Here is a 57,671-nt window from a genome sequence, read left to right on the forward strand (position 1 = left end):
GATCTAATAATGCAAATAGGAATTAGTCGCAACAAAGAGAGTAATAGAAGACATGTCGAAAAAAAATCTGCTGCTGGCGCTGTGCTGTGCATTGCCATTGACTGCTGCGAAGGCGCATGTGCCTTATCTGGCCCCCGCTAGTTTTGAACCTGTGCGTGGCTGGGTCAGCTTAGAAGCGGCGTTCGCCGAGCAGTTTTTTCTGCCGGAAGCCAAATTTGATCAAAGTGAATTTCAGGTGACTGGGCCAGATGGCGTTGTGCGCGCGCCGAAAGAGCTGGTGGCCGTTAAAAGCCGCACTGTGCTGGATGACGAACTAAAAACCGATGGCACCTACAAATACAGCACGGGTCAGCGCTTTGGCGCTGTGTTTCATAGCTATGTGCTGAACGGTAAAACCGAAAACAGCCGGGAGCCGAATTTTGTCCTGCCTAAAGGCGCCACACTGAAAGCACATTTTCAGAGTGTGACCCGCGCCGAAACTTATATCAGCAAAGGCAAACCGGATCTGCCGGCGCTTAAAGCCAGCGGCAAAGGCCTCGAACTGCAGTTTGTCAGCCACCCGAATGACCTGTACGCCGGCCAGCCTGTCAACGGCTTGTTGTTGCTCGACGGCAAACCGCTGGCCAATGGCACGCTGGAATTACACCGCGCCGCCAGCGCTCAGGCCAGTCAGGACAAAACTGCCCCGTTGCCAGTCAGCACCAACGCCAACGGCGAATTCACGCTGACGCCGCCGCAAGCCGGCACTTATCTGTTGTTGGCCCGCCATCGCGCTGCTGCACCACAAGGCGCTAAAGCACCGCTTTATAGCTACACCAGCACGGCCGTATTTGAAGCGGCGGAATGAAATCCACAGTCCTATCAAGGCGATATCAGGAGAACCCTATGATGATGCAACCCAAAACTATCCGGCATTTTTTACTGTTGAGCAGCCTGTATTTACTCGGACAGCCCGCCACAGCGCAGCAGACCAACAGCAGCCAGCCTGAGCGCGCCCATCAGCCGACGCTGCAGGCGAAAATCGATTTCATTGCGGAGTTTGACCAAAACAACGACGGCCAGGTCAGCCACACCGAGTTTTTCAGTAGCCGCCAGCAACGACTGGCCGCGATGGATCTGCAACACAACGCCCAGATCGACGTCGCCGGCTATCAGGCTGAATACGCCGACCGACTGGACCAACGCCTGGCTGCGGACCGCAAAGGCCAGCTGAAACAAACCGAAGTGCGCTTTGCCGCAGTCGACAAAAATCAGGATGGTCGCATCAGCCCGGCGGAATACCAGGCCTCAGGTCAGAGTGCCTTCGTTTTTATCGACAGCAACAAAGACGGCCTGATCAGCAAAGCTGATCCGGCGCCGGCCCGTCGCGGCCAAAACGCTGGCGCTGCACAACCGCAACGTCGGCCGGCGCTGGTGATGCCGACGACCCACAGCGTCAGCGGGATGCTCGCTATGTATGACGTTGACCACAACGGCGAAGTGTCGGCGGCTGAATATCTGCAAATCCGCCAGCAAGCTTTTGCCCGCACCGATACGGACCAAAACGGCGATTTGTCACCGGCCGAATATATGCAGGAATTTACCGACCGCGTCGACCAGCAAATCGCCAAAACCCGCAGCGCGCAGCTGAAACAGGCCGAAGTCCGCTTCAAAGCACTGGATAAAGACGCCAACGGTATTTTAAGTGCCGCCGAATATCATCAATCCGGCCAACGTATGTTCAGCCGCTGGGATACCGATCACAACCGGCTGGTCAGCCGCGCAGAAGCCTTGCCTGTGACTGAGACCGCGCAAGTGCCGGTTGAACCGGCAAAACCCAAACCAGCAACACGGACGGCGCCCTGAGATGAAAGCCATTTACGGCCTGCTGTTATTGTGGACTGGCCTGGTCCGCGCCAGCACGCTGACATTACCGGGCCCGTTGCCACTAGAGCTGGAGATCAGCGACATCGACCACGCGCAGCACCAGCAACTGCAACAATCTTTGACGCAATATCTGCAACAGCAGTGGCCATTATTAACCGATGAGCAGTATTGGCCTCTGGCCGAAGCCTTTGCCCAAAGGGGTCAGTGGCCGGCGCACGCCGCGTTATTGCAACAGGCCTGGCAGCAATGTGAAGCCTGGTGGCAGCAACAACGCAGCTATCACTGCCGTTTTGGTGCCGCCAGAAAATTATGGCAACAACAAAATGCCGCTGAACTGCCGGACCGGGTACAGCTGCGTCACAGCGCGCGCCAACTCCTCCAGCAAAGCGGCGCAGACATCCGGCTGTTACCTGATCTGCAGGCCTTTGCCAGCGCCGTGTTACTGGACAATGTGCTGGCCAAAGTGCGCACTGAGTGGCCACAAGCCAGCTTGCGGCTGCGCTTTGGCGACTGGCAGGCGCAGCTCGGTGCGCAGGCGGCGGACGTGGCGGCTTTTGGTCAACCGGACACAAATCCGTTAACCGCCATCCGGTTAAAACAGCAGGTGTTACTGCAGGCGAACGCATCGCAGCGCAGCCATGCAGACATCGTCTGGTACCCGGCAGAAGCCTGGCCGGTGCAGTACGGGGCTGCTGTTGCAGTCTCCAGTCAGAGTTTCAGCCGCGCCTGGTTGCTGGCGCAGGCGCTGGTGTCCGCCAGCCCAACGCAGCGCAGACAATGGCTGGCGCAGGAAGGTGATGGAAACCGCGACGCAGCGCTGTGGCGCGAATGGCAACAAGATCCGGCAGTAACAACCAGGTTTCAGGCGTCAGCAGGCTGGTATCAACAGTTGCAGGCCGCTGCAGCCTATCAGCAACCGCAGCAAATACAGCTGCAACTGGAATTACCACAGCAGGGCAGCACGGCGAAACGGCCTTATGTCAGTGTCTGGCTCAGTCAGCACGGACAGTGGCAGACACAGCTGGTGTTGCTCGGCGAGCAACCGCGTTGGTATGCCGAACTGCGCAGTTGGTGGCGTCAGGCCGGCAGCAGCCACAACTTTGACCAGCTGGCCGGTGCTACGCGCAAATCAGGTTTGCACCAGTTTCACTGGGACGCCCGGCTGGCTGACGGCAGGCCCTTGCCTGCAGGAGATTACATGTTGCATCTGGAAGCGGCGCGTGAAGGTGGCGGCCGTGAGCAATTGAAGTTGCCGTTGCACTGGCCACTGCAACAACCATTACTGCGGCAGGGTCAGCGGGAACTGGGGCAGATCCGGGTCGAAGCCCGCCGCGCTGACCAGCCAATAGCCAGAGCCAGCCCTTCCGGCTAACACACGCAGAAACTCCGAAACTCCGATGAAGAACCGGCACTGCCCTCTGGCAAGGCCCGGCTGAATGCAGCCTAAAAACACCAAATTCAGAAATAAACATTTGATTTATAAGGAACCTAACATGTCACCTCGTTATTCATTATTGATGCTGGCGCTCAGTCCGGCCCTGTTCGCGCCACTGGCCCGTGCGGCGGATGTGACAACCGCCAAAACGCTGGAGGCGGTAGAAGTCAAAGCCACCGCACTCAACACCAGCCCGCAATTGGCCCAAAAACAGCTCAGTAGCAAAGACATCGAAACGCAGCAGATCAGCAATCTGTCAGATTTAGTCCGGATGGTACCTGGGGTGAATCTGACTGATATCGGCCGCTTTGGCTCCAGCGGTTTTAACATCCGTGGTGTCGAAGGGGACAGAGTCAAAATTGCCGTCGATGGTCTGGCGCTCGGTGAAACTATGGATCCGGACAGCCACGCCCCTTACGAATTCTTCCGCTCAGGCCTTGGCGGTATCGATCCGGATGCGTTAAAGCAAGTCACTATCCTCAAAGGCGCTGACGCCATCAGCGCTGGTAGCGGTGCTTTAGGTGGCGCCGTGCTGTTTCAAACCAAAGATCCGGCGGACTTTCTCAGTGCCAGCGGCGACGACGGCGCGCTGAAATTAAAAAGCCAGTACAGCGGCAACAACAGTGAATGGCTGCAGAGCCTGACCGCTGCCGCCCGCACCGGCCGGCTGGAAAGTCTGATTGTGCTGACCCGGCGCGATGCTGAGGAAAGCAAAAGTTATGACAGCCATAGCAGTGTCACAGGCCCGGGCACTACCAGCGCCGACCCGCAAAGCGCACAAAGCCAAAACCTGCTGCTGAAACTGCAATACAGCTTGTTGCCGGATCATAAAATCGGCTACAGCCTCGACAGTTACCAGTCCGACAGCACGTTGCAGAACCTGTCCCGGCAAGACCAGACCTACTTAAGCCGCCTCGGTCTTGATGACAGCGAACGCGATAAACACAGCCTGCAATATGAATACCTGGCGGGCCTCGCGTGGTTTGACAGTATGCAGCTGAAATTTGACCATCAGAACAGCCGCAACCACGGCCTGACCCGGATGACGGTGACAGCAACCTGCCCGCAGAACATCTCGCCTTGTATCCGTGAAGAAGACCGTGATTTTCGCCAGAAATTAACCCAGTGGACCGCCGCTTTTGATAAAGAGCTCAGCAATGACCAGCTGCTGCAACAATGGACTTATGGTCTGCAGGCACAAAACAAAACCGTCAGCTCAGTCGCGATAGACCGCCGTTATGTTGGCCAGACCTCAACACTCGCCACCACCGAAGTAGACCCGGCATTTGTGCCTGTCACCGACATCCGCACGCGCTCAGTCTATGCCCGCAACAACCTGAGCCTGACCGATACAGCCTGGTCGCTGAGCCTCGGTGCGCGCTACGATCAACTGGACTATGACCCGCAGTTATCCGCCACGTATCAGGACAAAACCGGCTCGGTTAAAGCAGTCGATTTTGGCTCAGCCAGCTATCAGGCCCAGCTGCATTATCAGCTGGATGAACGTTCACGCCTGAGCCTGCAGGCCGGCCGTGGTTTCCGCGCACCCACCACTGAAGATATGTATTTACAGACCAGTACCACCACATTACAGGAAGCGGTCAGCGGCAATACCGTAACGCTGCCGACGGCACAGTCCAATCCGGCGCTAAAACCCGAGCACAGCCTGAACCTGGAACTGGCCTATCAACTGACACTGGAAAACAGCGCCCATCAACTGTCACTGTTTCGGGACAAATACACTGACATGATCCAGAGCAGTCAATTCACCCTCAATCCAACCACTGTCTATCAAAGCTGTGTACGCGGCGTCTGCAGCAAACAAAATGGCGCTGTGTACAGCATGCCGGTGAACATTGATGCGGCCGTCGTCAAAGGCGTTGAACTGGAAGGTCACTGGCAGGCGGATGCAAACTGGCGGCTGAACTGGGCAGCCACATATCAGCAAGGTGAAGAGCAAAATGGCGAACCTCTGCTCAGTGTGATGCCGTGGAGTGCCGTGCTCGGTATCGGTTATCAGCTCAATGATGATGTGCGGCTACTGCTGAACAACCGTTATCAGGCGGCGAAACAGACATCAGATGCCTGGTCCTACAACAGCAGTGGCGCGCAGAGTGCAGCAACACCTTTTTTAAGTAACTCGGCGCTCATTAGCGATCTGGCCCTGCAATGGCAATTACACGACCAGCTGGCGCTGACCGCAGGTGTATTTAACCTGCTGAACAAAGAGTACTACCGCTGGGAACGGCTGCAATATGTCACCCAATCGGTCGGCGCTGTGCGGGGTGGTGTCAGTGGCGACGGCATCCGGCGTTATCTGGAATCCGGTCGTTATGGCAAAATCAGCCTGACACTGAGCTTCTGATCTGCGTATCTGTGAGCGGGCAGTAGTCAGACGACTCTGCCCTATGCCCTGCCACGTTTGTCATCCGCTTGCATGAAGCGCTGCACTCACCTGCCGGAGCAGTGCCTGATGACCATCACTCAGGATGCTACTGTTTACCTGCTGTAAGTAGCCACGCGCTTTGGCCGGTGCTTGCAGCGCCAGATACAACTCGCTAAGCCGCAGACAGTGAATGGACTGCTGCAAATCATCAATGCCGGGTCGCATATAAGGCAATGATTTTTCGTAGTAATCCACAGCCAGTCCAAGCTGCCCCTGCAGCTGATAGGTTCGTGCCAGATTGCCGTGTGCGACAATAATGTCATGATGACGTTGACTCGGCAGGATCGCATCCAGCGCCAGTTTACGATAGTAGGCTGCATCGTCGAGTTGCTGAAAAGCATGCCGAATCAAAGCCTTATTGCTGTTTAATTCAAAAATAAACGCCGGGTTGAGAATTTTTGAAAAACGCTGCTCTGCCTGCAATAGTAGCTGCCAGGCCTTATCATAATGACCGGCGACCGCTTGCAGATTAGCTAGTTCCAGCACCCGCATCGGATCAGCAAATGCCTGATAAATCGCGTCGAGTTGCCGGCTCGCCAGCTCAGTGTAATAGGCGGTCTGGGCCTCATCACCACGAGAAATCGCTACCTTAGCCTGATAAAAATACAGCTGCGTTCTGAATGCCTGCGGGGCATCGTTGATTTTCAGCAGCTGATTGCTTTCATCATACAACTGGCGGAACTGATGATTGACGTACATATAATCCAGCCGATACGACTGCAGCTTAAACCACTGCAAAGTCTGCAGCTGTGTCTGCTCCAGTGCTTGTTGCAGAAATATGGCACAAGGCGTGGCCGGTTGCTGCAGGCAAAACTCTTCATGGTCACTCAGATGCTCAGCCGCTTGTGCGGCTATCAGCAGGCCAGCACACAACAGCGTAATGGGGATATGGCGTGATTTCATCAGTCTGGTTGTACCTCAGACAGCGGACAGCGTCAATCAGCGTCGCATTGCACTAACGGCGTTGTCGCCGTTAGCTGCTGCTGCAGGCGTTGATAGAGTGGCTGATAACTGGCTTCCAACAGATGCGGATCGACCTGACGCAAGCGCTGACGGGCGCCGGCAAGGTCCTGCAACTGGCAATGTAATTGACTGAGGCGCAATAAACGCATTTGCCGGCGTACATCGTCAGCTCCGGGTTGCATCAGGCGCAACGACTGCTGATAGTACTGCAGTGCCAGACCATATTGCCCGAGCAGTTGGTAGGTTCGCCCCAGGTTGCCATAAGCGACCGTGATCTTACCGGTCTCCCCTGTTGGTTGAATGACATCCAGCGCCAGTTTGCGAGAATAAGCAGCGTCAGCCAGCCGGCCATTCGCCTGCTGTACCAGCGCTTTATTGGTGTGCAGTTCAAAGGCAAAAATTGGGTCTTTGCTTTTTCCATAACGGCTATCGGCAAGCATCAGCAGTTTCCAGGCTTGCGCCTGTTCGCCCATCACTGAATGCAGATTGGCCAGCTCGAGCAGCCGCAACGGGTCGGCAAAAGACTGAAACTGCTGTTCCAAATCGTTGGCTGCTAAATCAGCATAATGTAGCGCCTGAATGCGCTGGCCTTTGCCGTGCAGAATTTTCGCCTGATAAAAATACAATTGGGTACGAAATATCGCTGGCACATCCTCCAGCTGCAACAATTGCGAGGTTTGCTGCGCCAGCGCCTCGTACAAATGTTTATCGAAGAAGAAATCGAGTTGAACGGATTTCAGCTGATACCAGCGCACCGAAAAAGGTTCCGCCTGCGCCAAGCCTTGTTGGATCAGATCAAGGCAGGCCGTAGCGGGCTCCTGCCGGCAAAAAACTTCATGATCGCTCAGGTGTTCCGCCGCCTTCACACCCAGAGGCAAGCACCACATCAAGCAACAGCACCACAAGCCGATTCTATACATGCACAACTACTAAACAACTTTTTCGGTTGTTGTACCCCGTCGTTGTAGTCTGGTCAATCCTTGCCTTGATCTCTTTGCTGCAAACGACAAAAGAAGGCATTCGTAACTTTCTTTAACTTTCTTTTTGTAAACAACCTGTTTATCTTATGCAAATCACCTGACCTTCCTCAGCGGAGTACTGATGTCTGTTTTACGTGTTTTGCTATTAGGCGCCGGCATATGCCTGCTCTGGCTGTTTTGGCAGTCCTCTCCTGAACCGCGCAAAGATACAACCAGTGCCACAGAAATGTCTCAACCGATGATGACGCCGGTGTCTGCCCCATCGCCACAGCCGCCGCCATCAACAAAACATCGCGCTGACGTTGGTGCAACCAGCACGACTGTACCTGTGCCTGTGCCCGCCGATTTTGTCCGGCTGGACGGGGATGAGCTCATCCTGGCACTGGACGCGATGGGTCAGCTCAATGACGCCGGCCGCATCGACTTTTTTGCCCGGCAATTGCGGGCAGAACCTCGCAGCGATCTATCGCTGCAGGCAGAACAACAGTTAACCGAATTGCTGCAAAACAAAGTACAGATTTTTCGCCAGTCCGCACTCAGCCGCATCGACTGCGGTGAGTTTTTTTGCCTGGTTGTTGCCCCGGTGCCGCAGCAAGATGCGTTATTTAACGAGTTTCAGCGGCATAGTAAAACACTGAGCTTTGGCTCCGGTGGTTTTTATAACTTCGAAAGCAACGGCGAGCTGTACAACGGCCTGGTGCTTAGTCTGAAAGAAAATACGTCCTTGCAATAAACTGTTTCACTGCGTTTGCGCCGCGCATCGATCGGCCCAGTCCAACGCGGCTGCCGCAGGTGCAAACACCACTTCACCGGCCGGTTGCAGCAGCTGCAGCAATTGACTGGCTTTCTCAGCTGGTTGACTGTTCGCACTGATAATCCGGCTGAACTGCTGTTGCTGTGCGAGCAGTCGTTTCAGCTCAGGCGAGCCTGTGGCAATAGGCGACAACAGCTGTTGCTGCTGCGTAAAAGCGCGTTGCCACACAGACCAGTCGGTCGGCAACTGACAGGCTGGGGCTGCCGCAAAACTCTGCTGTAACGCCAACAGCACCGGCGGTTCCAGCAGCAAGGCATCGGCAAGCTGATTTAATGGTTCATCCAGATGATAACGGCCTGCAGCCGTTTTTAAATGATGGCGTCCGTAATAATGCAGCGGTTGCAGGTATTGGCTGAAGTCCTGCAGTGCCTGAAACTGTGCCGGAGTCAGCGCGGTAGATCCACCTGTCAACACACGAGTCGCCCATTGCTGCAAACTGGCCTGCGCCTGCTGCCGGTGCAACAAGCCAATTTGCAGGGCATAATCGTCCATTTGCTGCAGACGGCTTGGTAAAGTTGCAATATGCTGCGATCCAGCAGGCGACCAGAAGCGCTCAGCTACGACAAACAGCCGTGGCCATAATTTGGTATCCAGCAAATCCGGCGACACCAGTTCAGTCCACAAAGCTGCTTCCCCCCCCCACAGCAGCTGTTGCTGGGCAGCGGTCAGCGCGGGTGTCGCGGCTAATGCCTGATAAGGCTCAGCGCGCAGTTCCAGCGGATAACTGTGATTGCCAATCAGCGCCAGCGCTTGTGCCGGCGCGCCCGACTGCAGGTTAAACCGCAGCTGCACAGGCCCGAGATAATTATCAGCATCAACCCGCACTTGCAGCGCGCCAGCGCCCGGTGTTACCAGCCAGACGCGTACCTGAGCCGGCACCACACCACGGCCCGTTGCGGCGAGACTGCCTTGCCACTGGCCGTTTTTTGTTTGATACAACCGGACCGTGCCGGTCACCGCCTTGCCGTTTAAGCGTTGCAAGTTGTAGCCAAATTGCAGCTGTTGCTTCTTGTCCGCCGGCACGGTTAAAGGTGCAGTGACCAACAGCGGATCATTTTGCCAGTGATAAGCCGCCGGCTGCGGCATATCGAGATAAAAACCTGCCGACAATAACGCCGGATGGCCGGCGCGCACGGCGGCCCCCAAAGCATCCTGGCCTTGCCAGCTTTGTACCAGCGTGGTTTGTGGCAATGCCGGATGCAGCGTTTCATCCCAGCCGATCATCCGCCGCTGTTGTTGCTGTAATAAATGTGCAAGTTGCTGATTAAAATACGCTTGCAGGGCATGGCCGTCGGCGAGCTGCTGTTGCTGCATCAGCCGCTGAATTTTACTGTTCGCCAGCCAATGGTCCGCTTTGACTTCATCGCCACCAATGTGCAGATAAGGATCGGGAAACATCTGACGCCACTCAGCCACTAACGCCTGAATAAACTGCCAGGTCGCCGCACTGCTGATATCTAATACCGGTGTGAACACGCCAAAGCGCCGCTCCGCCGGCAAAGGCTTTAATCCCTGCTGGTCCTGCACCGCATCGGGCCAGGCCAGCAATTCCGGGTAGGCCATGCCAATCGCTGACGCATGACCGGGCAAATCTAGTTCAGGCACGACACGGATACCACGGGCGGCGGCATAAGCGACAAGTTGCTGCACTTCAGCCTGGGTATAAAACTGGCCTTGGCTCGCCAATTGATGCAGTTTGGGATAGGCCTTTGATTCAATCCGCCAGCCTTGGTCATCGGTTAAATGCCAGTGCAGTACATTGAGTTTGGCCGCGGCCATGCCATCAAGGGTGCGGCGGATATCGGCCAGCGGAATAAATCGGCGCGCGCTGTCGAGTAACAGCCCGCGCCAGCGAAAACGCGGTTGATCCCGGATAGTTACTGTTGGCACTGTGCAGACGCCGGCAGTGGCACTGCTGTCGCAACGGATCAGCTGACTCAGCGCCATCAGGCCGTACAACATGCCGGTGCTGCTGGGGGCGTTTAAATTGATACGGTCTTTGTTGATCTCAAGCTGATAACTTTCATCATCGTCCGGGCCCGGCATTTGAATGGATTGGCGCACCCGGATCTGCAATTGCGCTTGTGCCGCTTCAACCTGACGGAGCTGTAATTGCGGCTGAAACTGTGCCAACAACTGCAAGGCCGCGCTTTGCGCCAACTGGCCCGGTCCTTCGACAGCAATCCCCAGTGACTTTGGTATTGGCACCAAAGTACCAGCGCCTTGCAGCTGCGCCGGCTGCGGCATCAGCACTGGTAGCTCAGCCCGCGCAGCACAACTAATCGCTAAAAAACCCAACAGCAGAAACTTAGCCCGCATGGTCACCCTCCGCCTGCTCTGACAATAACGGCATCGCCGCCAGCGCTATAATCGCGCCATGCTGCTGCACCACCGCAGCGGCTAATTGATGCCCGGCCTGGGCCGCATCAGCCAGTGCGTCAGGGGCAGTTAAAAAACTCGCTAAAAAACCGGCAGCAAAAGCATCGCCGGCCCCACTGCTGTCCACGACTTGTGGCACCTGCTGGGCGGGTATCTGCAATCTGGTGGCGCCCTGCCCGATCCAGCATGGCGCCGGACCGCATTTCAGCACGACAGTACTTACGCCGGCTTGCAATGCCGCGTCGACTAAAGCGGCTGCACCGGCGCTGGTTTTTTGCCAAATCAGCCGCTCGTCACTGTCGGTGAGCAGCGCCAGCGTACACAGTGGTAATAGCAATTGTTGCCAGCGCGACGCCGTAGTATTGGTCCACAACAGTGGCCGGAAATTGTTATCAAAAATCAGTCTGCCCCCCCGACGGACAAAGCCCGCCACAGCGCTATACAGCCGCATCCGGTCGGGCTCGGCAAGGATCGCGAGGCTGATGCCGCTGAGATACAGCGCATCCAGACTACCGTCCGCCAGCGCCTGCTCTAAATCAGTCGTTGTCCTGCCATAGGAAGTGCCAAAAGAACTGCAAAAATACTGGCGTGCCGCACTGTCGTCACGCTGATAACGGAAACTGCGCTCACCGGCCGCATCGATATCAATCCAGTACTGGCCCAGCGTTTTATCCGGATGACGGCCAGCGCGCAGCGACAACCCTTCCGCCGCTAGCGTTGCGGCCAACTGATCGCTGGCGTCATCCTGCCCTAGCATGGTGAAATACTGCACGACCAGATCGGTGGCGGTTTGTCGGCTGAACCGGTGCAAATACAACGCGGTATTCAGCGTATCGCCGCCAAAACCATAACCCAGACCATCAGCCCGGTGTTCGCGCATCACTTCACCAAAAAAACCAATTCGCATCAGCGTGCCTCCGCCTGAGTCGTGGTTGGTAATGGTGCTTCACCGGTACGGGTTGTCACCGCAGTCGCTGCTTGATCGGTCACCCGCCCGGTCGCCAGCAGCGCTAGCGCTTCACTGCGGCTGATCGCTACCGGTTTTGTCAACAGACTGCCAACGATGGCGGCGAGCAGACTCAGCACTGTCGCAGGGATCACCGGGTTACCCCAGAACGCCTGCGCGCCGGGCCACCACAATACGGCCAACGACACCAGCGGCGCCGTCAGCAAAGCAGCCAACGCGCCGGTTTTATTCAGCCGGGTCCAGCGTAAACCGAGTACAGCCACGGCAAATAAACCGGATAACACCATGCCGACCATGGTGGTGATATAGCCGATGATATTGTCCGCCAGCAAGGCAAAACCAAGCGCCAGCGCGACCACAGCTACCAGCCCCAGCCGCGATAACAACACCACTTGTTCGGGTTGTGGCAAACGACCAAACACCACTTTGTATAAGTCGCCGACCAATACCGATACGCCAGCGATCGCATCTGAACTAGCGCTGGATAAAGTCGCCGAAATACCGGCCAGTAGCACCAACACACCAAGCGCCAACGGCAAAGTATTCAGCGCCAGAAACGGGAAAGCATAAGACGGGTTATCCAACGTCGGCGCCAGTTGCAGCGCGGCCAGACCCAATACGGCAGGGATCAATGAGAAAAACAGATACAGTACGCCAGACCAGACAAAGGATTTGCGGATCGCGCTGACATCTTTGCCGGAGTAGATACGCTGGCGAAAACTCGGTGTCGCCAGCACGCCCACGGCGACCGCCACCGCCAACGACAAGCCCGGCAACCAGCTGCTGGCCTGCTCAGCGCTCTGGCGCGCGCTCAGTGCACTGGCCCCGGCCTGAATTGCGTCAAAACCACCGACTGCCACCAAGGCAAATCCGGCCATCAACACAAAGCCGCTGAACAAAATCAGCGCCTGGATCGCATCAGTCCAGACCACTGCGGTATAACCGCCAATCACCACATAAATGGCAAAACCAGCAGCAATCAATAACTTACTCTCGGTTAAACTGAGGCCGGTTAACCAGGCCAGATACATACTGCCGCCGAGAATGTGCGCGCCAAGCCAGCCAATACAGGCAATAAAAATCAGCACGCCAACGACATGGCGCACCTGTTTGTCCGCGCCGGTGTAATAACTCAGCTCTTCCGCCATCGTCAGAAAATTAAAGCGCCGCAGCGGGGCAAACCACCAGGCCAGCAACAAAATGCCGATGCCGCCGCCGAGGCCATATAACACGCCGCCCCAGCCATGCTGATAGGCATAACCAACCGCGCCCATCGACGAGCCTGTGCCCACCATAGTCGCTACCGTGGTGCCGAGCATCAGCCAGAACGGCAGCGCGCGGCCACCGAGTAAAAAGTCTTCGCCACTTTGCTGTGCATCGCCGGGCTGGCGACGCGATACCCACCAGCCGAGCGCAATCATCGCCAGCAGATAGACGGCAAAACCCGCCAGAAACAGCCATTGCTGCTCTGTTTGTTGCATTGTTTGTTGCATAAAATTTCAGTCCCTGTCTAACACTGTCTAGCGGCTATCACGCTGGCGGCTCTGTGACCGCCTTGCTTTGCTGCGGGATCAACTGCCTTTGTAGCAGGTGACGTCGACTTCGACTTTGCAGTCCACCACCAGATCGGCCACGGCGCAGATGCGGGCCGGCGGATGGGCGCCAAACACTTCGCGGAACACTTTGTTGAATGAACCGAAATAACGCGGATCGGTCAGCACCACAGTGACGTGCACCACATGCTCCAGGCCGTAACCGGCTTCCTGCATGATGTCGAGACAGTTCTGGATCGCCAGCCGCGACTGTTCAACAATGCCACCTTCGACCACTTCACCATCTTTCATCGGCGTCTGGCCGGATACATACAACCAGCCGCCGGCTTCCACCGCGCGGGAAAAAGGTAAAAACTGACCACCGGTGCCGGTGCCGCCTTCAGCGCCAAATCTGCGGATCATGGGTATTACTCCTGTACATTGTTGGAAGACAAACGCGGCAGGAAGCGGCCGGCCCGAACACCGGTCGCCGCCCCCTGCTGATAACTGAGCACACCGTTGACCCAGACTGCCTGAATACCAGCGGCACAGGCCACCGGGCTGGTGAAAGTGGCGGTGTCACGCACCAGTGCCGGGTCAAATAACACCAGGTCAGCCTGATAACCTTCCCGCAGCAACCCCCTGCCAGCCAGATTAAAATTCATCGCTGACAACGCTGTCATTTTATGCACAGCTTCAGGCAGGCCAAACAGTTGCAGATCACGGCAATAATGACCCAGCACACGCGGGAAAGCGCCCCACAGCCGTGGATGCGGCTGCGGATCACAAGGCAAACCATCTGAGCCCATCATGCTGAAAGGCGCCTGCAGAAAACGCTGCACATCGGCTTCATTCATGCCGTGGTAAACCGCACCGGCCGGCATCAACCGGCTTGCGGCTTCCACCAGGCTGCAGTGCCAATCGGCGGCGATGTCGGCCAATAAACGCCCGGCCATCGTTGGCTCCGGCTCGGACCAGGTAATGAAAATATCGAAATCTCCAGTGACCTGTGCCAAATCAAGCGTGCTGGAACTAGCCGAATATGGATAGCAGTCGCAGCTCAGTGCTTGCTGTTGCCGTCTGGCCGCGAAAAAGTCGAGGATCTCAGTAGAACGGCCCCAATTGGCCACGCCGGCGCATTTTAAATGCGACACCACCACCGGCACTTGCAGCGCTTCGCCCAAATCGGCCGCTTCAGTCAGCGCGTCGAGAATGCCATCAAATTCGGTGCGTAAATGCGTAGTGTAAATGGCACCGGCAGCCGAGAGCGGCGCGGCCAATGCCAATAATTCCGCTGCCGGCGCCTGACTGGCGTTGTGATAGGCCAGGCCGGAACTTAAACCTAAAGCACCTTGTGCCAAAGCAACTTCCAACATGGCACGCATTTGGTTGATTTCAGCCGGCGTTGCCGCACGGTCAAGCCGGTCCATCGTGCTGGCTCGAAGCGCCGTATGGCCAACCAAAGCCGCGACATTCACCGCCGGCTGGGCTGCATCGACAGCGACGGCATAGTCGGCAAAGGCCGGATAACTGAAATCAGCGCTTTGGCCAAGCAGATTCATCGGATCCGGTACTATGGCTGAGCGCAGCGTGACCGGCGCGGCACTGATACCACAGTTACCGGTGATCACCGTGGTGACGCCCTGACTAAGCTTGGCTAGCAGCTGCGGATTGCGCAGCACTTCCAGATCGTCATGGGTATGCACATCAATAAAGCCCGGCGCCAGCACCAACCCATGCGCATTCAGCTCAGTGGCGGCCCGCACGTCAGGTGCAGATAAATCGCCGATGGCGACGATCTTACCGGCCGCAACGGCCAAATCGGCCTGCCAACCCGGCCGGCCACTACCATCGAGCAGCATGGCGCCACGGATCAGCAGATCAAATTGATACGGCATGTCGCTCCCGGCATGTTGCACTGCTAATCCCCCAACGGCAGGCGCTCTGGCCCCTGACGGTGTTCATCCAGTTCATGTTTGATCCGGCGTAGTTTCTCGCGCGATTTACGTTGATTCAGCACTGCGATCTGACTGACCAAAATGTCGATCGCCGCCAGCATCACATAACGCGAAGCACTGGGTTTATAAATAAAATCAGACTCTTGCGTTATGATTGGCAGGTGAATATCGGCCAGCGCTGACAAACGGCTGTCCGGGCAAATCGCAATCACCTGGCTGCCATAATCTTTGGCAATTTGCACCGCCGCTTCGACATCGGGGCTAAAGCCGCTTAATGACAAACACAGCACCACGTCGCCTTTGTCGACGCTGGCCGCTGTCATCCGCATCATCAGTGGATCTGAATAGGCGTTACTCTGCACACAAAGCCGGAACAGCCGGTTATGAACTTCCTGCGCTAGCACAGAGCTGCCGCCACCGACGCCAAAAATCAGCACCTTTGGTGCGGCAATCATCAGCTGTGCTGCGGCATCGGTCACTTCCGGCCGGATCAGACCGCTGTTGAGCTGCAGAATGTCGATGATGGCGCTATAAATCGCCGGGATGTCTTTTTGCTCAACCGGCTTTTCGTTGATAAAGCGCTCGCCAATCGCCGCCGACTGCGCCAGCCGCAATTTCAGTTCCCGCACATTGGCGCACTGCAGTGCGCGCGCCAACCGGGTGATACTGGCGTGGCTGACACCGGCTTTGTCGGCCAGATCGTTAATAGGCGCATTGGCCGCATAATTCAGGTCGTGCAGAATAAACCTGGCCACTTTTTGTTCGGAAGGCCGCAAGTGGGCCAGGCATTCATGAATTCTTGACACTATATCCACAGCAGTTGGTCCCCAAGACGTTGTGCTTGCTGATTAAAACTCGGTCGCCAGCACGCGGCGCACGACAAAATCTTCATCCAATACCGCCAGTTGCCGCCATTTATCCAGCGTCAGGCAAGGGTGTGAAGCAGAAAAAGCCAGCATATCACCAACAGCTAAATCTGTATCAGCCGGGATCTGCAGCTGCAGATGCTGATCCATAATTTTGCTGGCCTGCCAGCCCGGCTCTACCGCAACCGGCGCCGTCATACCACTGCGATACCACAGTTGCGGCTGTGGCAAACCGGCGTCAAAAGCGACATCACGTTTACCAAGACCAATGATCGCAAGACCAGGTTCCGGCCGCGACAATACATATCCCCACAGTTGTAGCGCGTCTTCCAGTGCCCCGGGCACCAGACAGGCCTGCGGACTGCGCGCCAGCACCCGCTGCTGTGCTTGCTGATAAATACCGCTGTCATGCAGGGCATAGCAGCCAGGGCGCAGCACCAACGCAAACCCCCGCTGGCTTAATGTACTTTGCTGAAACTCGTCGGCGACCAAATCATAATTGGCCGACCCGGCACCACTGACCAGCAGTTGGCCTGCGACCGTTGGTTGCAACCAGCCGGCTTGGTGCAGCGCCAAGGTGGTCTGATAGCAGTCGCGGATAAATTGGCGCAGCGCGGTTTCATCGCCTTTGACCATACCTTCATAAAACTCGACACCACACAGCTGCAGTGCCGGATATTGGCGGATTTGCGCGGCCAGTTTCAGCGCCGCAGCGCCTCCCCGCACGCCACAACGCCCGCCGGCAACACCCAGCTCCAACAACAGATTCAAGCGGACGCCGGCATCTGCCATACACTGCTGCAACGCTGGTAACTGCGCCGCATCATCAACCAGACAATAAAACTCCAGCCCTGCCGCGATTAATGCTGCAACCTGACGTTGTTCGGCACGGCCAACCAACGGATTCGCCAACAGAATACGCCGCACACCAGCACGGGCCGCACTCTGTACCTGCGGTACTGTCGCCAGCGTCATGCCCCAGGCACCAGCCGCTTGCTGCGCCCGAAACAATTCCGGCGTCATCGCCGTTTTGCCATGCGGCGCCAGCAGGGCCTGACTTTGCGCAGCGAATCTGGCCATCCAGGCTAAGTTGCGCTGTAAGGCATGCCAGTTCAGTGTCGCGACCGGCAAGCACAGATCACCGTCCAGCAAGGACCAGCCCTGCTGCCGAAACTGCGACCAGTCACCCAACCCTTTACCGGTTTGCACCAAACCGTCTATTGAAACGTTAGCTAATTCAGTCACTTCGGCATTCCTCTTTTTACAGCCAGGCTTTTTAATTACGCCGCTACCTGCCAAAACATCGCCAGATCCCGCTGTAAAAATAATCGTTGTGTTGCATTAAAATATCGTGTTAAAACATAACAATCAATAGTGACAATAAAAGTTATTTAATAACATAAACGGGTTTTGCCCGATTTCACCGCACTCAAAAACGGCAGGCGACACCGGCCATTCCGACTCAACTCAGTCGGAAATAAGGCCGGCGCGACCTGTACATCTAAGGTGAAAACAACAAGTTATTGCAGAGGAACAACATGACACACCCACAATTTCGCGTCAGCTTACTGGCGCTGTCTGTCGCCATGCTGCTGAGCGCACCAGCGCTGGCACAAACCGCCACACCAGCGAATGGCCAAGCGGCAAAAGAACAAGATATCGAGCGTTTGGAGATCCGCGGCATCGCCGCCAGTAACAAACAAAACCTGAATAATAAAAGATTCAGTGAACAAGTGGTCGACACCATTACCGCCGAAGATTTAGGCAAACTGCCGGACGTCACTATCACCGACACGCTGCAGCGCATTCCCGGCGTGCAGATCCGCCGCTCGGCAGGTGAAGGCTCGACTGTGAACGTGCGCGGTATGCCGCAGGTCACCACGCTGCTGAACGGCGAACAATTTTTATCGGCCGGCTCGCTGACCACAGTGCAGCCGGATTTTACTGATATCCCGTCGGCGCTCATCGCCGGTATCGACGTGCTGAAATCGCCAATGGCCAATGTGCTGTCCGGCGGTATTTCCGGCACGCTGGATTTAAAAACCTGGCGGCCACTGGATTTAAAACCCGGCAGCACTTTTGCGTTTAACACGGAATTGACGCGCGGCAGCCTGTCGAAAGAAAACGACGGTAAAGTGTCGTTATTTGGCGGTTATAAATCCGACGACGAAAAGTTCGCTGCCGTAATGACCTTGTCTTATGACCAAAACAATCTCGCCAACTACTTAAATGGCGCCATCCTCAATGCGATGGAAGTGATTGGCGAAAACGAAAAAGACAAACGCGACTTCAACGGCGACAAAGACAACAACGATACTTTCTTCACCCAGCGTTATTACGGCGTGATGGACCGCACCACCGAGCGCGACCGCATCGGCGCTAATGCCTCAGTACAATATGTATTGAGCGATACGCTGACGCTGACCGCCGATCTGTTTCACACCCAAATGGACGATGCTGACCGCAAACAAGGCCTGATGGTCGACAGCGCGCGCGGTAACAACTGGGCTTATTCTGACAAATTTATCCCGCGCGCCGACGGTCCGCTTGGCGGCAACATTTACACCGTCAGCGAGGCGTTGTATCAGGTGCGCCGTGTCAGCGCTTATTCCGAAAGTCTGACCAACGACCGCGAATCCACCAATGTTAACTTGCAGCTCGACTTTGATAACAAAGACAATTTCTCTGGTTCGGTGCGCTATTTACGCGGTGACGCCAGCCGTGACCACACCGAAAACGTCGCACATGCCTATGTCACCAGCGGTGCACAACATGGCCTGATGCGCAACGTCGGCAATGGTGTTGAACCGGTCAACCCGCGCGGTTATGGCCCGGCCGATATTCCGGTGCAGTTCAGCCGCGGCGGTAAGTACATCAGCCTGAGTTACCCGCAAGGCTTTGCGCAGGATATCAAACGTACTAATTTGGTCTCGACCTATTCTGAGAACAATTTCCACGAAGAAGCCACGCTCGACGTGCTGCGTGCAGACGGCAAATATGCTTTTGAACTGGGCGATATTCAGTCGGTGTCGTTTGGCCTTCGCACCGCTAAACGCGATGTCGAGCGTGATACTTTTATTCTGGTTGCACCGTTTAAAACCGGCAATTTAGCGGCCGACGTGATGTGGAAAGACTCGGGCGCATCCTTAGGCGATACTAACGGCGACGGCGTCGCCAACGTGGCACGGGGCGATTTAACACTGGGCCGCGCCTGGTATTTTGATGAACTGCCGGCTGGCTGGGTGCATCAGGTCAACGGTTTTGGCCCGGCAAGTTCAGACAGCTTTTATCTGATTAACCCCAAAGCGCTGGACAACCCTTTCGAGTCGCAAAACCAGCTGTATCCGGGTAATAAAAAGCTGTCAGATCCGGCGAAAAGCTACGGTGTGACCCAGACCGACCACAGCGCTTATCTGAAACTGGATTTAGACGGTGAGATCGCGAGTCTGCCCTATCAGGCCAATATCGGCGCCCAGTACATCAAAACCGATCTGGAAATTCTGCAGAATCTGGTCGGCAGCGCGCGGCCCTGTTCACTCTGTACTGCCGCGATTAAAGCCGGTGAAGAGCTGATTAACCGCGATGACGACACCGTGCTGCCATCGGCCAACCTGCGGCTGGACCTTAGCGATGAGCTGATCCTGCGCGCCGCCTACGGCAAAACCATGACCAATCTGGATTTCAGTAAATTGGCCGGTGGTGTGTCAGTCGGCCGCACCCGCGCTGGTGACGTGCTCGCTAAAGAATATGGTGTGTCACCGGATTTACTGGTGGCGGTCAGCGGTCGCCAGAATGGTAACCCGCAACTGGAGCCATGGCGTTCGACCAACTACAACCTCGGCCTGGAGTGGTATTACGACAGCGCCAGTTTAGTCAGCGTGGGTCTGTTCCGGATGAATATCGATTCTTTCATCGAAAAAGGCCAGGTGATGAAAGGCCTGCCGGATATCGATGGCGTGGTAAGGCGTGAAGTGCCGGTTGATACCGAAATTAACGGCAAAGGCGGTACCGTGAAAGGCGTCGAGGTGACCTGGCAACAAAGTTTCGATTTCCTGCCTGGGATCTGGAGCGGCCTTGGCACCACGCTGAACTACACCTATGCGCCATCCGATAGCGCCAACAAAGATGTCTATGGCGCCATACTGCCCATCCAGGACAACTCGGAAAATTCCGGCAATGCGGTGCTGTGGTATGAAAAAGACGGTCTGCAACTGCGTGTCGCCGCCAACTACCGTAGTGATCGACTGGATTCTTTGGCCATTCCGCTCGGCAAAGGTGTGGTGCCAATCTGGACCCAATCGACGGTTTATGTCGATGCCTCCGCCAGTTACGACCTGTTTGACCACAGCAGCGTGTACCTGCAGGTCAGCAACCTGACCGGCGAGTTCGAAAACAACTACGCACAGTGGCGCGACCACGTGATTTACCAAAACGTCTACGAAAAACGCTGGACGCTCGGCTGGCGCAGCCGCTTCTGATCCGTCGATTCGGACCACTCCCTGTTTGAGTGCGATGTTTGGGGCCTTCGGGCCCCCTTTTTTGCTTTGTCAGCAGCAATGTTTAGCCAATTGAGCGCTGCGATATCGGGGATGTCTGGCTGATTTAAGAACTTTTAAACTGACCGATCTAGCCCCACGCTGCGTAACTACCACTGAACTATCCAACTTCAGGTAACAAGCAGCTATGTTTAATTTCTTTAAGCGCGACCCGCTGAAAAAACTCCGCCAGCAATACGATGCCAAAGCCGAGCAGGCCATGCTGGCACAACGTAAAGGCGATATGCGGTTATTCGCCGACTTAACCGCAGAAGCCGAAGAACTGTGGGCGCAATATCAACAGCTGCAACAAGCTACAGAGTCGGAACCACGGACTTAAAAGCAAGTGTTGACCACTGCTTCCAACGGCATTATCTGTCCATCTCAGTGCAGACGAAAAATAGCTTATCTGATTCGGTGGCTGGTGGTGGCTGATACGTAGTTTTGTGCCAGTTGCGGGCATTTTTAATCGTCATGTACGGCGTGTGACGCCCAGCGGGCTTCGCTTGCGCGTACCTACTCGCTAATTGAGATCGTAGGTACGGTTAGCGAAGCGCCACCGTACATAACATATTTGGATTGTCTGCAATTCGCTCATAGCTACCATCCCCTTTCAATCCCCGGTCAATGGCAACGTGATGTAAAACGTACTGCCTTTGCCTTCCACGCTGTCAAATCCAATAGTGCCATGCATTCGCGTCATCAGTTCCTTACAAATGCTGAGGCCAAGCCCGGTACCGCCGCGCTGGCGGGAATCTGAGCCGTCGGCCTGAGCAAACTTTTGGAAAATACGCGTATGAAATTCGGACGGAATACCGGGCCCCTGATCACAAACCTTCACCAGCACGCTGTTGTCTTTGATTACAGCAACAATCTGCACCGGGCTGCCCGGCTGGGAAAACTTCACAGCATTACTAATCAGATTACTCAGCACCTGTTGCAACCGCTGTTCATTGATCAGTACCGGCACCCGAATTGGCAGTTGCTGCAGATCCAGGCTCAGACTGACGGCAAAATTGGCGGCATAACCCTGATTATGTAGCAGCGCCTGTTCCAACTGCTGTCGAAGCTCAGCCGGTTGCAGGCTCAGGCTGGTTTCACTCAATTCCAGTTTTTCGATATCCAGAATGTCGTTCACCAGAGCCACCAGCCGCGCCGTATTTTGTTGGGCTAAGTTCAGCATCTTGCCGGCGGCCGGCGGCACTTGCCCCAACACACCGGCATTGACCAGTTCCAGCGAGCCTTTAATAGACGTCAACGGAGTGCGCAACTCATGACTGACCGTCGCAACAAATTCCCGCTTCAGCCGTTCCACCTTTTTCCGTTCGCTGATGTCATGTAGCAGACAGATATACCAGGTGCGCTCGGGCAGTACATAATTACTCAGACTCACCTCAAGTTCGAGCGGATTGCGCGTTGCGGTCAGCCCGGTAGTTTCCACCGGCCGGCCCTGCCAGGACTGCAACAAGGGCTGGATGCTATGCTGCAATACGGGCAACATAGTTCCAATCGGCAAAGCCCGGAACTGACGTTCGCTGTAGCCGAATAATTGCTGCGCAGCAGCATTGGCGCGATCGATCTGGCCAGCCGAATCGAAAATCAGGATCGCCTCGGCGGCATTGTCCAGAATGCCGCTCAGCTCCAGCGTACGTTGACGCACAAGCTGGCGGACGTGTTCAGCCCGACCGGTCACCGACAACAAAAAACCACCCAGTAAACTGCACAGCAACAAACCACCAGCCAAAATGGCCCAGGGTTGCAGGCTGCTTTGCGCACTGATGAACCGCTCGCTCGGCAGGATCTCAATACTGAAGCTGCGCCCGCCAACGTCAAAATCTTCTTGCCATACCAGCGGTTTGGCATAGGCCGGGATTGCCGAACTGACTTTGCTGTATACGGCTTGCGCCGCAGCACCGCTGATATCAGTGACCTGCAACTGGAAGCTGTCTGGTCGGTAGGCACTGAGTGCAGCATCAATTACATCACCAATATGTAGCACTGCCACCACATAACCGCGCAATGACTGCTGCCGCGCAGTCACCGAAGTAGGCGGCTTCGCGGTGGTATAAACTGGATAAAACAACAACATCCCGGTTTTTTGTACTTTGTCCTGAATCAGCGCCAGCGGTGCTGTCAGGGTGGCGCGGCCCTGGTCACGGGCGACTTGCATGGCGCTGTGGCGCAACGTCTCCGAACTCACGTCATAACCAACAGCACGGCGATTTTCTGCCAGAGGCTCAATAAATGTCACAGGAAAATAGTCGGCTCTCTTCGCTGCGGCTGCCAGCTGATTGCCAGAATTGCGTTCGCTGATCACAAAGCCGGCATCGCCATTAGTCCTCATTTCGGCCTCAAACGTCGGCCGCTGTGCCGCGGTCACCCGGGCATTCCAGCTGACCGCGCGGATCCCCGGATAGTCTCTGACCAGCGGGTCAACAAAAATTGCGAAATCGCTGCTGCTGACGCTGCTCGATGCAGCAAACAGCCGCTCTATCGGCTCTACCGAACTGGTATGTAACGCGATAGCAGATTTGATACTTTGCACCATCAACTTGGCTTGTTCATGAAATCGCTGCTGCAGCCGGCTCTGCTCGTCGGCGCTGGTTCGGAAAAATAACACCACCATCAACACACAGCTCAGCAACAATGGCAGACCGACGGTGCCAATGCGGCTGCGCCAGATCTCACGCGGTCTGGCGAAGGCAATAAACATTAAAGGTGTAGCGATCAGCACACCGATGCTGTCACCTATCCACCAACTCCACCAACTGAACAGGGTCTGACCCGGGGTAATGATCTGATGAGCATACAACACCGCGGTGCCAGCGCTGGCGCTGAGCAGGCATGTCAGTGGTCCGCCGATCAGCAGCAACAGCATGATGCTGCGGTCTGCAGTCAGTGGATTGGGAAAGCCGATAAAACGGCGGATCAGCCAGCAGGCACACAGACACTGCACTGTGGTTCCCAGCGCAATACCGCAGGCGACCGGCAGATGCTGCCAGCCTATTTGCGTCACACTGGCAACGGCTAATGACAGGTTCAGCAGCGTCGAGCCGAGAAACACCCCGAGCAACAGCGGATAACCCCAAATCAGCACCGCAGCAAGCGCGACGCCCACCGGTGGAAAAATGGCGCTGACAAATCCCGGCGGAATTGCCAGCAACATCGCCAGTCGTCCGGTGATCAGGAAGGCCAGCGCCAGCAGCACGATTTTTCCGGCAACGGAAGCAAAATGCAAAGACGAAGTTGCGCTCATCTGGCTCCCAATAGGTATCTGTTATCCAGTTCAACTTAAAGGTAAACCGGCTAGTTCCGCAAGCCGGGATTAGCTGAAAGCCAAAACTTCAGCCAATCGGCACCAAACACCGCCTCGCACAAGCCAACACCTGCAATCTCAGCTGCTGCAGCAACGGGCTTTCGGTTTGCCAGTGATGCCAATACAACGGCGTATCGAGAAAATAACCAGGCGCGAGATCAATCAAGTCACCATTGGCAAAATGCGCCTGCATTTGCAGCTCGGGTAATAAACCAAAGCCGAGGCCGGCCAGCACCGCTTTTAAAAAACCTTCGGAGGATGGGCACAAATGGACATGACTGGGGCTGATGCCGGCAATATCCTGTAAAAAGCGATGCTGCAGTGCATCGTCGGCGCTAAACACCAAACAAGGCGCCAGCGCCAGTGCTTTGGCTGTCAACGGCTGCAGCTGATAGCGCCGGATAAAGTCCGGGCTTGCCACCGCGCGATAACGCAGCGCGCCAAGCGGCATCACAGCACCGCCGTTCAGCGGCTGCGGGCTGTCGCAGATACAGGCCATCACGTCGCCTTGTTTCATCCGCTTCAGGCTGACCGACTGGTCTTCCACCACCAAATCAAAACACAGCTGGGGCTGATCCGGTAACACCAGCGCTTGCGGCAGCCAGGTTGCCAGTGAATCGGCATTGGTGGCCAGCCGCAACAGTTGTACTTCCTGATCTGCCAGACCCAGAGCAGCCTCCATCTGCCGCACTTGTTGCAGATGATTCAGCAGCCGCTGACCTGCCAGTGTCGGTCGTGGCGGTGTGCAGCGCTGCAACACCGGTTGCCCCAACATGGCTTCAAGCTGTTTAATCCGCCGGCTCACCGCCGACTGCGTCAGATGCAACTGCACCGCCGCCTTTTCAAAACCACCTTGCGCCGTCACGGCAGCCAGCGCCTGTAACAATCGATAATCCAGCATCAGTGGCTCCTGAACAAATCAAACTCAGACTGAATTTATGATTTTTATGCATGCATCACAATTATTATTCGTTGGAATCATAGAAAAGCCAGCAGTAAGCTCTGTGAATAACAGCAGGAGCAATCGAATGTGGTCATTTTTTACCGGGTTCAGTGTCGGACTGAGCCTGATTGTCGCCATCGGCGGGCAGAATATCTGGGTATTAAGCCAGAGCATGGCGGGCGCCAACCGGTTGGTGATCGCAACGGTTTGTATTGTCTGTGACGCGCTATTGATAGTTGCGGGTGTCAGCAGTATCGCCACGCTACAACAGTGGATCCCGCCACTGGTGCCGTTGCTGACCGTCGCCGGCGTGTTATTGCTGTTATATCTGGCTTATGGCGCGGCGAAGCGTGCCTGGCAAGGCAATTCCGGCTTGCAGACCGATGTGCAGGTGCAATTGCAGTCGACCGGAAAAACCGCACTGACAGCGCTGGCTATCACCTTGCTGAATCCGCACGTTTATCTGGATACTGTGGTGTTGCTGGGCAGTCTTGGTAATGCACAGCCGTCACCATTTTGGTTCACTGTTGGGGCCTGCCTGGCATCATTTTGCTGGTTCAGCGCGCTGACCGGCTTTGCGCCAAAATTAAAATTATTGCTGAGCTCACCGCTGCGCTGGCGGCTGTTTGATGGCAGTGTGGCGCTGATGTTGTCGCTGATCGCCGTCAAACTGGCGCTATAAACCGAGTCTGAAACAGGGCTGTCGGCAACCTGTAACAACCGGCATATCCGGTAACGTTTTCGTGCTGGTCAAGGCATATTCACGCGTGCAGGATCTGGGAACTTTGTCCAATACCCTCAACAAGGAGTTTTAGATGTCATTGTTTCTCAATCCTTTTTCCGCGCCAATCCGCCAGAGCTTATGGCTGTCCGTTGCACTGATGGCTTGCACCATCCCCCCGACACAAGCGGCAACCCCTGCAGCCGAGACCAGCGCCGCGCAACTGGCGCAGGACTATGTCCGCGCCACCTCTGGTTTTGATCAGGCGTTGCTACAACAAATTCTGGCACCGGACTATCAGGAAATTTCACCGGTTGGTGAAGTCGATGCCAGAGACAAAGTGATCAGCTTTTATCCGGCCGCAGCCAAGGCCAAAGCACCGCCAGTCACGCCGGTATTATCTGAATTGACCAGCCGAGTGTATGGCGAAGCGCTGGTGATCAGTACCGGCAAATTGACTTACAATTTTGCCGGTACCCCACATAGCCGTAGCATGCGCGTGCAGTTTGTCAGCGCGCTGCAGCAAAACCGCTGGCAATTAGTGTCGGCGCAGTTCACCGGCATTCCTGCAGCGAAAAAATAACAGCCCCGCTTCAGGTTGCTGCGCTGCCACGCCAGCGCCATAACAACACGGTGAACAAAATCACCGTGATTAAGCCCGGGACGCTGGCTTCCAGACCAAAACTGCCACCACTAAGCCAGTCCGGGCAACCTGCAGCAATGACCGGGCTGAGCATGCCCTGTTCGGCTGAACCCGACACGCCAAAGCCAAATAACGTCCCTTGGGTAAAATTCGCCATAAAATGCAGGCCAATTGGCAGCGCCAGGCTGCGGGTGCGCAGATACGCCAAACCAAACATCAGCGACGCGATGAAAATATTCAGCATCGCCAGATAATGCCAGCTGTCGCCTTGCTTCAACGCAGAGGCATGGTTCAGCACAAAATAAGCCGACATGACCAGTTGCGCCGGCCAGCTACCGATGCCGTCGATCAGACGCTGAAACATAAAGCCGCGAAAGGTCAGCTCTTCAGTCACCGCCACACCGACAAACAACAGTAAGGCTGCCAACAATGCGGTCTGACCCAAACCATGCCATTGCCAGCTGAGCTGACCGGTCAGCGTTAACAACAACGCCGGCAATGCCATCAGTCCAGCCCCCAGCAACACACCAGCCGCCAGCTGTCGCAGCCATTGCCGATTCAGCGCGCCAAGCAACTGCGCTTGCGGTTTACCGCGCAAACGCTGGCACAACAGCGATACCAACAACACGAGCAACGCCTGCATCCAGGGCGCCAGTTCGAAGCCCAAACTGCTGCTGAGCATGATCAGCGGAAAAACGCCAGCAGCCAGCAACAGGAAGAACAGCGCGATCCACCAGCCGTTACGCAGCTCCCCGCCGCTATTTCTGAATAAAGTGCTGAACCTAGTTCTGAACATTGCTGATCCTGTGTCATAACAATACGCAACCATCACAATCTAAAAGCGACCAGTTGTCTGTCGCTGAATTGTAAGCAAATCATCATGGGCTCGGCTGGGCGCTCCGGCTACGCTCTGATAAGCTCGCTTTACTGTAAGATATTTTTGGGGATGTGATGCAGGAAAACACTGTCAGGCTGCAGCCGCTACAAGGTCCTTTATGGCCTTTATTGTGCCGGGCTGGCTTCAGTCTGTTGCGTCCGCAACGTGATTTTGGCGCCAACAGACTGCAGTTCCGCCATCAGCTCCCTGCACCTGCAGCGGCCGCCATCAGTGCCTACCAGCAGCATTTCGCCTTTGCGCCTGAAGCGGTCCCCTTATGTTTTTATTACCCACTGCTACAACGGGCGCAGCTTGCCAGTATGTTGCAATGCCAAGGGCTGCGTGTCGCCGGGTTGATCCATACAGACAACTATCTGGAGGCGCTACAGGCACAACCCCCGCAAATGCTGTGCGGCAACGGTCCTGTGCGAATCGATACAGCGCTACACACAGAGAATAATGAAAAAGGCCTGTATTTACGCGTGGAACAACAGCTGTGGCAACAAGGGCAACAGGTTCTCCGCGCCAGTAGCGGCTATCTGTTAAAAAAAAATCCCCGCAGCGCTGCGCCTGCCGTAATAACGGCAGCTGTACCGGAAGAGCAGCACCACAGAGTGCAGGCACAGATCCAGACCCAACCGGATGCGGCACGCCGTTATGCCCGCTTGTCCGGTGATTTTAATCCGATCCATTTATGGCACTGGTCCGCACGGTTATTTGGCCAACGCCAACCGATTTTACATGGCATGGCGAGCGCGGCGTTGCTATGTCAGGCTCTGCCACAACCGCTGCAAAGCCTGACCTTACGCTTTCGCAAACCGGTGTATCCGGGCTCATTATTGCAGTTATGCCAGATCTCAGACGTCTTACATCATCTGTATGACGGCCAACGGCTGTGCCTGGAAGCCGAGCTGCGCTATTGGCCGGATGCTCATGCATTCGACATCCATTAGCCGGGCGCTACGCGTGTTGCGGCGCTGCGGTTTGTGGTGCTTGGTGTTTTCTGCCTGCACGCTGCCGGCAACAGCGCTGTGGGCTGACCAATTGTTGACGCAAGAATTGCCTCCACTGCCCCGCACAACCTCTGCCGATCTCGGTTTATTGAGACAACAAACCGAGCAACAACAGGCGCTGCCGGTCTATCCGCTGGCGTATTTTTTTCAGCATGAGCAATTCAGTGATCCCCGCTTAACTAAACCGCTGCTGTCGCCGGACGGCCAATGGCTGTTGTATTGGCGCCAGCAGGGCTTTAGTTACTGGTTATGTCGCAGCCGTGGCGACGGCGAAGAACAGGTGCTGCTAAAACAGCGCCAACCACCGCCGCCATCGATGGTATTCAGCCAGGACCAACAAGGCGTGTGGCTCGGCGCCACCGATCTGCTGCAGTATCTGGATCTGAACCGCAAAGCACTGCGGACCATCTGGCAACCGGGTTTTGCCCTGCCCGGTTCGAAACAATTACCGGGCAAATCAGCCGTCTCGTTATTACAACTCAGTAGCCACGGCGGTATTCTGCAGTGGCAGCGTGACGCCCATGCTGCTGTTGACTACCAGTACTGGCTGGTCAATGCACAAAGCACAGCGCGGCTGCTGCACCAACAAACACAGCCGCTGCAACAGTTGTGGCTCAGCACTGAGGCCAAACCCGAGCTGCTGCTGCAGTTCAGTGGCAACCGCTTTGATACCGAAATACAACTCAAACCGGCCGCCAATCGGCAGTTTCAACCGTTGTTATTGTGCCCGGCACCCGCCCGCTGCGTGCCGTTGGCCCGGCAACACGATAACGGCCACTGGTGGCTGCTTAGTGATCAACAGCGTGACGGGCTGAGTTTATTGCAACTGAGTACTGCTGGCAGTGCCGTTTGGCTAACCGCGCCGGAAGCCAATCCCGCTGCGCGCCAGCCTGATCTCAGCGATGTGCTGTTCAGCGCCGGCGGCGACTTGCTGGCCAGCGCCAGGCTGACCGATCAGCTGCGCTGGTATGGTCATACAACGGCCTGGCAGCAACTACTGCCAAAGGTGCAGGCACTGGCGCCGACCGGCTCCATGCAGCTGCAACTGGCCGGACAAAACCGGATTTTGCTGGCCAGCTTCAGCTTCAGTGACCGTCAGCAGCAACAACACTGGCGGGTGCAAATCAGCCCGCAAGGCCAACTGCTGCAGGCACAGCCGCTACAACTGACACCACGGCGCCAGGAAAAGCCCGGGGTACCGGCGCAGTTGCTGGTTTGGATATCCAGCGATGGGGAAGCGATCCCAGGTTATGTTTATTTGCCGCCGGGCCGGCCGCTGGCGCAGTCGCCGATCATCGCCTTGCCGCATGGCGGTCCATTTGAACAGAGCAAACCCGAATACAACGTGCTGGTGCAATTGTTGGTGAATCGTGGTTTTATTGTGCTGCAACCAAATTACCGCAGTTCCACCGGGTTTGGCCGACGTTTTATCACACTGGCACGCGGCGATTTTGGTCAGCATAATCCGGCATTGCAGGATGTCATCAGCGGACTGGACTGGCTGATCAAGCACGGTATCGGCGATGCGCAGCAACAAGCGATGATCGGCCATTCATTTGGCGCTTATCTGGCGCTGCAGGGCCTCAGCTCAGAACCGCAACGTTTTCGCTTTGCTCTGGCGCTGGCGGCACCGGTAGATCTGGCAGCAACGCTGCAGCGCTATGTGCCGCAAGCCGCTACGCCCCCACAACAACGCCCGCTCAGCCTTGAACTCAATGACTTTGGGGTGCGCTGGCAAGACCCGGCATGGCAGCAACAAATGAGCAGTGAAGCGCCGCTGGCACAGGCCGCACAGATCCAGCGCCCGCTATATTTATGGGCCGGCGGACTGGATGATCGGATCGATGCCGGCACACTGCTGCGCTATCAGAAGCTGTTACAACAACTGCAAAAACCGGTACGAATGTGGCTGGACCCAAACGCCGGTCATCAGCCGCAATCGCTGTTATCACGCCAGTTGCAGCTATATCTGACTGCCAGCATCAGCCTGGCGCACCTCAAAACCGCCCCACCTTTGTTGCCGATGCAGCCTGCTCAGGCTACCGAACAAACCGGCTTATCGCTGCAACAGGCCAGTCTGGAAGAGCTGGACCAACAACTGCAGGCATTAGAAATTGTGTTGCCTCCCGCTGTAAATTAACAGTTAATTAACTATTCTATGGTTTCTGCGGATCAGCGGATCCGCAGCGAACTGCCGGGCGCATGGAGTGCCCGCCTGCTCACAAGGACACAGTGATGACGCCGAACTTCCATTTTTTTGCTGTCGCCCTACTGGCTGCAGCGCCTGCCATGGCGCAGGTTGAACAATTTAATGTCGCTCAGTGCGCGCAGCTCCAGCTGGCGCTGGAGCAAAATCGTGATCTGCAACGCCGTGGTTATCGGCTGAAACAAGAGCTGAAAATCAAAGGCCAGCAGGCCCAGCTGGAACTGCAGTTACATTATCATTGCCAGCAACCCACCGAAAAAACACCGCCATCGGCCCGGCAGCAGGCACGCCGACAGTCTGCCCGACGCCCGCCCACGCCCCACAGGCTCGCAGCGGCAAAAAATCCAGCTGCGCCCGGACTGCAAATCTCTGAGATCCAGGTGAAAGCGCCGTATCAGGGTGCCAAACTGACTGCTTGGTTACAGTTTTATCAGCCGCCATTTTATTGTTACGGCGTGCGCCAGACCGCGCGGATCCGTCAATGTGTCGAGCAACGCCAGCAAGCGCAGCAGCAATTTGAGCAACAATATGTCGAATCAGTCACTGGCAGGTAAAGACCATGACTTGTCTGACCAGTAGCAGTCGGATATGCTGTGGACCGGTTTTTTTCTTTGCGGAGTTGTGATGAAAGTCACTATTAAACAAGCCCAGCGCATGCTGTTCTGGTTCGGACTGCGGTATATCCCGCTGATCGGTTTTTGCAGCCCGAAGATCCGCGAGATGTCGGATAACCATCTGGCGGTCAGCATGCCGCACACCTGGCGCACCAAAAACCATCTGGGCAGTATCTATTTTGGCGCTTTGGCAATTGGCGCGGATTTAGCCGGTGCTTTTCTGGTGTTCAGTAAAGCGCGTGAACGCGGTATCAATGCCAATTTTGCCTTTAAAGATGTCAAAGGCGAATTTTTAAAACGGCCGGAAGCTGAAGTCTGGTTCCGCAGCAATGACGGCGCACTTATCGACGCCATGATGGACGAATCCATTGCTACCGGACAGCGCATCAATAAAACGGTCAGCATCACAGTGACCTGCCCTTCGCTGCACGGCGACGAACCGATGGCTAAGTTCGAGCTAACGCTCTCAGTCAAAGCCACTGCCAAAAAAGCCGGTTAAACCGGCGCTGGCATTACTGTCGCCGCTCTGTGCAGCAATTGCAGCAGGCGGCAGTTCTGCGTACACTGCGGTTTTTGTTGGCAGAGCACCTTTTCAGAGAATTCCCGCATGCAACACTTACCCGGCAACCTGTTTATTCTGTCTGCGCCAAGCGGTGCTGGCAAATCCAGCCTGATCAATGCCTTACTGGCACAACATACCGATATGCAGTTAAGTGTATCGCACACGACCCGAGCCCCGCGGCCGGGCGAAACCGATGGTGTGCATTATCATTTTGTCAGTGTTGAACAGTTCAAACAGCTGATTGCCGAAGGTGTTTTTTTGGAGTGGGCTGAAGTGTTCGGTAATTTTTATGGCACGTCGCGCCATGCGATCGAAATGGAGCTCGCCAAAGGCCGTGATGTGTTTCTTGACATCGACTGGCAGGGTGCGCAGCAAATCCGGCCACAAGTACCAGGCGTGTTATCGGTATTTATTCTGCCGCCAAGCGTGGCGGAACTGGAAAAGCGCCTGAATAACCGCGGCACCGACAGCGCGGAAATCATCGCAAAACGGATGGCACAAGCCCAAAGCGAGATCAGCCATGTCACTGAATATGATTATGTTTTAATCAATGATGACTTTCAGCAGTGTCTGCAGCAGTTTGCCGCTGTGGTCCTCAGCCAGCGCCTGACACTCGCCAAGCAACAACAGAAGCAACCGGCCTTGTTTGCCAGCCTGTTGGCTACATCGGCAAAATAGCGTACACTAACCGGCTTTGAACGAATCAGTCTTATCCCGGAGTGCAAAATGGCGCGCGTAACAGTCGAAGATGCAGTAAATAAAATTGGTAATCGTTTTGACCTGATCCTGGTCGCTTCACGCCGCGCACGTCAGCTCTCGGTAGAAGGCAAAGAAGCAATGGTCGACATCGAAAACGACAAATGCACCGTAGTCGCGTTGCGCGAAATCGAAAAAGGCCTGGTCACTGCCGACATCCTGGACCAACAGGAACGTCGCGATCAACTGCAACAAGAAGCTTCAGAAATGGCTGCTGTTGCTGCCATCATCGGTTCAGATCACTAAGTTCTGCTGATCTAAAGCCGAATGCCAACGGGGCCTCCCGTTGGCAAGCCTTTAAAATCCACGTATATTTGAGCTTGTAAGCAGATATTGCCCTGATATCTGGATCCGGAGTCTCATCACTGTGTATCTATTTGAAGGTCTGAAACAACAGATCAGTGCGTACTTGCCGCCTGAGCAGGTTGCCCTGGTGCAACAGGCCTACATGCTTGCGCGCGATGCCCACGCCCCGCAGTTCCGCTCTAGTGGTGAACCTTATATTACCCACCCGGTAGCCGTAACCAGCATTTTGGCTGACATGCGGATGGACCACGAAACGCTGATGGCCGCCCTCTGCCATGACGTGATCGAAGATACCGAATACAACTATGATGATCTGCACCAGCGTTTTGGCGCCACTGTGGCCGAACTGGTACAGGGTGTATCGAAACTCGATAAAGTAAAATTTAAAGATATCAAAGAGTTCGAAGTCACCAACCTGCAGAAAATGTTTCTGGCGATGACGCAGGATATTCGGGTGATCCTGATCAAACTGGCCGATCGCACACACAATATGCGCACTATCGGCGCGTTAAAACCAGAGAAACGCCGCCGTATCGCCCGCGAAACGCTGGAACTCTACGCGCCCATCGCCAATCGGCTCGGTATTCACAACATCAAAAATGAACTGGAAGACTGGGGTTTTCGCGCCTTGTATCCAATGCGTTACCGCGCACTGGAAACTGCAGTCAAACAGGCTCGCGGCAACCGCAGCGAAATCATCGATAAAATTCAAAGTGAAATCTCTGCCCGCATACGCGACGCCGGCATCAGTGCTGACGTCACAGGCCGCGAAAAACACCTGTACAGCATCTATCGCAAGATGAAAAGTAAAGAACTGATGTTCAACGATGTGATGGACATTTATGGCTTTCGCGTCATCGTAGACAGCGTCGATTCCTGTTATCGCGTGCTGGGTGTCGTGCACAACCTGTACAAACCGATTGAGATCCGCTTTAAAGATTACATCGCTATCCCGAAACAAAACGGTTACCAGTCATTACATACCTCGCTGGTGGGCCCGCATGGCATTCCGGTCGAGATCCAGATGCGCACCCGCGATATGGACGAGATGGCCGACAACGGCATCGCCGCACACTGGAAATACAAAAAGTCTGGCGAACAAGGCGACAGTGCAGCCCAGATCCGCGCGCGCCGCTGGATGCAAAGCTTGCTGGAAATTCAGCAAAGCGCCGGTAACAGCTACGATTTTGTTGAAAACGTCAAAACAGAACTGTACCCGGATGAGCTGTATGTCTTTACGCCCAAAGGCAAAATTGTCGAATTGCCGATTGGTGCCAACGCCGTCGATTTTGCCTATGCGGTACATACCGATATTGGTAACCGCTGCGTCGGTGTGCGCGTCGACCGCAAACCTTACCCGCTGACCAAAGCGCTGGAAACCGGCCAGACGGTTGAGATCATCACCAGCCCGGGCGGCAAACCCAATGCCAGCTGGCTGAATTATGTCGTGACCAGCCGTGCCATTATGGGCATCCGTAATTTCCTGAAAAAACAGCAACAAAGCGAAGCTGTTGCGCTGGGTAAACGCCTGCTCGGATCGGCTCTGGGTGAAGTAAAAATTGAAACCATTGCGCCGGAGCGAGTCGATCGGGTACTGGCCCATACGACGAAAAAAACCCTCGACGAGTTATATGCGGATATAGGTCTCGGCAATCAGCTCCCCATCGCCGTGGCGCGCCGTTTGCTCGGCGAATTTGATGAAGTCAGTAGCGTCGCACAAACGCCCACTGATGGCAGCCTGCCGGCTAAAGTCAAAGCCGTCATTGTCGGCTCGGAAGGCTTGTTGACGACCTTTGCCAAATGCTGCCGGCCTATTCCTGGTGACCCTATTGCCGCCAGTGCCTCTCCCGGCAAGGGCCTGAACGTACACCGTGCCGAGTGTCGTAATATCCGCGGCTGGGAAAAAGAGCCGGGCAAATATTTCCCGGTGAAATGGGACAAAACCGGTGATAAACAATTCCTGGTCGATATCCGCGTGTTTATCGTCAACAAACAAGGCATGCTGGCCAAACTGACCACAGTGATTGCGTCGCAGGACTCCAATATTCAGGATTTAGCGACCGACGATCGCGACTCCGGCGATTACGTGATTAAAATCACCTTATCGGTACGGGATCGCATTCATCTGGCCAATGTCATGCGTAAGATCCGGGTCACGCCGGATGTGATTAAAGTATACAGAAGGAAGTAGCTACCATGTCTAAAGTCATTATCAGCACTGCCGAGGCCCCTGCCGCTATCGGCACTTATTCTCAGGCGGTCAAGATTGGTACGACGGTCTATCTGAGCGGTCAAATTCCGCTGGTGCCTGCGACGATGCAGCTGGTGTCGGAAGATTTTGCCGAACAGGCGCATCAGGTATTTAAAAATTTGGCTGCGGTCTGTGAAGCCGCCGGCGGCAGCATCAACGATATGGTGAAGGTGAATATCTTTCTGACCGACCTCAGCAAGTTCGCCACCGTCAACGAAATCATGGCGCAATACTATAGCCAGCCTTATCCGGCGCGTGCGGCAGTGCAAGTCAGCGCCCTGCCACGCGCAGCTCAGATTGAAATTGACGGTGTGATGGAGCTGCCATCAACCAATTAAGCAGTCTGTACCGCTGGCTGCGCCAGCCACTGGGCTTTATCGCGGTCCTGCTATCATCTGCTGTGCAAGCAGCAGATGACAAACCGGTGTTGTACTGGTGTTTGGACCATTTCCCGCGCTTTCACGAATTCCAGCGCCCTGATCGTCCGGTCGGCGCTTCTGTTGATCTGATGCAAGAACTGGCGCGCCGCGCCGGGTTTACTATCGAATTTAGCCCGCGCACGCCGGTCGCCCGCTGTTTCCGCCAAATGGCCAGCGGCGAAGCCGATCTGATGACTAATCTGAACAAAACGCCGGAACGCGAGGCACTGATGCAGATGTTTCCCTATAGCGAACGCGTCCCGGAGTCGTTGTACCAGCGCGGCGATGATCCACGCACCATCAATCAGCTCAGTCAACTTGAACATCTGACGCTGGCGACTGTGCGAAACTACGCCTATCATCCGGATCTGGTGACGCTGATCCGTCATCTGGGGCCGCATCGCCAAGTGGAAGTCGCCAGCATCGCTGCAGGCTTTGATGTGTTAGCCAAAGGCCGGGTGGATGGTCTGATAGTGCCGCGTTTCAGTTCGCTGGATTATCTATACAACACACCGAGATTACATCTGAAGTTTAAACGCGCCCCGCTGATGCTGAAAACAGCGACACCGCAGTTTATTTATATCGGATTTTCGCGGTACAGCCGTCACGCAAAGCTGGCTGGTGTGATTGAACGCACAATTGCAGAGATGATGGCAGATGGAACTGTCAGTCGCTTATATGCACCGGATGCAGCTCAAACCGATTTATCTATATTGGTTGGTAACTAAGGGCAGGCCTCTGGTCGCAGGGAGTTGCAGATGTCGGCAAGGTTCGGCTTAATTGCGCTTTTGTTGCTGTGGAGCAGCTTGCCAGTCCGCGCAGCCGATGACGTAGCTTTAGCCGCAGATCGCGCCAAACCGACCTTGCAATGGTGCCTGCACCATCTGCCGCCCCGCCACAGCTATTTACCCGGTCAACAGCCGACAGGGCCTATGGTCGATATGATGCAGGAACTGGCCACTGCCAGCGGTTTTACCCTGACGTTCAGCCCTCCCACGCCAAGCAGCCGTTGTCTGAAGTTACTGGAACAAGGCAAAACTGATTTGATGATGGGGCTGGTGTTCACCGAAACGCGCAATGCTGTGTATTTGATGGCGCCATTTGATGAAGTGCGGATGACCAGTTTTTTTGTCGCGCCACACAGCCCGCAGCTGCAAAATCAGCAAGATCTGCGCGGCCGGATCGTCGTGCTGACAAAGGACCGAGTGTACCCGCCCTCATTCCTGAAGCTATTGCAGGAGCTGCATATGCGGGTGGTCTGGGGGAAAGATCTGGAAAGCGCGCTGGCACTGCTGCTATACCAACAGGCCGAATTGTACGCCGGACCCTTGCACTACACCGCGCTTGAACTGCAGAAAAATCCGCGCTTTAAAACGCTTAAATTAAACGACTGGCAATTGCCATCAGATCCCAGCCAGCAGAGCTATCTCGCCATGTCTCGGCTCAGTCCGCATCGTGACCTGTGGCCGGTGCTTACCGCCGAATTGCAGAAAATGGTCGACGCGAAAAAAACCCATTTTTATTGAAGACCACCTGATGCGCAGCAAAACCTGCCGGTTTTCCGTTATGATGCGGCATATGACTGTCTGCGGACCTGACTGAATTTGAGCCGGACCTCCCTCGCGAATCTTGCCATCGTGCACCTCAAAGGTGTGGGTGCAAAAACTGCTGCTTTGCTGGAAAAACTGGGCCTGCATTCAGTACAGGACATTTTGTTCCACCTGCCATTACGGTATGAAGACCGCACCCGCGTCTGTCCGATCGCGGACACCTGGCCGGCGCAACAGGTCAGCGTGCAAGGCGTGGTGCAAAGCAGTGAGATCACCTTTGGTAAAAGGCGCAGTTGGGTCGTGGTCCTGCGCGACGGTAGTGGTTCGATTACGCTGCGGTTTTTCCACTTCAGCGCGGCGCAAAAAAATGCCGTCGAGCCCGGTGTGCTATTGCGCTGCTTCGGCGAAATTAAACGCGGCATGCGCGGCGTCGAGATGCTACATCCTGAATACAAAGTAATGAAAGATGATGCAGGTCCTGAGCTTGCAGAAACACTAACGCCGGTGTACCCGACCACGGAAGGACTAAAACAGGGCAGCTGGCGCACGCTGACAGAACAGGCCTTAGTCGAACTACGTCGCGCGGCGCCGGAAGAATATCTGGCGCCGTTGTTTGCCATGCAAAGTCTGCAAGCTGGCCACTGGCAAGCCTGGAGCCTCAGCGATGCTTTGTTCTACCTGCACCGGCCGCCACCGGATGCCTCGTTGCAACTCCTCGAGCTGGGTCAGCATCCGGCACAACAACGACTGATTTTCGAAGAGCTGGTCGCGCAGCAACTCAGCATGTTGCAGATACGAAGTCAGTCGCGCGGTCAAGCTGCCCGCGCTATTGGCGCAGATCCACACTTTACGCCGCAATTACTCGCCAGTTTGCCATTCAGCCCCACCGGCGCACAACAGCGGGTCCTGGCCGATATTCAGCGCGATTTAGCTAAAACTGAACCTATGCTGCGACTGGTGCAAGGTGATGTAGGTTCCGGCAAGACGCTGGTCGCGGCCTTATCCGCCTTGCCGGTGATCCATGCCGGCTTCCAGGTCGCCTTGATGGCGCCGACCGAACTGTTGGCAGAACAACATGCCGTCACTTTCCGGCGCTGGCTGGAGCCACTGGGTATCCAAATCGCCTGGCTTGGCGGTAAAAGTAAAGGCAAGGCCCGTGACGCTGAACTGGCGGCCATTGCCGATGGCAGTGCGCAGCTGGTGATTGGTACTCATGCGTTATTTCAGCAACAGGTCCAGTTTGCCGCCTTAGCACTTGCTATCATCGATGAGCAACATCGCTTTGGCGTGCATCAGCGGCTTGAATTGCGCGCCAAAGGTGCTGTACAGGGGTTTGCACCCCATCAGCTGGTAATGACCGCAACGCCCATCCCACGCACGCTGGCGATGACCGCCTACGCCGATTTGGATACCTCGGTCATCGACGAACTGCCGCCGGGCCGCACACCGGTCACTACAGTCGCCGTGCCGGATACGCGCCGTGCTGAAGTGGTCAGCCGGGTCAAGCAAGTCGTACTGGAACAAGGCCGGCAAGCCTATTGGGTCTGTACCCTGATCGACGAATCCGATGCATTGCAATGTCAGGCCGCTGAGATCACCGCCACCGAACTGACTGCCGCCCTGCCGGAACTCAAGATTGGTTTAGTCCATGGCCGATTAAAAAGCAGCGAAAAACAAGCGGTGATGCAAGCCTTTGCACGCAACGAATTACAACTGTTGGTAGCCACGACCGTGATCGAAGTGGGCGTCGATGTCCCCAATGCCAGCCTGATGATCATTGAAAATCCGGAACGGCTGGGTCTGGCGCAGCTACATCAGCTCAGGGGCCGGGTCGGCCGGGGCAGCGCAGCATCGCATTGTGTGCTGTTGTTTCACGCGCCGTTATCGCCGACTGCACAAGCGCGCCTCAGTGTGCTCAGAGACAGCAATGACGGTTTTGTCATCGCGCAGCGTGATTTAGAAATTCGTGGTCCCGGTGAGTTACTCGGTACCCGTCAGACCGGTCTGGTTAGTTATCGCATCGCTGATTTAAGCCGGGATCAAGACTTTATTCCGGCAGCACAACAGGCAGCGAAGCAGCTATGGCAACAAGATCCACGCGGCAGCGAAGCACTGATCCGGCGTTGGCTCGGTTATCGTGAATTGTATGCTCAGGCCTGATCAGGCCTCCAGCCACAATTTGCGTACCGCTGCGACCGACGGATGCGAGATCAGCACTTGCGCTTCTTCCAGCAGTTGCACAGCGTCTATTGGCTGCTGCAGATGTAAACGCAGCACCAGACAGTCTTCACCGTGGTACTGTGCCAATTCAGGTGCGCTGATATCGTGTACTGCCGGGTGTTTCAGGTCATAGCCGCATTGTTCTGTCACTTCCTGTAAAGTCACGTCATCATCGGATATGTCAACTGCGATATATAATTTCATCTGCCTGATCCCGCAAAGCTGTATGGTCAGTGCTGATTGTGCCATAAAGTTGCCGTTCGCCGCAGCACAGCAGACAATCTGCCGCCGGCAGATGAAAACTGATAGACGCCAAACCGTATCTGCTTGGTATACTGTATTTTTTTGTGTTCCAGCCAAAAACAGCGGATCCCTGATGAGTATCGAATACAAAACCCGTACCCAAGTTGTCGCGGAAGTGATCCGGCAGAAAATTCTGTCCGGTGAAATCAAAGGCGGTGCACCGCTGCGCCAGGCCGCCCTAGCCGAAGAGCTGAACGTCAGCCGCATTCCGATCCGGGAAGCCTTATTGCAGCTTGAAGCTGAAGGATTGGTTGAATTTGAAGCGCATAAAGGCGCAACTGCTACGCGTTTGTCGGCTGACCAGGTCTGTGAACTGTTTGAGCTGCGCGCAATGCTGGAAACGGATTTGTTGCGCCGCGCTATTCCGTTATTGACTGCACAGGACCTGACAGACGCCGAATCGTTGCGCCAGCAAATGTCCAGCGCTTATCAGCAGCAAGACAGTTCCGGCTGCTGGAGCGTGCTGAATACCCAGTTCCATTTGACCTTGTACCGGGCTGCCGGCCGGCCGCTCAGTTTTGAGCTGGTGCAGCAACTGCTGACTACTGCGGATCGTTATATCCGTGTGCATCTGATGCTGGCAGGCGGTGTACAAAAAGCAGATCCTGAACATAGCGACCTGCTAAAATATTGCCGGGAAGGCAAGGTGGACGCAGCCTGCTCCCTGCTGCAACAGCATATTCTCGGCGCAGCTGAGGAAGTGAAAAATATCGTTGCGAGTTTGCAGCAGGCGGGCTGATGTGACGATTCTGCGTCGCAGCAAAAACACATTCAGACGGCTGCACTGCCAAATATTGACCAGTGCAGCCAGTAAATTGCGACAGATCTGTGAATCCGACACGGTCGCTGCTTTTTTTTCGGGCAAAACCGGATCTTTTCCTGTATATTGTCGCCCTATTTTCAAACCCTAGCTTATCGAGATGACTATGTCAGCAGATTTATCGTTATACAGAAACATTGGTATCTTCGCCCACGTTGATGCCGGCAAAACCACTACTACCGAACGTATCCTGAAACTGACCGGTAAAATCCATAAGATAGGTGAAGTTCACGAAGGTGAATCTACCACCGACTTCATGGTTCAGGAAGCTGAGCGCGGTATTACAATCCAGTCAGCCGCTGTAACCTGTTTCTGGAAAGGTTTCCGTTTCAACGTTATCGATACCCCGGGTCACGTTGACTTCACCGTTGAAGTTTACCGTTCTCTGAAAGTTCTGGATGGTGGTATCGGTGTATTCTGTGGTTCTGGCGGTGTTGAACCTCAGTCAGAAACCAACTGGCGTTATGCCAACGATGCGAAAGTATCGCGTCTGATCTTCGTTAACAAGTTAGACCGTATCGGTGCTGACTTCATCCGCGTAACAGAGCAAGTTAAAAACGTTCTGGGCGCACAGCCATTAATCATGACTCTGCCAATCGGCCGCGAAGATACCTTCGTTGGTGTGGTTGACCTGCTGTCTGAAAAAGCTTACGTATGGGATGACTCTGGTCTGCCAGAAAACTACAAAGTAACTGATATCCCGGCTGACATGCTGGATGACGTTGCTATGTACCGTGAACAGCTGATCGAAACTGCTGTTGAGCAGGACGATGACCTGTTAATGGCGTACATGGAAGGCGAAATGCCAACTGTGGAACAAGTTAAAGCTTGTATCCGTAAAGGTACCCGTGAACTGGCATTCTTCCCAACTTACTGTGGTTCAGCCTTCAAAAACAAAGGTATGCAATTACTGTTAGACGCAGTTGTTGATTACCTGCCATCACCAACAGAAGTAAACCCACAGCCACTGACTGACGAAGAAGGCGCGCCAACTGGCCAATACGCTATCGTTTCTGCAGACGAGCCATTCCGCGCTCTGGCATTCAAAATCATGGACGACCGTTTCGGCGCCCTGACCTTTATCCGTATTTACTCTGGTGTTCTGAACAAGGGTGATACCTTACTGAACTCATTCACTGGTAAAACCGAGCGTATCGGCCGTATGGTTGAGATGAACGCGAACGACCGTACTGACCTGACTACAGCTCAGGCCGGTGACATCATCGCGTTAGTAGGTCTGAAGAACAACACGCAAACTGGTCACACACTGTGTGATCCTAAAGCAGAATGTACTTTAGAACCAATGATCTTCCCAGAGCCAGTTATCTCTATCTCTGTCACGCCAAAAGACAAAGGTTCAGTTGAGAAAATGGGTATCGCTATCGGTAAGATGGTTGCAGAAGATCCAACTTTCCGTGTTGAAACTGATGTTGATTCAGGCGAAACCATCCTCAAAGGCATGGGTGAACTGCACTTAGATATCAAAGTAGACATCCTGAAACGTACTTACGGTGTTGAATTAGTCGTAGGTCAACCACAGGTTGCTTACCGCGAAACTATCACTCGTGAAGTTGAAGACAGCTACACGCACAAGAAACAATCTGGTGGTTCAGGTCAATACGGTAAAATCGACTACCGCATTCGTCCAGGTGAGCAAAACTCAGGCTTCACTTTCAAATCAACAGTTGTTGGTGGTAGCGTACCAAAAGAATTCATGCCTGCAATCGAGAAAGGTTTCCAGAGCATGATGTCAACCGGTACTATGGCTGGCTTCCCAGTGTTAGACGTAGAAGTTGAAGTATTCGACGGTGGTTTCCACGCAGTTGACTCATCAGCCATCGCGTTCGAAATCGCTGCAAAAGGCGCATTCCGTCAAACTATGCCTAAAGCTGGCGCTCAGCTGTTAGAGCCAATCATGAAAGTTGACGTGTTCACTCCAGAAGACCACGTTGGTGATGTTATCGGTGACTTAAACCGTCGTCGCGGCATGATCTCTGGTCAAGAAGCTGGCGTAACTGGCGTTCGGATCAAAGGCGACGTACCGCTGTCTGAGATGTTCGGTTATATCTCTACACTGCGTACTATGACTTCTGGTCGTGGTCAGTTCTCTATGGAATTCTCTCACTACTCGCCATGCCCGGCGAACGTGTCTGAAGCAGTTATTGCTAAAGAGAAAGAAAAGAAAGCTGCCGCTGCTAAGAACTAATTAGCGCTTTGCTTTGAAAAAGCCCCGCAATTGCGGGGCTTTTTATTTGGGTTTGCTCACACTTAGCAACGCAGGCTATGCGCCAAAATTCTGCCAGCACAAAGGTCGGACAAAACGCTGATAAGCTGCGGTGCCAACCGCAGTAAAGCGCAGATCAGTACTGGCCGGAAATGGCCCGCCATGATGCATTGCCGCACAGACTTCGACACCGGTCGGCATCTGATTGCAGATCAATCTGCCAGCCAGATCCGGTAATTGTTGCACCAATGCCGCATGAGTCCGTAAATCCTGTTCAGTGCCATAGACAGTCGCCGTCAGCTGACCATGCAAGCTCGGTAATATCGTCAATAACTCAGCCTGACTGCGATAACGGATTAACACAGTTGCAGGGCCAAAAATCTCCTGCTGCAACTGTGGTAAATCTGACCACAGCGCCACGTCCGTGACAAACAGCCGCGGTAATACCTGACAGCCCGCTTCGCCCACTTCGCTACTTCCCATCGCCACAGTCATGACGCCTTCAAGGCCCTTTAACAGTGCACAGCCATGCCGATACGACTCGGCAATTTTCGGCGTCAGCAACGTGACAGATGAAGTCGCGTTGAAACTGGCTGCGAGTGTTTGCAACAACGCGGGGGTTTCCGCCTGTTCCGGCACAAAGACCAAGCCCGGCCGCGTACAGAACTGCCCATTACCGAGCAACACGGATTGCGCCAATGCGGCCGCGAAACTATCGCCGTGCTGCGCTAACTGATCCGGCAACAAAAACAGCGGGTTTTGTGAACCCAGTTCGCCATAAAAAGGCACCGGCACAACACGCTGTTGGATCAGCCGTTGGAAATGCAAACCCAGTTGCTGTGAACCGGTAAAGGCTACTGCCTTGACCACCGGGTGTTGTAACAATTGCTCGGCAAACGCATGTTGCTGAGCAAATACCAGCTGAAACACGCCAGCTGGCAAATCGCAGTCACGACGCGCCCGATCAATCGCCTGCGCTACCAGTGCCGATGTGGCCGGATGCGCATTATGTGCTTTGACAATGACCGGGCAGCCCGCCGCCAATGCACTGGCGGTATCACCACCTGCCACTGAAAACGCCAGTGGAAAATTACTGGCGGCAAACACCAGCACCGGCCCCAGCGGCACAACGTCCAGCCGTAGCTCCGGGCCCGGCAGCGGCAAGCGCTGCGGTTGCGCACTTTGATATACAGTGTCTGCCGGTTCATTCAGCAGTGCGGCAAACAGCCGCAACTGCGCACAGGTGCGGCCGCGTTCCCCTTCGACCCGCGCCTGCGGTAAGGCGGTTTCCGCCATTACCGTGTCAATTAATACCGCTCCCAGCGCTTCAATTTCCAGCGCGATTTGGCGTAAAAACGCCGCCCGCTGCGCCCGGCTGCTGTGACGATACTGACTAAAGGCGGCCGCGGCGCTGTCGGTCAGCGCTGCTAATTCAGCCGGACCAGCTTCCGGAAAATACCAAGGCAGTGCGCTATTCTGCGCCGGTGCATAGCTGTGAAATGCCACATCAGCCTCACCTTGCCAGCGCCCATCGATCAGGTGCTGCGCATGAAACGGCGTATCGCGATCGCGCAGCATGTGGGTAAAAGTATTCATTAACGTACCTCAAAACCAAAAGCATAAGGATCCGCATCATCAACGCGGATCTGGTTGGCGCCATACACCTGCGCCCAACCGGCGATAGACGGGATCATCGCCGGCAGACCCGCCACTTCAGTTGCGGCCTCGACCACACCGGTGAACTGGCTGCCGATAATGCTTTCATGGACAAAACGGTCACCGACTTTCAGCTGGCCCCGTGCATACAGTTGCGCCATCCGCGCGCTGGTACCGGTGCCACAAGGGGAACGGTCAATTGCCCCGTCGCCATAGAACACCGCATTAGCGGCATCTGAGCCTGGTGTCTTCGGTTTGCCGGTCCATTGCACATGGCTGATGCCCTGAATACTGGCATCGAGCGGATGCACACAGGAATAATGCTGATTGGCGATAGTGCGTACTAACGGGCTATAACGCAGCACATCGGCGGCGGTCCAATGCTCCAGACCAGGGAAATTCGCCTGTGGCTCGACAATCAAATAGAAGTTGCCGCCATAGGCCACGTCAAAGCGGATCTGGCCTAAGCCCGGCACTTCAATCTCACCATCTTTAATCGCAAGAAAAGACGCGACGTTACGGATCTTCACCGAAGTCACCTTGTCGCCGTCACGTTGAAAAGTGACCTGCACTTGCCCGGCCGGCACATCCAGCACCAGCTGACCCGGCACTTTAGGCTGCAGCAGCCCCGCTTCCAGTGCTGCCGTCACAGTGCCAATGGTGCCGTGCCCACACATCGGCAGACAGCCACTGGTTTCGATAAACAGCACCGATGCATCGGCATTGGCGCTGCATGGCGGGTATAAAAATGCGCCGGACATCATGGCATGGCCACGCGGCTCGAACATTAGCGCCTGGCGGATCCAGTCAAATCTGGCCAGAAAATCCAGCCGTTTCTCACTCATAGTCTGGCCGTTCAGCTGCGGATGGCCGCTGGTGACCAGCCGCACCGGATTGCCGCAAGTATGGGCGTCGATACAAAAAAAGGTGCCTTTCAGCATCGGTATGCTCCTGTTTGACCGCAGCCGGCCAGATGATGAATTATTGCTGCAGCAGACGCTGATAATGGCTCAGATCCGGCCGGCTCGCGAGCGCCTCTGCCAGCACTTTTTCCACATAAGCGCGCTCATCACCGATTAACGTCAGCCGTGGCAAGCGCACCTGCTCACTGCCGCGTCCGACCAATTGCTCAGCGAATTTGATGCATTGCACCAGCGTCGGGATCGTATCGAGGCGCAGCAACGGCATAAACCAGCGATAAATTTCGCGCGCTTCTTTTAAGTAACCGGCACGGGCCAACGCAAACAAAGTGACAGACTCGCGCGGGAAGACGTTGGTCAAACCGGAGATCCAGCCCGTTGCACCGAGCAGCACCGACTCCAGCGCAATATCGTCGACGCCACAGAAAATCACGAATCTGTCACCGAAGCGGCTTTGCAACTCAGTGATGCGACGTGTATCAGTGGTCGATTCTTTAATCGCGACAATGTTCGGCTCTTCCGCCAGAATCGCCGTCATCTGCAGGTTGATATCAACACCATAACTGACCGGATTGTTGTAAATCATAATCGGTAAAGTTGTCGCGCGCGCGACGGTCTGATAGTGCACCAGCACTTCACGATCGGTGCCGCGATAGACCACGGCCGGCAACAACATAATGCCATCCACGCCGATTTGTTGCGCATCCTGCACATAGACCACCGCATCTGTGGCACTATGTTCTGTACAGCCGGCGATCACCGGGATCCGGCCGGCGACGGTCCGCACCGTGTGCTGCAGAAATTCACGCTTTTCTGCGGCGCTGAGCGAAGCATTCTCGCCGATGGTGCCAAGCGCGATGATCCCGTCGATGCCATCGGCGATCAGTTGCTCCAGCATCCGCTGATTTTCGGCAAAGTTAATGCTGCCATCCGCATGAAACTGCGTTGAAATCGCCGGAAATACCCCGGCCCAATTCACGCTGAATGGGCTACGCTGGGTAGATGAAGTTGTTGTGTTAGTTGTAGTGGGCATAGACCCATCCCCTGTAATTGAAATTGCATTGACGTTCGAACTTGATTTTAGGATATTGTATACAATCTTATCAATCAAGCAAAATATACTCTGGGAATAAGAGGGACAGAACAACAGATGCAACTCATCAGTGTGATAGGCGCAGGCGTCGTTGGCCTCGCGACTGCAGTACAACTGCAACAAGCCGGTTATCAGGTTACTCTCATCGACAAAGACGGGCCAGCTGCCGGTTGTTCCAGCGGCAATGCCGGTCATTTTGCGACGGAACAGGTGTTCCCGTTGGCATCTTTTGCCGTACTGCGACAATTACCCATCATGTTATTAAATCCGACCGGGCCGCTGCGCTTACGCGCTGGTTATTTGCTGCGTGCGCTGCCGTGGTTGCTGCGCTTCGTCGCCAACGTCGCACCTGGCCGGCAACAGGCATTGCAGCAAGCGCTCAGTGCGTTAAATCAGCAGGCACTGCCAGCGTGGCAACGGTTACTGGCGGTGACGCAGGCCGAGGATCTGGTGCAATATCGCGGCGCGCTACTGGTGTCCGAACAAGTCAGCCTGAAAAAACTGGCAGCGACTTTCAGCCAATATCAGCAGGCTGGTGTGTCAGTGCGCTGGCTGGAACAAGCCGCGTTAATGGCCCGCGAGCCAACCCTCAGTCGCAAAGTACAAGGCGCGATCGAATTCCCCGATGTGGCGCATACGGTTGATCCATATGCACTATGCATGCGGTTATTTGCCAAATTTCAGGCGCTTGGCGGTGAGTTTCGCCAACATGAAGTACGCCGCATCAGAGCGCACGCGGATGGCTATATGTTAGATCTGGCCGAAGGTACGGCTGCTGGCTACAGCGGTCAAATGGCACAGCAAATCCGCACGCCACAGCTGGTGATTAGCGCCGGCGCCTGGTCGCATCAGCTGTGCCGGCAACTGGGCTGGAAAGTGCCGCTGGAAGCGGAACGTGGTTATCATCTGATGACACAAAGCCGGCCGCTGCAATGCCCGGTTAGTTCGCTGGAACGCAAGTTCATTATGACGCCAATGCTGCAGGGACTTCGCCTGGCGGGTACTGTCGAGTTTGCCGGCCGCAACAGCAAACCGGATTACCGCCGCGCCAAAGTGTTATTGCGCCACGCCAATCAACTGCTGGCCGAACCAACGGCTGCCGATCCGCAGGCTGAACCCTGGGCGGGTAACCGGCCGTCGTTACCGGATTCATTACCGGTGCTTGGCGCTTGTCCGAAGCACCCGGGTGTATTTTACAACTTCGGCCATCAGCATCTGGGGCTAACCTGGGCGGCCTGTAGTGCGGAGATATTGCTGGCCACCATCCGGGGGGACAAGCCGGCGGTAGCGGTCACGCCCTACCGCATTAACCGGTTCTAAGCATTCAGCGCGGGCGGCGCAAATGCCGCCAGGCGTCGAATGAATACAGGCCTAAAGCGGCCCAGATAAAACCAAAGGTCAGCAGCTTGCTTGGATCCAACGCCTCGTTGTACAGAAACACGCCAAAGACAAACATAAAACTCGGGCCTATGTACTGGAAAAAACCCATCGTTGACAGCTGCAGCCGTTTCGCCGCCGCGATAAAACACAGCAGTGGCACTGTGGTCACCACACCGGCGGCCACTAACCACAGATTCAGACTGAGTGGATTTTGCGCCAGATTGGCATAAGGACTGTCAGCAAACTGCCACCAATAACACAGCGCCAATGGCAGCAGCAGCAGCGATTCAATAAACAGCCCGCTGATGGCATCGGTCGCAAGTTTTTTCCGGAACAGGCCATACAACGCAAAACTGCCGGCCAGCACTAAGGCGATCCATGGCAAAGAGCCAAAATGGATCAACTGCAACACCACACCACCAAACGCCAGCGCTACCGCGGTCCACTGCAGTGGCCGCAGCCGCTCGCCGAGAAATACCATGCCCAGCAGCACATTCAGCAGCGGATTGATGTAATAACCAAGACTGGCGTCGAGCATATGCTGATTGTTGACGGCCCAGATAAACAATCCCCAGTTGCCGGCCAGCAGCAACGCGGTTCCCAGCATCGCAGCCACCATTTTGGGTTGCCTTAACACTGCAGCCACTTTCGGCCATTGCTGCAACAGCGTCAGCACAATGGCCAGTAACAGGAAAGACCAGACAATCCGATGCAGCAGAATTTCCAGTGCCGGTACTTCGTCGATCTGTTTGAAATAGAGAGGAGCTATGCCCCAGAGGGTATAAGCGGTCGCCGCAAAAGCGCCGCCGATTTTTTGTTCGCGTGTCAGTGACATTCGGAGGTTCGCCTTGCACCCGCCCTGCGCTGAATTATCCGATATAAAACGGCGGGCCGGCAAAGCAGGCATTTTAGCGGATGTCAGAACACACCGATACCAAAGCCGGGGCAACGGACTGTTTATTGTGGGCAACAATAAAATGGCGTGGGAGCGCGGATTCGCCATGATGTCGGCGGCAAGCCAAATTTTTGGCGTCTCGAAACCACTCCCCAGCCTTCGCCAGAGGCGAAGGCAAAGGCAAAGGCAAAGGCAAAGGCAAAGGCAACGCAGGTTGCCTGTTGCCGTTTTTACCCAACTAAGTATGTCCCGGTGCCGAGGGCTATGTGCAGGCCTTCGTTGTTGTGCAGTTCCATCCGACAGACACACACTTTATTACCGGAGCGGATCACCTGCGCTGTGGCGATAAACTCGTCGCCACGGCCTGGACGCAGGTAGTCGGTGCGGATGTCGATGGTGCTCATCTTGCCGAGTTTGGCAGCGAGCTGGCTGTGATCAGTCATATCAAGCCGCACCAGCGCACTGGACACCGCCATGATGCCGCCGACCACGTCGAGCACAGAAGCAATGACACCACCGTGCAAAATCTGCTGTACCGGGTTGCCTACCAAATCAGATTTCCACTGAAACCGCACTTCGGCGCGCTCCGCTGAAAACGCAGTCACACGCAAACCCAACAGCTGATTAAACGGCATTTGCTGAAATACCGAAGCGATAAAAGGCAGTAAATCGTTGGTTTGCATCATCAGACTCCAGGTTGGCCTGCATGCAAGCCCGACACACTTTTACTGGTACGAGCAGTTAAATTACTGTGCGGCAGCGTCGCTGTAAAGCGCTCCGTCAGAGACCATCCCTCTCATCGCAGTGGCAAGATGACAACATTGTCATCCGGCAGTCATCTGGTTGTCGGCTGCATCAGGCCATCTTAAGCTGTTATGCTGAGCTGTATCTGGTGGCCGCCGCCATTGTCTGAAGAGAGTCACAATGCGTTTATTGATCGTCGAAGATGAAATGAAAACCGGTGATTACCTGAAACAGGGGTTTATCGAAGCCGGGTTTAATCCGACCTTATGCCGCAATGGCCTTGATGGCCATCACCTTGCGATGACAGAAGACTTTGACCTGATTATTCTCGATGTAATGCTGCCGGACGTCGATGGTTTACGCATCGTCAAAGCCCTACGACAAGCCGAACGCCACACACCGGTCTTACTGCTGAGCGCTCTCGATACGGTTGACGACCGGGTGCGTGGATTGGAGCTTGGTGCCGACGACTATCTGGTCAAGCCTTTTGCCTTTAATGAACTACTGGCCAGAGCCCGCACTTTGCTGCGACGTGGTCAGCTCGCACCGCAATCAGACCGGTTGCAGGCGGCAGATTTAGTCCTCGAGGTGGCGAAACGCCGCGCCAGCCGGGCCGGTAAAAAGCTCAATCTGACGCCGAAAGAATTCGCTTTGCTGGAATTGATGTTGCGCCGTGCCGGTGAAGTGCTGCCCCGCACCCTCATCGCCAGCCAGGTCTGGGATATGAACTTTGATTCTGACACCAACGTGATTGATGTCGCTGTGCGGCGGCTACGCAGCAAAGTCGACGACGACCATGTGCTGAAACTCATTCACACGGTGCGTGGCATGGGCTACAAGCTGGAGGTGCCGGATGACGACGCCTGCTGAACAGCAAACATCAACGCCAACACGGCCTTTAGCCATGGCCAGCCGGGTACTGCTATTTGTCGCGCTGGCCGTGTTGCTTTGCGCCGCACTGCTGGCAACGATGCTACAAAATTCAATTGAAGCGCATTTTGCCGAACAGGATGCCGGAGAGTTGCAGGCGGTAGCCCACTCGGTCTTGCATACCTTGCAGGACCCGACGTTAGGCCCGCAGCAACATCATGCCAGCCTGCATCAGGTGTTGACCGGTCATCATCAAACCTATTACCTGGTGCTGGATGCCACTGAAAAACCAGCACTTAGTGCCGACGGCGCCGATCTGACGCCATTGTTTCGCTTGACCCGCGCGGTGGAACAAATCACGCCAGCCGATTTAGTCAGCTGGCAACAAGCAGAACACACCTATCGCGGTGCCATTTTGCAGGGGCCCAACGGCCTTCGCATTGCAGTGGCGATGGAAATGGAATTTCACCTGCATTACCTGCATCTGCTGCGCTGGACTTTATGGTTAACCATTGCCGCCGCAGTCGCGCTGATTTTACTGGCGGCCTGGTTTGGTGTGCGCCAGGGTTTATTACCACTGCGCCACCTCAGTAATGACATCCGTCAAATCAGCGCAGAACGCTTACATGTGCGGCTGGAACCCAGTCAGGTACCAGTGGAACTGGCCGAGCTGGTGCAGAGTTTTAATCAGATGATTGAAAATCTGCAGCAAGGGTTTGCCCGCTTGTCAGAGTTTTCTGCCGATATCGCCCATGAACTGCGCACGCCACTCAGTAACCTGATCACTCAGACCCAGGTCAGCCTCAGCAAAGAACGCAGCCTCGAAGAATACCGCGAATTGTTGTATTCCAATCTGGAGGAGCAGGAGCGACTGGCCAGGATGGTCAGCGACATGCTGTGGCTGGCGAAAACTGAGCATGGCCTGCATAAATTGCAGCTGGAGCCGGTGGATCTCGCGTCGATGTGTCAGCAGTTATTTGAGTTTTTTGATGTGATCGCCGATGAAAAAAATGTCCAGCTGCAATACGAAGGTCCGGCGCTGACCATCGACGCTGACAAGCTGATGCTGCAACGCGCGTTGTCGAACTTGTTATCTAACGCCATCCGTCACGCCGCTGCGCACAGCACTGTCCGGATCAAGGTGACCTCTGAGATCACTCAGGTAGACATTCGAGTTATCAATCAAGGGCTTGTCATCGCAGCTGAACACTTGCCGCGTCTATTTGAACGTTTTTACCGCGCCGATCCATCCCGACAACGCCACAGTGAAGGCGCCGGTCTTGGCCTTGCGATGGTGAAATCCATTGTCGAACTGCATGGCGCCCAAATTAACGCCAGTTCCGTTTTAAAAAACAGTCAGGAACCCAATCAGGCACAAACCGAATTTGTGCTGCACTGGCCACAATGAATCATGCTGGACAGATGGCCCTGCTTGCGGCAAAGTTAAGGCTATCGGGCCTTTGTCCAACGCTGTCATTACAATGCAACAGCTTTGTGCTGAACTGAAAGGCCAGATCCACCACGAAAATAAATCCGGACGATCCTCCTGCCAGCGCTGCACGTATCGTCACAAATAAGAATAACAACAGGGATTTTTTATGCTGTTCACGCTATTTATCGTCTGCTGGTTTTCCGCTTCCATGTTCTATGTGTACCAGCTGCGCGGCGACGCCCGATATCAAAGTTTTAGTCAGTATTTACGCAAGAGCTGGCCGATTTTCGCCCCATTTAACTGCGTGTTGTATCTGTTTACCAAACGCAAAGCACAAGGTGCTTACATTGACCCCGCCCAATATAAAAATCTGCATCTGATCCAACAGAATTACCCGGTCATTCTGGCGGAAGCCAAAGCGCTGTTTGAAAACAAAGCCTTTTGCCAGACCAATGAACCTGGCAGCCCAGGTTATTACGACGTTGGTTTTCGTACCTTTTTCAAGTACGGATGGAGTAAGTTTTATCTGTGCTGGTACGGCTATCAGCATGAAAGTGCAAAAAAGAGCTGTCCACAAACGCTGGCTATTCTGCAGCAAGTACCGGAAATTAAAGGCGCCATGTTTTCAATTCTGCCGCCGAATTCCCAGCTCACTATTCATTCGGACCCGCTCGCCTGTTCTCTGCGTTACCACTTTGGCCTGATGGTACCGAATTCGCCGGATTGCTTTATCAACGTGGACGGTAAAGCCGCGCACTGGCGCGATGGTGAAGCCTTTATTTTTGACGAAACTTTCCCGCATTTTGTCCGGAACGACACCGACAAGTATCGTTTGATCCTGATGTGTGACATCGAACGCCCCATGTACTGGCCAGGCCGGTTGTTCAATTTCTTTTATGGTTTTCTGGTGCGAACCACCGTCGTGCCGAACACGGCAGAAGATAAAGTGGGTAAAGCCAGTGCCTTGTTTGCCAAAGTGTCGCCACTGCTGGGCCAAGGCAAAACCATGAAAAAAACCAATCCACGCTTATACAAAGTGGTGAAATACAGCCTGAACACCACACTGCTGGTGCTGTTTTATCTGCTGCTGCATGGTATTTATCAGGTGGTTGCCAGCGTGATTTGACCCCGTCGAATCTCAGCGACAACAGGCCGGTTTTAAACCGGCCTGTTGTCATTAATACGCTCTAAAGCTTTTTCGTGCCCAGCCAGGCATCGCGTCGCTTCACACTGGCGCGGCTGGCTTTATTGTCCAGGCTCAGCTGTAACGTTGGATCGGCAGCGACTGTGATATTGACGCTCTGGTCCTGGTCAAAGCGACGGAACTTCAGTGCCAGCACATCACCGGGCCGAGCTGCTTTCAGCGCCGTATCAATATCCTCTGCCGTGCGCAACCGGACTGCTCCTAACTGCAACAACAAATCGCCATCCGTGATCCCGGCACTGGCCCATGGACTGCCATCACGCGACACAGATTGCACCTGCACCGCATCACCGAAAGTATTCAGCAGCAACGGCCCCAACCAGGCTTTGTCAGGTTTGGCCGGGCTTAGCGTCAAGCCCATTTGCGCAAACAACGCGGTAAAATCCGGTAATGCCGGTCCCTGAATACTGTCGCGGAAAAACGCGGCGGCAAACTCAGTATCACCACTGACTTCGGCCAATGCTTGCTGAATATCCGCCAGCTGATAAGGTTGTTCCGGTTTGCCAAAGCGTTGCCACATCAGTTGCATCAACGCATCGAGGTCGCTGTTGTACTGGGTGCGCAACGTTAAATCCAGCGCCAGCGCCACCACTTCGCCATAGGTGTAATACGACAGGAAATGGTTGCCATAGTTGGTTTTATCGACGGCGACACCGGCATCAACAAATACCGCCTGTTGACTGACAGCGGCCGGACCGGACCAACGCCGCGCCGGCGTTTGCAACGTCTGGTTCAGTGGTTTTTCCACTTTCTCCAGATAGGTATCCAAATCAAAGTGACTGCTGCGTTTGAGCGCAAGCTTGCCGTAATAGTTGGTAAAACCTTCGGCAAACCATAATGCATCGCTCATATTGGTTTGGCTGTAGTCAAACGGCTCCAGGTTTTTCGGCCGGATCCGTTCGACATTCCAGGCATGGAAAAACTCGTGGGAGATAGTTTCAATCTGGCTGAACTCGGCCTGCGCCAGCGAGCTCTCGCTGGTCACTACTGTTGAATTACGATGTTCCATGCCATCACCATCGACACCCGGCAGGTAGTCGGCGATAAAGGTGTAACGCTGGTTGGCAAAATCCGGCAGCTCGCCAAAAATCGCCTGCTGCTGACGTACCACCGCCTGAGTTTTTTCTAACAGCACTTTGGCTTCTTCGGCAGTCCCGGCATGATGCAGTGCCAGTTCAATCTGATAGGTTTTGCCGGCAGAGGGCTGGCTAAAACTCAGCAGCTGGTGCTCACTGATCTCGAGCGGACTATCCATCAGATAATCCAGCTGGGGTGCGGTCAGTGTACCGTCCGGCTGTGGATACAGCTGAGTGGCCGCACGCCAGCCGGCCGGTAGCGCTTTGAGACTGACTGTGGCCGGTTTTGCCCGCAGCGACGGCGCAAACAACAGCGATGCCGGCATATTCAGGTGCGCATGGCGACTGTCGATCTGGTTATAAGTACCGTCGGCGTGATTGCCAAACAACAAGTAACTCACCTGTACTTCACCCTGATGCCCACTGACCTGCCAGCTGGTCGGTGACAGTCGCTGGAGCACCAATGGATTGCCCTGACCATCCAGCGCTTTGAGCGCATAGATATTCTTGGCAAAGTCATGCCTCGCATAACGGCCTGGTGACGCGGAAGACATCTGCAGCAGCAAAGGCGAGGCATCTGGCGCGACAAAACGCGCGCTGATGGCCACCTGATGGCGATCGTGGCCAGCCAAATCGAACTGATAATGGCTGTCGGCCAGCGCCGGGCCCATCAGACCCGCCAAGAACAATGCCAGCGTACAACGATTCAATAACATCATGAAGCTCCCTAGATCAACGACCGGCCAGCAGTGGCAGGATATTGCAATGCGTGAAAGCCAGTTAATCACAGCGCGGGCCTGTGCCGCAAAGCATTTAAACGGACTGAGCTGTGATTGGTCGCAACGAAGAAAATGTTTGAAGCCCTTGATCTGCATCAGGTCTTTGGGGAATAGCAACCACCTCAGAATTTAATTCCTCTACACTTTCGGCACAAACTGCACCACCACTACACAGATGACAGCTTTAGCAGGCTGGGAAGCGCCGCCGTCCTGTCATGCCAAGCAGGGAGAACCACCATTTATGCAGCAAAAATCGCCATTGACCGGTCGGGAGGTCAGTCTGGACGACGAATCCTTTATCGTTACCAAAACTGATCTGAACGGCATCATCAGTTATGCCAACCGCACTTTTATGCAGATCTCCGGCTACCCTGAGGCCGAATTACTGGGCCAGCCGCAGAATATTGTGCGCCATCCCGACATGCCCAAAGGCTTATTTAAATTTATGTGGCAGCAAATCGCCGCCGGTGAAGAATGCTTTGCGTACGTCAATAACAGAGCGAAAAACGGCGATAACTATTGGGTCTTTGCCAATGTGTCGCCGATATTCAACGGGCAACGCCGTCATACCGGTTATTTTTCCTGTCGGCGCAAACCCAAACGAGCCGCTGTCGACAAGGTCATGCCGATTTACCAGCATATGCGGCAAATCGAACAACAACATCCGGCAGACCGTGGCGAACAATCGATGCGGTGGTTAATTCAAATGATTGAACAGGACTTTGGCAGCTATGAAAAATTTGTTCTGGGGCTCTAAGTTTGCATTGCTGCTGGTCAGCTTTAATCTGATTTTACTCCTAATCCTGGCACTCAACAGTATCCCGGCTGTGCCGTGGTTTGTGTCCTGGGGGCTGTACGGACTGACGGTGATCGCCAGTTTCCTGGCATTTCGGCGCGTGGCGGTGCCGCTGGGCGTGCTGCAGCAAATCCGCGATATTTTGAAAAACGCCCGCGACGGCGATTTTAGTGCCCGCATTACAAAAGTGCCGAACATGGGCGAAGTCGGCCAGGTCGCCTGGGAGGTCAATGAAATGTTTGACCAGCTGGAGACTTATTTCCGCGAGGTCGGCACCACTTTTGCCCGCGTCGAACAGGAACGTTTTGGCCGGCCAGCTCAGTCGGACGGTATGTGTGGCGGTTTTCACCAGTCCTTAATCGATATCAACAAAGCCATAGAACACGTAGAGCAGAACTACCGCAACGTGGTGAAAAATCGCCTGCTGTCATCCATGCAGTCGATGAATGCAGTGAATACCAAGGGCAATCTGCATATGACCCAGCAGGATTTGTCACAAATCACTGACCAAATTGTCCAGATAGGCCAGATCGCAACGGCAACCGCAGAGCGGGCAACCGATAGCAGTCAGACGATTCAGCAAGTGCTGCAGAGCTTTGCGGTTAATAAACAACGAACTGAACAAAGCCGGGACGCAGTGATAGCGCTCAACGCAATGGGTGCGCAAATCAATGGCATCCTGGACCTGATTGGCAATATAGCCGACCAAACCAATCTGCTGGCGCTGAATGCCGCTATTGAAGCAGCTCGGGCCGGTGGACATGGCCGCGGTTTTGCCGTGGTTGCGCAAGAGGTAAAAACGCTGGCCGAACATACCAAAAAAGCAACCGGGGATATCAATCAGGTAGTTGGTCAGTTCCAGCGTCAAAGTGAGGGCATTTTGCATCATCAGCAGCAACTCAATGACAGCGCCGGCATCATGATGCAGCAACTGGATTCACTGCAGCAAAGCTTCGTGGCTTTGGCCGTCAATGCAGAACAAGCGCAGCAACAAGTGCAAAAAGCCCGTATTACCACCTTCACTTCGCTGGTCAAAGTTGATCATATTGTCTACAAGCAAAATGCCTATGCCGCCTTTAATGCCGGCACTCAAAGCCAGGAAGCCACCGCCGTCAAAGTCGACCATCAGCACTGCCGGATGGGTAAATGGTATCAGGCTGACGGCCTTGCTTTATTTGGCCACCTCCCGAGCTACCGTGCACTGGAGCAACCTCATCAGCAAGTTCATCACAGTGTGCATCAGATGCTCGATTCAATTGATTTGGACTGGCAACGCGAGTCTGCAGTGCAGGAACATATTCTGAGCTGTTACAGCAATATGGAAAGTGCCAGTCAGGCGGTGTTTGTTGGTTTGAATGCACTGCAGCAGGAAGCACAGGCTGAATTTGACGCTCACCACTAAACAGTCCTTCACAGACCTTGTGCTTCTAAAGACACAAGGTCTGGTTAAACACCTTATCCTGCTGTTGCTGATGGCTGGCGATGATCAACATGCCATGCTGTTGAAAGGCCGCCAATCGCTGCAACAGTTGCTGCGCCAGCTGTTGTTGCAGGCCGGCGAAGGGTTCGTCGAGCAGCAATACCGCTGGTTTTTGTAGCAGTAAGCGCGCCAGCGCAAACCGTTTTAATTCACCACCGGATAAGCCCACGCCGTAATCACCGAGCACGGTCAGCAAGCCCTGACTTTGCCGCGCCAGCCAGTCATCTAAGCCAACCAATGTCAGTACCTGCAATAGTTCTTCGTCACTCGCCGCTGGTTTGGCGAGGCGCAAATCCGCTGCCACCGACAAGCCAAACAGATAAGGCCGCTGTGGCAGATAACCAAGCTGTTGATACCGAGCTGCGGTGGGCCATTGCTCAAGTGTCAGCCCTTGCAACAATATGGAGCCCGTTAAAGCGGGTATTTCTGCCGCCAGCGTTTGCAGCAAACAACTTTTGCCACTGCCGGACGGGCCTTTTAACAGCACCACGTCACCTTGTTGAAAGCTTGCACTGACCTCGCCGAGTGGCTGTTGGAAGCCAAACTGCAACTGCCGGATATCCAGCGTCACGCCTTGGCAAAGATCAGACGGCTCAGCCGCAGCGAGATCCGGCGATGAACAGACCGGCGTTGCCAGGGCATTGCAGCGCTGCTGCGCGGCTCTGAGCTGACCATAACTTTGTGGTAGTAGTAACAGCGGAAATAACAGTTCGGACAGCCCCAGCCATGCGAGTACCAGGCCAAGCCATAGTGGCACTTCAAGCGGAAACGGCTGCTCAGCAAGCAGCGCCGCTAGCATCGGCCAGCATAAAGCGGCAAGGCCCGCCAACATCAGGCACTGCAACAGCAACTGCGCCGCCA

The 57,671-nt window shown here is 55.0% G+C and carries 48 protein-coding genes (1 of these 48 cut by a window edge); 28 read left to right on the plus strand and 20 right to left on the minus strand.

The window, feature by feature from the left end; genetic code table 11:
* Positions 1-52 precede the first annotated feature (52 nt).
* The 4 genes from ACFFJP_RS13810 to ACFFJP_RS13825 all read left to right on the plus strand — a co-directional run bounded on the left by ACFFJP_RS13810 (position 53) and on the right by ACFFJP_RS13825 (position 5,666).
* Positions 53-847, plus strand: coding sequence for a DUF4198 domain-containing protein (locus ACFFJP_RS13810; protein ID WP_377245056.1), 795 nt, complete (start codon positions 53-55; stop codon positions 845-847).
* A gap of 38 nt (positions 848-885) precedes the next feature.
* Positions 886-1,845: an EF-hand domain-containing protein gene (locus ACFFJP_RS13815; RefSeq protein ID WP_377245059.1), complete on the plus strand. Its 960-nt coding sequence runs from the start codon at positions 886-888 to the stop codon at positions 1,843-1,845.
* Between the two features lies 1 nt (position 1,846).
* Positions 1,847-3,238 (plus strand): DUF2271 domain-containing protein, encoded by a 1,392-nt coding sequence (locus ACFFJP_RS13820; RefSeq protein WP_377245062.1) that lies wholly within the window; start codon positions 1,847-1,849, stop codon positions 3,236-3,238.
* 121 nt (positions 3,239-3,359) lie between these two features.
* On the plus strand, positions 3,360-5,666 hold the full coding sequence (locus tag ACFFJP_RS13825; RefSeq protein WP_377245065.1) for a TonB-dependent hemoglobin/transferrin/lactoferrin family receptor: 2,307 nt from the start codon (positions 3,360-3,362) through the stop codon (positions 5,664-5,666).
* A 60-nt stretch (positions 5,667-5,726) separates the two neighbouring features.
* On the opposite strand, the gene ACFFJP_RS13830 is transcribed toward ACFFJP_RS13825, so the two are convergent.
* Positions 5,727-6,650: a tetratricopeptide repeat protein gene (locus ACFFJP_RS13830; protein ID WP_377245068.1), complete on the minus strand. Its 924-nt coding sequence runs from the start codon at positions 6,648-6,650 to the stop codon at positions 5,727-5,729.
* Between the two features lie 32 nt (positions 6,651-6,682).
* Positions 6,683-7,597: a tetratricopeptide repeat protein gene (locus ACFFJP_RS13835; protein WP_377245071.1), complete on the minus strand. Its 915-nt coding sequence runs from the start codon at positions 7,595-7,597 to the stop codon at positions 6,683-6,685.
* A gap of 214 nt (positions 7,598-7,811) precedes the next feature.
* Between ACFFJP_RS13835 and ACFFJP_RS13840 the strand changes: the two genes are divergently transcribed.
* Positions 7,812-8,423, plus strand: coding sequence for a hypothetical protein (locus tag ACFFJP_RS13840; RefSeq protein ID WP_377245074.1), 612 nt, complete (start codon positions 7,812-7,814; stop codon positions 8,421-8,423).
* Between the two features lie 6 nt (positions 8,424-8,429).
* On the opposite strand, the gene ACFFJP_RS13845 is transcribed toward ACFFJP_RS13840, so the two are convergent.
* The 7 genes from ACFFJP_RS13845 to ACFFJP_RS13875 form a co-directional block, all read right to left on the minus strand.
* A complete protein-coding gene (locus tag ACFFJP_RS13845; protein ID WP_377245077.1) occupies positions 8,430-10,823 on the minus strand; it encodes a beta-N-acetylhexosaminidase in 2,394 nt (797 codons plus the stop codon).
* Complete coding sequence (locus ACFFJP_RS13850) at positions 10,813-11,790, minus strand: sugar kinase (RefSeq protein WP_377245080.1); 978 nt, start codon at positions 11,788-11,790, stop codon at positions 10,813-10,815. The genes ACFFJP_RS13845 and ACFFJP_RS13850 overlap by 11 nt, the downstream gene beginning before the upstream one ends.
* A complete protein-coding gene (locus ACFFJP_RS13855) occupies positions 11,790-13,343 on the minus strand; it encodes a sodium:solute symporter family protein (protein WP_377245083.1) in 1,554 nt (517 codons plus the stop codon). Before ACFFJP_RS13855 ends, ACFFJP_RS13850 begins: the two co-directional genes overlap by 1 nt.
* 78 nt (positions 13,344-13,421) lie before the next feature.
* Entirely contained in the window at positions 13,422-13,805 is a 384-nt protein-coding gene (locus ACFFJP_RS13860) for a RidA family protein (RefSeq protein WP_208933140.1), read from the minus strand.
* A gap of 5 nt (positions 13,806-13,810) precedes the next feature.
* Positions 13,811-15,280, minus strand: a complete 1,470-nt coding sequence (locus ACFFJP_RS13865; protein WP_377245086.1) for an N-acyl-D-amino-acid deacylase family protein — start codon at positions 15,278-15,280, stop codon at positions 13,811-13,813.
* A 23-nt stretch (positions 15,281-15,303) separates the two neighbouring features.
* A complete protein-coding gene (locus ACFFJP_RS13870) occupies positions 15,304-16,155 on the minus strand; it encodes a MurR/RpiR family transcriptional regulator (RefSeq protein WP_377245089.1) in 852 nt (283 codons plus the stop codon).
* A gap of 33 nt (positions 16,156-16,188) precedes the next feature.
* Positions 16,189-17,451 (minus strand): alanine racemase, encoded by a 1,263-nt coding sequence (locus tag ACFFJP_RS13875; RefSeq protein ID WP_377245092.1) that lies wholly within the window; start codon positions 17,449-17,451, stop codon positions 16,189-16,191.
* Positions 17,452-17,744: 293 nt separating this feature from the next.
* On the opposite strand from ACFFJP_RS13875, the gene ACFFJP_RS13880 reads away from it, so the two are divergent.
* Positions 17,745-20,684 carry a TonB-dependent receptor gene (locus ACFFJP_RS13880; protein ID WP_377245095.1) on the plus strand — a complete coding sequence of 980 codons (2,940 nt, stop codon included), beginning with the start codon at positions 17,745-17,747 and terminating at the stop codon, positions 20,682-20,684.
* A gap of 205 nt (positions 20,685-20,889) precedes the next feature.
* Positions 20,890-21,081 (plus strand): DUF6435 family protein, encoded by a 192-nt coding sequence (locus ACFFJP_RS13885; RefSeq protein WP_377245098.1) that lies wholly within the window; start codon positions 20,890-20,892, stop codon positions 21,079-21,081.
* Positions 21,082-21,354: 273 nt separating this feature from the next.
* On the opposite strand, the gene ACFFJP_RS13890 is transcribed toward ACFFJP_RS13885, so the two are convergent.
* The gene (locus tag ACFFJP_RS13890) at positions 21,355-23,997 is read right to left on the minus strand and encodes a CHASE domain-containing protein (protein ID WP_377245101.1); all 2,643 of its coding nucleotides are present in this window, start codon (positions 23,995-23,997) and stop codon (positions 21,355-21,357) included.
* Between the two features lie 88 nt (positions 23,998-24,085).
* The gene (locus ACFFJP_RS13895; protein WP_377245104.1) at positions 24,086-24,958 is read right to left on the minus strand and encodes a LysR family transcriptional regulator ArgP; all 873 of its coding nucleotides are present in this window, start codon (positions 24,956-24,958) and stop codon (positions 24,086-24,088) included.
* Between the two features lie 127 nt (positions 24,959-25,085).
* Here ACFFJP_RS13895 and ACFFJP_RS13900 point away from each other — a divergent pair, with 127 nt between their 5' ends.
* Both ACFFJP_RS13900 and ACFFJP_RS13905 read left to right on the plus strand, forming a co-directional pair.
* Positions 25,086-25,682 carry a LysE/ArgO family amino acid transporter gene (locus ACFFJP_RS13900; RefSeq protein WP_377245107.1) on the plus strand — a complete coding sequence of 199 codons (597 nt, stop codon included), beginning with the start codon at positions 25,086-25,088 and terminating at the stop codon, positions 25,680-25,682.
* Between the two features lie 133 nt (positions 25,683-25,815).
* Positions 25,816-26,304, plus strand: a complete 489-nt coding sequence (locus tag ACFFJP_RS13905) for a nuclear transport factor 2 family protein (protein WP_377245110.1) — start codon at positions 25,816-25,818, stop codon at positions 26,302-26,304.
* Between the two features lie 10 nt (positions 26,305-26,314).
* Here the strand turns inward: ACFFJP_RS13905 and ACFFJP_RS13910 are convergent, their stop codons facing one another.
* Positions 26,315-27,160, minus strand: coding sequence for a CPBP family intramembrane glutamic endopeptidase (locus ACFFJP_RS13910; RefSeq protein ID WP_377245113.1), 846 nt, complete (start codon positions 27,158-27,160; stop codon positions 26,315-26,317).
* A 155-nt stretch (positions 27,161-27,315) separates the two neighbouring features.
* On the opposite strand from ACFFJP_RS13910, the gene ACFFJP_RS13915 reads away from it, so the two are divergent.
* From ACFFJP_RS13915 to recG, 11 genes are all read left to right on the plus strand, one after another.
* A complete protein-coding gene (locus ACFFJP_RS13915; protein ID WP_377245116.1) occupies positions 27,316-28,194 on the plus strand; it encodes a MaoC/PaaZ C-terminal domain-containing protein in 879 nt (292 codons plus the stop codon).
* On the plus strand, positions 28,175-30,394 hold the full coding sequence (locus ACFFJP_RS13920; RefSeq protein ID WP_377245119.1) for an alpha/beta hydrolase family protein: 2,220 nt from the start codon (positions 28,175-28,177) through the stop codon (positions 30,392-30,394). The genes ACFFJP_RS13915 and ACFFJP_RS13920 overlap by 20 nt, the downstream gene beginning before the upstream one ends.
* 95 nt (positions 30,395-30,489) lie before the next feature.
* A complete protein-coding gene (locus ACFFJP_RS13925; protein WP_377245122.1) occupies positions 30,490-31,014 on the plus strand; it encodes a hypothetical protein in 525 nt (174 codons plus the stop codon).
* Positions 31,015-31,084: 70 nt separating this feature from the next.
* Positions 31,085-31,573, plus strand: coding sequence for a PaaI family thioesterase (locus tag ACFFJP_RS13930; protein ID WP_377245125.1), 489 nt, complete (start codon positions 31,085-31,087; stop codon positions 31,571-31,573).
* 108 nt (positions 31,574-31,681) lie between these two features.
* Positions 31,682-32,314, plus strand: coding sequence for a guanylate kinase (gene gmk / locus ACFFJP_RS13935; protein WP_377245128.1), 633 nt, complete (start codon positions 31,682-31,684; stop codon positions 32,312-32,314).
* Positions 32,315-32,362: 48 nt separating this feature from the next.
* Positions 32,363-32,638: a DNA-directed RNA polymerase subunit omega gene (gene rpoZ, locus ACFFJP_RS13940; protein WP_377245131.1), complete on the plus strand. Its 276-nt coding sequence runs from the start codon at positions 32,363-32,365 to the stop codon at positions 32,636-32,638.
* A 121-nt stretch (positions 32,639-32,759) separates the two neighbouring features.
* A complete protein-coding gene (spoT, locus tag ACFFJP_RS13945) occupies positions 32,760-34,889 on the plus strand; it encodes a bifunctional GTP diphosphokinase/guanosine-3',5'-bis pyrophosphate 3'-pyrophosphohydrolase (protein WP_377245134.1) in 2,130 nt (709 codons plus the stop codon).
* A 5-nt stretch (positions 34,890-34,894) separates the two neighbouring features.
* Entirely contained in the window at positions 34,895-35,287 is a 393-nt protein-coding gene (ridA, locus tag ACFFJP_RS13950) for a deaminase RidA (RefSeq protein WP_377245137.1), read from the plus strand.
* A gap of 62 nt (positions 35,288-35,349) precedes the next feature.
* On the plus strand, positions 35,350-36,096 hold the full coding sequence (locus tag ACFFJP_RS13955; RefSeq protein ID WP_377245140.1) for a substrate-binding periplasmic protein: 747 nt from the start codon (positions 35,350-35,352) through the stop codon (positions 36,094-36,096).
* Between the two features lie 30 nt (positions 36,097-36,126).
* Positions 36,127-36,894 (plus strand): substrate-binding periplasmic protein, encoded by a 768-nt coding sequence (locus tag ACFFJP_RS13960; protein ID WP_377245143.1) that lies wholly within the window; start codon positions 36,127-36,129, stop codon positions 36,892-36,894.
* 78 nt (positions 36,895-36,972) lie between these two features.
* On the plus strand, positions 36,973-39,078 hold the full coding sequence (gene recG / locus ACFFJP_RS13965) for an ATP-dependent DNA helicase RecG (RefSeq protein WP_377245146.1): 2,106 nt from the start codon (positions 36,973-36,975) through the stop codon (positions 39,076-39,078).
* Here recG and ACFFJP_RS13970 read toward each other — a convergent pair whose 3' ends face one another.
* Positions 39,079-39,342, minus strand: coding sequence for a hypothetical protein (locus ACFFJP_RS13970; RefSeq protein ID WP_377245149.1), 264 nt, complete (start codon positions 39,340-39,342; stop codon positions 39,079-39,081). It abuts the gene before it with no gap.
* A gap of 172 nt (positions 39,343-39,514) precedes the next feature.
* Here ACFFJP_RS13970 and ACFFJP_RS13975 point away from each other — a divergent pair, with 172 nt between their 5' ends.
* Positions 39,515-40,180: a GntR family transcriptional regulator gene (locus ACFFJP_RS13975; protein WP_377245152.1), complete on the plus strand. Its 666-nt coding sequence runs from the start codon at positions 39,515-39,517 to the stop codon at positions 40,178-40,180.
* A 181-nt stretch (positions 40,181-40,361) separates the two neighbouring features.
* Positions 40,362-42,467, plus strand: coding sequence for an elongation factor G (fusA, locus tag ACFFJP_RS13980; RefSeq protein ID WP_446686831.1), 2,106 nt, complete (start codon positions 40,362-40,364; stop codon positions 42,465-42,467).
* 75 nt (positions 42,468-42,542) lie between these two features.
* On the opposite strand, the gene ACFFJP_RS13985 is transcribed toward fusA, so the two are convergent.
* From ACFFJP_RS13985 to dapA, 3 genes are read right to left on the minus strand one after another with little or no spacing between them, the layout of a single operon-like run.
* Positions 42,543-44,081 carry an aldehyde dehydrogenase (NADP(+)) gene (locus tag ACFFJP_RS13985; protein WP_377245156.1) on the minus strand — a complete coding sequence of 513 codons (1,539 nt, stop codon included), beginning with the start codon at positions 44,079-44,081 and terminating at the stop codon, positions 42,543-42,545.
* The gene (locus ACFFJP_RS13990) at positions 44,081-45,082 is read right to left on the minus strand and encodes a 4-hydroxyproline epimerase (protein WP_377245159.1); all 1,002 of its coding nucleotides are present in this window, start codon (positions 45,080-45,082) and stop codon (positions 44,081-44,083) included. The genes ACFFJP_RS13985 and ACFFJP_RS13990 overlap by 1 nt, the downstream gene beginning before the upstream one ends.
* A 40-nt stretch (positions 45,083-45,122) precedes the next feature.
* Positions 45,123-46,094 carry a 4-hydroxy-tetrahydrodipicolinate synthase gene (dapA, locus tag ACFFJP_RS13995; protein ID WP_377245162.1) on the minus strand — a complete coding sequence of 324 codons (972 nt, stop codon included), beginning with the start codon at positions 46,092-46,094 and terminating at the stop codon, positions 45,123-45,125.
* Positions 46,095-46,211: 117 nt separating this feature from the next.
* Between dapA and ACFFJP_RS14000 the strand changes: the two genes are divergently transcribed.
* Positions 46,212-47,474, plus strand: a complete 1,263-nt coding sequence (locus ACFFJP_RS14000; protein WP_377245165.1) for an NAD(P)/FAD-dependent oxidoreductase — start codon at positions 46,212-46,214, stop codon at positions 47,472-47,474.
* 4 nt (positions 47,475-47,478) lie between these two features.
* Here the strand turns inward: ACFFJP_RS14000 and rarD are convergent, their stop codons facing one another.
* The gene (gene rarD / locus ACFFJP_RS14005; RefSeq protein WP_377245168.1) at positions 47,479-48,369 is read right to left on the minus strand and encodes an EamA family transporter RarD; all 891 of its coding nucleotides are present in this window, start codon (positions 48,367-48,369) and stop codon (positions 47,479-47,481) included.
* Between the two features lie 290 nt (positions 48,370-48,659).
* Positions 48,660-49,115, minus strand: a complete 456-nt coding sequence (locus ACFFJP_RS14010; RefSeq protein ID WP_377245171.1) for a thioesterase family protein — start codon at positions 49,113-49,115, stop codon at positions 48,660-48,662.
* A 238-nt stretch (positions 49,116-49,353) separates the two neighbouring features.
* On the opposite strand from ACFFJP_RS14010, the gene ACFFJP_RS14015 reads away from it, so the two are divergent.
* From ACFFJP_RS14015 to ACFFJP_RS14025, 3 genes are all read left to right on the plus strand, one after another.
* Complete coding sequence (locus tag ACFFJP_RS14015) at positions 49,354-50,043, plus strand: heavy metal response regulator transcription factor (protein WP_377245174.1); 690 nt, start codon at positions 49,354-49,356, stop codon at positions 50,041-50,043.
* Positions 50,027-51,451 carry a heavy metal sensor histidine kinase gene (locus tag ACFFJP_RS14020; RefSeq protein WP_377245177.1) on the plus strand — a complete coding sequence of 475 codons (1,425 nt, stop codon included), beginning with the start codon at positions 50,027-50,029 and terminating at the stop codon, positions 51,449-51,451. Before ACFFJP_RS14015 ends, ACFFJP_RS14020 begins: the two co-directional genes overlap by 17 nt.
* 190 nt (positions 51,452-51,641) lie before the next feature.
* Positions 51,642-52,601, plus strand: coding sequence for an aspartyl/asparaginyl beta-hydroxylase domain-containing protein (locus ACFFJP_RS14025; RefSeq protein ID WP_377245180.1), 960 nt, complete (start codon positions 51,642-51,644; stop codon positions 52,599-52,601).
* A 61-nt stretch (positions 52,602-52,662) separates the two neighbouring features.
* Here the strand turns inward: ACFFJP_RS14025 and ACFFJP_RS14030 are convergent, their stop codons facing one another.
* On the minus strand, positions 52,663-54,474 hold the full coding sequence (locus ACFFJP_RS14030) for a M61 family metallopeptidase (RefSeq protein WP_377245183.1): 1,812 nt from the start codon (positions 54,472-54,474) through the stop codon (positions 52,663-52,665).
* Positions 54,475-54,709: 235 nt separating this feature from the next.
* Here ACFFJP_RS14030 and ACFFJP_RS14035 point away from each other — a divergent pair, with 235 nt between their 5' ends.
* Positions 54,710-55,291 (plus strand): PAS domain-containing protein, encoded by a 582-nt coding sequence (locus tag ACFFJP_RS14035; protein WP_377245186.1) that lies wholly within the window; start codon positions 54,710-54,712, stop codon positions 55,289-55,291.
* Positions 55,266-56,732 carry a methyl-accepting chemotaxis protein gene (locus tag ACFFJP_RS14040; protein ID WP_377245189.1) on the plus strand — a complete coding sequence of 489 codons (1,467 nt, stop codon included), beginning with the start codon at positions 55,266-55,268 and terminating at the stop codon, positions 56,730-56,732. Before ACFFJP_RS14035 ends, ACFFJP_RS14040 begins: the two co-directional genes overlap by 26 nt.
* A gap of 25 nt (positions 56,733-56,757) precedes the next feature.
* Here ACFFJP_RS14040 and ACFFJP_RS14045 read toward each other — a convergent pair whose 3' ends face one another.
* Positions 56,758-57,671 carry the 3' portion of an ATP-binding cassette domain-containing protein gene (locus ACFFJP_RS14045; protein ID WP_377245192.1) on the minus strand. The gene runs 757 nt beyond the window's last position, so the window shows 914 of its 1,671 coding nt (coding positions 758-1,671); the start codon falls outside the window, past its right edge — the gene reads right to left on this strand; the stop codon is at positions 56,758-56,760.

The sequence above is a fragment of the Rheinheimera tilapiae genome, assembly GCF_042432165.1.
Lineage (GTDB): Bacteria > Pseudomonadota > Gammaproteobacteria > Enterobacterales > Alteromonadaceae > Pararheinheimera > Pararheinheimera tilapiae.

Excerpts from the sequence above, each read along its gene's own strand:
- ACFFJP_RS13915 (WP_377245116.1), top strand. The coding sequence starts at position 27,316 with ATGCAGGAAAACACTGTCAGGCTGCAGCCGCTACAAGGTCCTTTATGG.
- ACFFJP_RS13835 (WP_377245071.1), bottom strand. The coding sequence starts at position 7,597 with ATGTGGTGCTTGCCTCTGGGTGTGAAGGCGGCGGAACACCTGAGCGAT.
- ACFFJP_RS13925 (WP_377245122.1), top strand. The coding sequence starts at position 30,490 with ATGACGCCGAACTTCCATTTTTTTGCTGTCGCCCTACTGGCTGCAGCG.
- ACFFJP_RS14015 (WP_377245174.1), top strand. The coding sequence starts at position 49,354 with ATGCGTTTATTGATCGTCGAAGATGAAATGAAAACCGGTGATTACCTG.
- ACFFJP_RS14010 (WP_377245171.1), bottom strand. The coding sequence starts at position 49,115 with ATGATGCAAACCAACGATTTACTGCCTTTTATCGCTTCGGTATTTCAG.
- ACFFJP_RS13930 (WP_377245125.1), top strand. The coding sequence starts at position 31,085 with ATGAAAGTCACTATTAAACAAGCCCAGCGCATGCTGTTCTGGTTCGGA.
- ACFFJP_RS14040 (WP_377245189.1), top strand. The coding sequence starts at position 55,266 with ATGAAAAATTTGTTCTGGGGCTCTAAGTTTGCATTGCTGCTGGTCAGC.
- fusA (WP_446686831.1), top strand. The coding sequence starts at position 40,362 with ATGACTATGTCAGCAGATTTATCGTTATACAGAAACATTGGTATCTTC.
- ACFFJP_RS13910 (WP_377245113.1), bottom strand. The coding sequence starts at position 27,160 with ATGTTCAGAACTAGGTTCAGCACTTTATTCAGAAATAGCGGCGGGGAG.
- gmk (WP_377245128.1), top strand. The coding sequence starts at position 31,682 with ATGCAACACTTACCCGGCAACCTGTTTATTCTGTCTGCGCCAAGCGGT.
- ACFFJP_RS13825 (WP_377245065.1), top strand. The coding sequence starts at position 3,360 with ATGTCACCTCGTTATTCATTATTGATGCTGGCGCTCAGTCCGGCCCTG.
- ACFFJP_RS14030 (WP_377245183.1), bottom strand. The coding sequence starts at position 54,474 with ATGATGTTATTGAATCGTTGTACGCTGGCATTGTTCTTGGCGGGTCTG.
- ACFFJP_RS13855 (WP_377245083.1), bottom strand. The coding sequence starts at position 13,343 with ATGCAACAAACAATGCAACAAACAGAGCAGCAATGGCTGTTTCTGGCG.
- ridA (WP_377245137.1), top strand. The coding sequence starts at position 34,895 with ATGTCTAAAGTCATTATCAGCACTGCCGAGGCCCCTGCCGCTATCGGC.
- ACFFJP_RS13975 (WP_377245152.1), top strand. The coding sequence starts at position 39,515 with ATGAGTATCGAATACAAAACCCGTACCCAAGTTGTCGCGGAAGTGATC.
- ACFFJP_RS13885 (WP_377245098.1), top strand. The coding sequence starts at position 20,890 with ATGTTTAATTTCTTTAAGCGCGACCCGCTGAAAAAACTCCGCCAGCAA.
- ACFFJP_RS13845 (WP_377245077.1), bottom strand. The coding sequence starts at position 10,823 with ATGCGGGCTAAGTTTCTGCTGTTGGGTTTTTTAGCGATTAGTTGTGCT.
- ACFFJP_RS13970 (WP_377245149.1), bottom strand. The coding sequence starts at position 39,342 with ATGAAATTATATATCGCAGTTGACATATCCGATGATGACGTGACTTTA.
- ACFFJP_RS13920 (WP_377245119.1), top strand. The coding sequence starts at position 28,175 with ATGCATTCGACATCCATTAGCCGGGCGCTACGCGTGTTGCGGCGCTGC.
- ACFFJP_RS13850 (WP_377245080.1), bottom strand. The coding sequence starts at position 11,790 with ATGCGAATTGGTTTTTTTGGTGAAGTGATGCGCGAACACCGGGCTGAT.
- ACFFJP_RS13815 (WP_377245059.1), top strand. The coding sequence starts at position 886 with ATGATGATGCAACCCAAAACTATCCGGCATTTTTTACTGTTGAGCAGC.
- rarD (WP_377245168.1), bottom strand. The coding sequence starts at position 48,369 with ATGTCACTGACACGCGAACAAAAAATCGGCGGCGCTTTTGCGGCGACC.
- ACFFJP_RS13880 (WP_377245095.1), top strand. The coding sequence starts at position 17,745 with ATGACACACCCACAATTTCGCGTCAGCTTACTGGCGCTGTCTGTCGCC.
- ACFFJP_RS13840 (WP_377245074.1), top strand. The coding sequence starts at position 7,812 with ATGTCTGTTTTACGTGTTTTGCTATTAGGCGCCGGCATATGCCTGCTC.
- ACFFJP_RS13860 (WP_208933140.1), bottom strand. The coding sequence starts at position 13,805 with ATGATCCGCAGATTTGGCGCTGAAGGCGGCACCGGCACCGGTGGTCAG.
- ACFFJP_RS14025 (WP_377245180.1), top strand. The coding sequence starts at position 51,642 with ATGCTGTTCACGCTATTTATCGTCTGCTGGTTTTCCGCTTCCATGTTC.
- ACFFJP_RS13820 (WP_377245062.1), top strand. The coding sequence starts at position 1,847 with ATGAAAGCCATTTACGGCCTGCTGTTATTGTGGACTGGCCTGGTCCGC.
- ACFFJP_RS13985 (WP_377245156.1), bottom strand. The coding sequence starts at position 44,081 with ATGAATACTTTTACCCACATGCTGCGCGATCGCGATACGCCGTTTCAT.
- ACFFJP_RS14000 (WP_377245165.1), top strand. The coding sequence starts at position 46,212 with ATGCAACTCATCAGTGTGATAGGCGCAGGCGTCGTTGGCCTCGCGACT.
- ACFFJP_RS13890 (WP_377245101.1), bottom strand. The coding sequence starts at position 23,997 with ATGAGCGCAACTTCGTCTTTGCATTTTGCTTCCGTTGCCGGAAAAATC.
- rpoZ (WP_377245131.1), top strand. The coding sequence starts at position 32,363 with ATGGCGCGCGTAACAGTCGAAGATGCAGTAAATAAAATTGGTAATCGT.
- ACFFJP_RS14020 (WP_377245177.1), top strand. The coding sequence starts at position 50,027 with ATGACGACGCCTGCTGAACAGCAAACATCAACGCCAACACGGCCTTTA.
- ACFFJP_RS13990 (WP_377245159.1), bottom strand. The coding sequence starts at position 45,082 with ATGCTGAAAGGCACCTTTTTTTGTATCGACGCCCATACTTGCGGCAAT.
- ACFFJP_RS13830 (WP_377245068.1), bottom strand. The coding sequence starts at position 6,650 with ATGAAATCACGCCATATCCCCATTACGCTGTTGTGTGCTGGCCTGCTG.
- dapA (WP_377245162.1), bottom strand. The coding sequence starts at position 46,094 with ATGCCCACTACAACTAACACAACAACTTCATCTACCCAGCGTAGCCCA.
- ACFFJP_RS13865 (WP_377245086.1), bottom strand. The coding sequence starts at position 15,280 with ATGCCGTATCAATTTGATCTGCTGATCCGTGGCGCCATGCTGCTCGAT.
- ACFFJP_RS13905 (WP_377245110.1), top strand. The coding sequence starts at position 25,816 with ATGTCATTGTTTCTCAATCCTTTTTCCGCGCCAATCCGCCAGAGCTTA.
- ACFFJP_RS13960 (WP_377245143.1), top strand. The coding sequence starts at position 36,127 with ATGTCGGCAAGGTTCGGCTTAATTGCGCTTTTGTTGCTGTGGAGCAGC.
- ACFFJP_RS13810 (WP_377245056.1), top strand. The coding sequence starts at position 53 with ATGTCGAAAAAAAATCTGCTGCTGGCGCTGTGCTGTGCATTGCCATTG.
- ACFFJP_RS13895 (WP_377245104.1), bottom strand. The coding sequence starts at position 24,958 with ATGCTGGATTATCGATTGTTACAGGCGCTGGCTGCCGTGACGGCGCAA.
- ACFFJP_RS14035 (WP_377245186.1), top strand. The coding sequence starts at position 54,710 with ATGACAGCTTTAGCAGGCTGGGAAGCGCCGCCGTCCTGTCATGCCAAG.
- ACFFJP_RS13900 (WP_377245107.1), top strand. The coding sequence starts at position 25,086 with ATGTGGTCATTTTTTACCGGGTTCAGTGTCGGACTGAGCCTGATTGTC.